At 73.4% G+C, this 54,370-nt stretch carries 59 protein-coding genes, 4 tRNA genes and 2 pseudogenes (2 of these 65 running past the window's edge); 22 read left to right on the top strand and 43 right to left on the bottom strand.

Annotated elements, in window-relative coordinates; all coding sequences use genetic code 11:
* From rplL to FHX32_RS34900, 16 genes are all read right to left on the bottom strand, one after another.
* On the bottom strand, positions 1 to 16 hold the beginning of the coding sequence (gene rplL, locus FHX32_RS06090; RefSeq protein WP_167179825.1) for a 50S ribosomal protein L7/L12. 374 nt of this gene lie to the left of the window's left edge; only the first 16 of its 390 coding nucleotides appear in the window; it begins with the start codon at positions 14 to 16; its stop codon lies beyond the left edge, outside the window.
* Positions 17 to 73: 57 nt separating this feature from the next.
* Positions 74 to 619, bottom strand: coding sequence for a 50S ribosomal protein L10 (gene rplJ, locus FHX32_RS06095; RefSeq protein WP_109898162.1), 546 nt, complete (start codon positions 617 to 619; stop codon positions 74 to 76).
* A gap of 411 nt (positions 620 to 1,030) precedes the next feature.
* On the bottom strand, positions 1,031 to 1,720 hold the full coding sequence (locus FHX32_RS06100; RefSeq protein WP_167179826.1) for a hypothetical protein: 690 nt from the start codon (positions 1,718 to 1,720) through the stop codon (positions 1,031 to 1,033).
* Positions 1,717 to 2,670 carry an ATP-binding cassette domain-containing protein gene (locus FHX32_RS06105; RefSeq protein WP_167179827.1) on the bottom strand — a complete coding sequence of 318 codons (954 nt, stop codon included), beginning with the start codon at positions 2,668 to 2,670 and terminating at the stop codon, positions 1,717 to 1,719. Before FHX32_RS06105 ends, FHX32_RS06100 begins: the two co-directional genes overlap by 4 nt.
* A gap of 76 nt (positions 2,671 to 2,746) precedes the next feature.
* Positions 2,747 to 3,463, bottom strand: coding sequence for a 50S ribosomal protein L1 (gene rplA, locus FHX32_RS06110; protein ID WP_167179828.1), 717 nt, complete (start codon positions 3,461 to 3,463; stop codon positions 2,747 to 2,749).
* An 80-nt stretch (positions 3,464 to 3,543) separates the two neighbouring features.
* Positions 3,544 to 3,975: a 50S ribosomal protein L11 gene (gene rplK / locus FHX32_RS06115; protein WP_109898166.1), complete on the bottom strand. Its 432-nt coding sequence runs from the start codon at positions 3,973 to 3,975 to the stop codon at positions 3,544 to 3,546.
* 185 nt (positions 3,976 to 4,160) lie between these two features.
* Positions 4,161 to 4,883, bottom strand: coding sequence for a transcription termination/antitermination protein NusG (nusG, locus tag FHX32_RS06120; protein WP_088997360.1), 723 nt, complete (start codon positions 4,881 to 4,883; stop codon positions 4,161 to 4,163).
* Positions 4,884 to 4,921: 38 nt separating this feature from the next.
* A complete protein-coding gene (gene secE, locus FHX32_RS06125) occupies positions 4,922 to 5,314 on the bottom strand; it encodes a preprotein translocase subunit SecE (RefSeq protein ID WP_167179829.1) in 393 nt (130 codons plus the stop codon).
* Between the two features lie 208 nt (positions 5,315 to 5,522).
* Positions 5,523 to 5,595, bottom strand: a tRNA-Trp gene (locus FHX32_RS06130).
* 128 nt (positions 5,596 to 5,723) lie between these two features.
* On the bottom strand, positions 5,724 to 6,116 hold the full coding sequence (locus FHX32_RS06135) for a MaoC family dehydratase (RefSeq protein ID WP_167179830.1): 393 nt from the start codon (positions 6,114 to 6,116) through the stop codon (positions 5,724 to 5,726).
* 1 nt (position 6,117) lies between these two features.
* Entirely contained in the window at positions 6,118 to 6,564 is a 447-nt protein-coding gene (locus FHX32_RS06140; protein ID WP_167179831.1) for a MaoC family dehydratase N-terminal domain-containing protein, read from the bottom strand.
* Positions 6,565 to 6,691: 127 nt separating this feature from the next.
* The gene (rpmG, locus tag FHX32_RS06145; protein ID WP_007073056.1) at positions 6,692 to 6,859 is read right to left on the bottom strand and encodes a 50S ribosomal protein L33; all 168 of its coding nucleotides are present in this window, start codon (positions 6,857 to 6,859) and stop codon (positions 6,692 to 6,694) included.
* Positions 6,860 to 6,991: 132 nt separating this feature from the next.
* Positions 6,992 to 7,064, bottom strand: a tRNA-Met gene (locus FHX32_RS06150).
* Between the two features lie 24 nt (positions 7,065 to 7,088).
* Positions 7,089 to 7,161, bottom strand: a tRNA-Thr gene (locus tag FHX32_RS06155).
* A gap of 107 nt (positions 7,162 to 7,268) precedes the next feature.
* The gene (locus FHX32_RS06160) at positions 7,269 to 9,797 is read right to left on the bottom strand and encodes a bifunctional diguanylate cyclase/phosphodiesterase (protein ID WP_167179832.1); all 2,529 of its coding nucleotides are present in this window, start codon (positions 9,795 to 9,797) and stop codon (positions 7,269 to 7,271) included.
* 87 nt (positions 9,798 to 9,884) lie between these two features.
* Positions 9,885 to 10,013, bottom strand: a complete 129-nt coding sequence (locus FHX32_RS34900; RefSeq protein WP_486480926.1) for a hypothetical protein — start codon at positions 10,011 to 10,013, stop codon at positions 9,885 to 9,887.
* Between the two features lie 509 nt (positions 10,014 to 10,522).
* Between FHX32_RS34900 and FHX32_RS06165 the strand changes: the two genes are divergently transcribed.
* Positions 10,523 to 10,867 carry a DoxX family protein gene (locus FHX32_RS06165; protein WP_167179833.1) on the top strand — a complete coding sequence of 115 codons (345 nt, stop codon included), beginning with the start codon at positions 10,523 to 10,525 and terminating at the stop codon, positions 10,865 to 10,867.
* 8 nt (positions 10,868 to 10,875) lie between these two features.
* Here FHX32_RS06165 and FHX32_RS06170 read toward each other — a convergent pair whose 3' ends face one another.
* A complete protein-coding gene (locus tag FHX32_RS06170; protein WP_486480927.1) occupies positions 10,876 to 12,156 on the bottom strand; it encodes an MFS transporter in 1,281 nt (426 codons plus the stop codon).
* 215 nt (positions 12,157 to 12,371) lie between these two features.
* Here FHX32_RS06170 and FHX32_RS06175 point away from each other — a divergent pair, with 215 nt between their 5' ends.
* Together FHX32_RS06175 and FHX32_RS06180 are read left to right on the top strand one after the other, a co-directional pair.
* Positions 12,372 to 12,932, top strand: coding sequence for an RNA polymerase sigma factor (locus tag FHX32_RS06175; RefSeq protein ID WP_486480928.1), 561 nt, complete (start codon positions 12,372 to 12,374; stop codon positions 12,930 to 12,932).
* Positions 12,929 to 14,086 (top strand): CU044_5270 family protein, encoded by a 1,158-nt coding sequence (locus tag FHX32_RS06180; protein ID WP_167179835.1) that lies wholly within the window; start codon positions 12,929 to 12,931, stop codon positions 14,084 to 14,086. The genes FHX32_RS06175 and FHX32_RS06180 overlap by 4 nt, the downstream gene beginning before the upstream one ends.
* Before the next feature lie 56 nt (positions 14,087 to 14,142).
* Here FHX32_RS06180 and FHX32_RS06185 read toward each other — a convergent pair whose 3' ends face one another.
* Positions 14,143 to 14,397: a VOC family protein gene (locus FHX32_RS06185; protein ID WP_486480929.1), complete on the bottom strand. Its 255-nt coding sequence runs from the start codon at positions 14,395 to 14,397 to the stop codon at positions 14,143 to 14,145.
* A 207-nt stretch (positions 14,398 to 14,604) separates the two neighbouring features.
* Between FHX32_RS06185 and FHX32_RS34905 the strand changes: the two are divergent.
* A pseudogene (locus FHX32_RS34905) lies at positions 14,605 to 14,952 on the top strand (ASCH domain-containing protein); the annotation flags it as partial.
* A gap of 62 nt (positions 14,953 to 15,014) precedes the next feature.
* Here the strand turns inward: FHX32_RS34905 and pdxR are convergent.
* On the bottom strand, positions 15,015 to 16,580 hold the full coding sequence (pdxR, locus tag FHX32_RS06195) for a MocR-like pyridoxine biosynthesis transcription factor PdxR (RefSeq protein ID WP_167179837.1): 1,566 nt from the start codon (positions 16,578 to 16,580) through the stop codon (positions 15,015 to 15,017).
* Positions 16,581 to 16,708: 128 nt separating this feature from the next.
* Here pdxR and FHX32_RS06200 point away from each other — a divergent pair, with 128 nt between their 5' ends.
* Together FHX32_RS06200 and FHX32_RS06205 are read left to right on the top strand one after the other, a co-directional pair.
* A complete protein-coding gene (locus FHX32_RS06200) occupies positions 16,709 to 17,566 on the top strand; it encodes an EamA family transporter (RefSeq protein WP_167179838.1) in 858 nt (285 codons plus the stop codon).
* Between the two features lie 118 nt (positions 17,567 to 17,684).
* Positions 17,685 to 18,521: an MBL fold metallo-hydrolase gene (locus tag FHX32_RS06205; protein WP_167179839.1), complete on the top strand. Its 837-nt coding sequence runs from the start codon at positions 17,685 to 17,687 to the stop codon at positions 18,519 to 18,521.
* Between the two features lie 31 nt (positions 18,522 to 18,552).
* On the opposite strand, the gene FHX32_RS06210 is transcribed toward FHX32_RS06205, so the two are convergent.
* Both FHX32_RS06210 and FHX32_RS06215 read right to left on the bottom strand, forming a co-directional pair.
* Entirely contained in the window at positions 18,553 to 18,990 is a 438-nt protein-coding gene (locus tag FHX32_RS06210; protein ID WP_167182305.1) for a GNAT family N-acetyltransferase, read from the bottom strand.
* A gap of 81 nt (positions 18,991 to 19,071) precedes the next feature.
* Positions 19,072 to 19,155, bottom strand: a tRNA-Tyr gene (locus FHX32_RS06215).
* A 148-nt stretch (positions 19,156 to 19,303) separates the two neighbouring features.
* Here FHX32_RS06215 and FHX32_RS06220 point away from each other — a divergent pair.
* Entirely contained in the window at positions 19,304 to 19,798 is a 495-nt protein-coding gene (locus FHX32_RS06220) for a YajQ family cyclic di-GMP-binding protein (protein WP_167179840.1), read from the top strand.
* A gap of 513 nt (positions 19,799 to 20,311) precedes the next feature.
* Positions 20,312 to 20,524, top strand: a complete 213-nt coding sequence (locus tag FHX32_RS06225; protein ID WP_167179841.1) for a hypothetical protein — start codon at positions 20,312 to 20,314, stop codon at positions 20,522 to 20,524.
* A gap of 712 nt (positions 20,525 to 21,236) precedes the next feature.
* Here the strand turns inward: FHX32_RS06225 and FHX32_RS06230 are convergent.
* The 8 genes from FHX32_RS06230 to FHX32_RS06265 all read right to left on the bottom strand — a co-directional run bounded on the left by FHX32_RS06230 (position 21,237) and on the right by FHX32_RS06265 (position 30,380).
* Entirely contained in the window at positions 21,237 to 22,493 is a 1,257-nt protein-coding gene (locus FHX32_RS06230; RefSeq protein WP_167179842.1) for an MFS transporter, read from the bottom strand.
* A 146-nt stretch (positions 22,494 to 22,639) separates the two neighbouring features.
* Positions 22,640 to 23,515, bottom strand: coding sequence for a zinc metalloprotease HtpX (gene htpX, locus FHX32_RS06235; RefSeq protein ID WP_167179843.1), 876 nt, complete (start codon positions 23,513 to 23,515; stop codon positions 22,640 to 22,642).
* A gap of 117 nt (positions 23,516 to 23,632) precedes the next feature.
* Positions 23,633 to 25,150, bottom strand: coding sequence for a proton-conducting transporter transmembrane domain-containing protein (locus tag FHX32_RS06240; RefSeq protein ID WP_167179844.1), 1,518 nt, complete (start codon positions 25,148 to 25,150; stop codon positions 23,633 to 23,635).
* A 46-nt stretch (positions 25,151 to 25,196) separates the two neighbouring features.
* Positions 25,197 to 26,702, bottom strand: a complete 1,506-nt coding sequence (locus FHX32_RS06245; RefSeq protein WP_167179845.1) for an NADH-quinone oxidoreductase subunit M — start codon at positions 26,700 to 26,702, stop codon at positions 25,197 to 25,199.
* 76 nt (positions 26,703 to 26,778) lie between these two features.
* On the bottom strand, positions 26,779 to 28,722 hold the full coding sequence (locus FHX32_RS06250; RefSeq protein WP_167179846.1) for an NADH-quinone oxidoreductase subunit L: 1,944 nt from the start codon (positions 28,720 to 28,722) through the stop codon (positions 26,779 to 26,781).
* Positions 28,719 to 29,105, bottom strand: a complete 387-nt coding sequence (gene nuoK, locus FHX32_RS06255; RefSeq protein WP_486480930.1) for an NADH-quinone oxidoreductase subunit NuoK — start codon at positions 29,103 to 29,105, stop codon at positions 28,719 to 28,721. Before nuoK ends, FHX32_RS06250 begins: the two co-directional genes overlap by 4 nt.
* A complete protein-coding gene (locus FHX32_RS06260; RefSeq protein ID WP_167179847.1) occupies positions 29,102 to 29,650 on the bottom strand; it encodes an NADH-quinone oxidoreductase subunit J in 549 nt (182 codons plus the stop codon). Before FHX32_RS06260 ends, nuoK begins: the two co-directional genes overlap by 4 nt.
* A gap of 100 nt (positions 29,651 to 29,750) precedes the next feature.
* The gene (locus tag FHX32_RS06265) at positions 29,751 to 30,380 is read right to left on the bottom strand and encodes a NuoI/complex I 23 kDa subunit family protein (RefSeq protein WP_167179848.1); all 630 of its coding nucleotides are present in this window, start codon (positions 30,378 to 30,380) and stop codon (positions 29,751 to 29,753) included.
* A 94-nt stretch (positions 30,381 to 30,474) separates the two neighbouring features.
* Between FHX32_RS06265 and FHX32_RS06270 the strand changes: the two genes are divergently transcribed.
* Positions 30,475 to 30,606 (top strand): hypothetical protein, encoded by a 132-nt coding sequence (locus FHX32_RS06270; RefSeq protein ID WP_486480931.1) that lies wholly within the window; start codon positions 30,475 to 30,477, stop codon positions 30,604 to 30,606.
* Here FHX32_RS06270 and FHX32_RS06275 read toward each other — a convergent pair.
* Entirely contained in the window at positions 30,587 to 31,021 is a 435-nt protein-coding gene (locus FHX32_RS06275) for an ester cyclase (protein WP_167179849.1), read from the bottom strand. The two genes, FHX32_RS06270 and FHX32_RS06275, sit on opposite strands and share 20 nt — an antisense overlap.
* A 52-nt stretch (positions 31,022 to 31,073) precedes the next feature.
* Between FHX32_RS06275 and FHX32_RS06280 the strand changes: the two genes are divergently transcribed.
* Complete coding sequence (locus FHX32_RS06280) at positions 31,074 to 32,144, top strand: glutathione S-transferase C-terminal domain-containing protein (RefSeq protein WP_167182308.1); 1,071 nt, start codon at positions 31,074 to 31,076, stop codon at positions 32,142 to 32,144.
* 18 nt (positions 32,145 to 32,162) lie between these two features.
* Here the strand turns inward: FHX32_RS06280 and FHX32_RS06285 are convergent, their stop codons facing one another.
* Both FHX32_RS06285 and FHX32_RS06290 read right to left on the bottom strand, forming a co-directional pair.
* Positions 32,163 to 33,125 carry a complex I subunit 1 family protein gene (locus tag FHX32_RS06285; protein WP_167179850.1) on the bottom strand — a complete coding sequence of 321 codons (963 nt, stop codon included), beginning with the start codon at positions 33,123 to 33,125 and terminating at the stop codon, positions 32,163 to 32,165.
* Between the two features lie 287 nt (positions 33,126 to 33,412).
* Positions 33,413 to 34,012: pseudogene (locus FHX32_RS06290) on the bottom strand (NADH-quinone oxidoreductase subunit C); the annotation flags it as partial.
* A gap of 147 nt (positions 34,013 to 34,159) precedes the next feature.
* On the opposite strand from FHX32_RS06290, the gene FHX32_RS06295 reads away from it, so the two are divergent.
* Positions 34,160 to 35,206 (top strand): glucose 1-dehydrogenase, encoded by a 1,047-nt coding sequence (locus FHX32_RS06295; protein ID WP_167179852.1) that lies wholly within the window; start codon positions 34,160 to 34,162, stop codon positions 35,204 to 35,206.
* Between the two features lie 32 nt (positions 35,207 to 35,238).
* On the opposite strand, the gene FHX32_RS06300 is transcribed toward FHX32_RS06295, so the two are convergent.
* A complete protein-coding gene (locus FHX32_RS06300) occupies positions 35,239 to 36,555 on the bottom strand; it encodes a DUF2252 domain-containing protein (protein ID WP_167179853.1) in 1,317 nt (438 codons plus the stop codon).
* A 119-nt stretch (positions 36,556 to 36,674) separates the two neighbouring features.
* Complete coding sequence (locus FHX32_RS06305) at positions 36,675 to 37,253, bottom strand: NuoB/complex I 20 kDa subunit family protein (RefSeq protein ID WP_167179854.1); 579 nt, start codon at positions 37,251 to 37,253, stop codon at positions 36,675 to 36,677.
* A gap of 170 nt (positions 37,254 to 37,423) precedes the next feature.
* On the opposite strand from FHX32_RS06305, the gene FHX32_RS34910 reads away from it, so the two are divergent.
* The 3 genes from FHX32_RS34910 (at position 37,424) to FHX32_RS06315 (ending at position 39,600) form a co-directional block, all read left to right on the top strand.
* Positions 37,424 to 37,555, top strand: a complete 132-nt coding sequence (locus FHX32_RS34910; RefSeq protein WP_486480932.1) for a hypothetical protein — start codon at positions 37,424 to 37,426, stop codon at positions 37,553 to 37,555.
* Between the two features lie 349 nt (positions 37,556 to 37,904).
* Positions 37,905 to 38,402 (top strand): SigE family RNA polymerase sigma factor, encoded by a 498-nt coding sequence (locus tag FHX32_RS06310; RefSeq protein ID WP_167182311.1) that lies wholly within the window; start codon positions 37,905 to 37,907, stop codon positions 38,400 to 38,402.
* Positions 38,395 to 39,600: a hypothetical protein gene (locus tag FHX32_RS06315; RefSeq protein ID WP_167179855.1), complete on the top strand. Its 1,206-nt coding sequence runs from the start codon at positions 38,395 to 38,397 to the stop codon at positions 39,598 to 39,600. Before FHX32_RS06310 ends, FHX32_RS06315 begins: the two co-directional genes overlap by 8 nt.
* A 45-nt stretch (positions 39,601 to 39,645) precedes the next feature.
* On the opposite strand, the gene FHX32_RS06320 is transcribed toward FHX32_RS06315, so the two are convergent.
* The 3 genes from FHX32_RS06320 to FHX32_RS06330 are packed head-to-tail and all read right to left on the bottom strand — an operon-like array spanning position 39,646 to position 42,932.
* On the bottom strand, positions 39,646 to 41,151 hold the full coding sequence (locus tag FHX32_RS06320; protein WP_167179856.1) for an aminotransferase class V-fold PLP-dependent enzyme: 1,506 nt from the start codon (positions 41,149 to 41,151) through the stop codon (positions 39,646 to 39,648).
* A 27-nt stretch (positions 41,152 to 41,178) separates the two neighbouring features.
* On the bottom strand, positions 41,179 to 42,585 hold the full coding sequence (locus FHX32_RS06325; protein ID WP_167179857.1) for an MFS transporter: 1,407 nt from the start codon (positions 42,583 to 42,585) through the stop codon (positions 41,179 to 41,181).
* 32 nt (positions 42,586 to 42,617) lie between these two features.
* Positions 42,618 to 42,932 carry an MGMT family protein gene (locus FHX32_RS06330; RefSeq protein ID WP_167179858.1) on the bottom strand — a complete coding sequence of 105 codons (315 nt, stop codon included), beginning with the start codon at positions 42,930 to 42,932 and terminating at the stop codon, positions 42,618 to 42,620.
* Positions 42,933 to 42,993: 61 nt separating this feature from the next.
* Here FHX32_RS06330 and proB point away from each other — a divergent pair, with 61 nt between their 5' ends.
* The 8 genes from proB to FHX32_RS06370 all read left to right on the top strand — a co-directional run bounded on the left by proB (position 42,994) and on the right by FHX32_RS06370 (position 48,581).
* Positions 42,994 to 44,103 (top strand): glutamate 5-kinase, encoded by a 1,110-nt coding sequence (gene proB / locus FHX32_RS06335; RefSeq protein WP_486480933.1) that lies wholly within the window; start codon positions 42,994 to 42,996, stop codon positions 44,101 to 44,103.
* A 10-nt stretch (positions 44,104 to 44,113) separates the two neighbouring features.
* Positions 44,114 to 45,358 (top strand): glutamate-5-semialdehyde dehydrogenase, encoded by a 1,245-nt coding sequence (locus tag FHX32_RS06340; protein WP_167179860.1) that lies wholly within the window; start codon positions 44,114 to 44,116, stop codon positions 45,356 to 45,358.
* Positions 45,359 to 45,530: 172 nt separating this feature from the next.
* Positions 45,531 to 45,932 (top strand): YbaB/EbfC family nucleoid-associated protein, encoded by a 402-nt coding sequence (locus tag FHX32_RS06345; RefSeq protein ID WP_167179861.1) that lies wholly within the window; start codon positions 45,531 to 45,533, stop codon positions 45,930 to 45,932.
* Between the two features lie 2 nt (positions 45,933 to 45,934).
* A complete protein-coding gene (locus FHX32_RS06350; protein WP_167179862.1) occupies positions 45,935 to 46,261 on the top strand; it encodes a hypothetical protein in 327 nt (108 codons plus the stop codon).
* 46 nt (positions 46,262 to 46,307) lie between these two features.
* Positions 46,308 to 46,802 (top strand): WXG100-like domain-containing protein, encoded by a 495-nt coding sequence (locus FHX32_RS06355; RefSeq protein WP_109903650.1) that lies wholly within the window; start codon positions 46,308 to 46,310, stop codon positions 46,800 to 46,802.
* Entirely contained in the window at positions 46,795 to 47,424 is a 630-nt protein-coding gene (locus tag FHX32_RS06360; RefSeq protein WP_167179863.1) for a hypothetical protein, read from the top strand. The genes FHX32_RS06355 and FHX32_RS06360 overlap by 8 nt, the downstream gene beginning before the upstream one ends.
* On the top strand, positions 47,421 to 48,038 hold the full coding sequence (locus FHX32_RS06365) for a hypothetical protein (RefSeq protein ID WP_167179864.1): 618 nt from the start codon (positions 47,421 to 47,423) through the stop codon (positions 48,036 to 48,038). Before FHX32_RS06360 ends, FHX32_RS06365 begins: the two co-directional genes overlap by 4 nt.
* Before the next feature lie 27 nt (positions 48,039 to 48,065).
* On the top strand, positions 48,066 to 48,581 hold the full coding sequence (locus tag FHX32_RS06370) for an SUKH-4 family immunity protein (RefSeq protein ID WP_167179865.1): 516 nt from the start codon (positions 48,066 to 48,068) through the stop codon (positions 48,579 to 48,581).
* On the opposite strand, the gene FHX32_RS06375 is transcribed toward FHX32_RS06370, so the two are convergent.
* The 6 genes from FHX32_RS06375 to FHX32_RS06400 all read right to left on the bottom strand — a co-directional run.
* Entirely contained in the window at positions 48,565 to 49,416 is an 852-nt protein-coding gene (locus FHX32_RS06375; protein WP_486480934.1) for a prenyltransferase/squalene oxidase repeat-containing protein, read from the bottom strand. The genes FHX32_RS06370 and FHX32_RS06375 overlap by 17 nt on opposite strands.
* A gap of 84 nt (positions 49,417 to 49,500) precedes the next feature.
* The gene (gene moeZ / locus FHX32_RS06380; protein ID WP_208417971.1) at positions 49,501 to 50,721 is read right to left on the bottom strand and encodes an adenylyltransferase/sulfurtransferase MoeZ; all 1,221 of its coding nucleotides are present in this window, start codon (positions 50,719 to 50,721) and stop codon (positions 49,501 to 49,503) included.
* Positions 50,722 to 50,810: 89 nt separating this feature from the next.
* Entirely contained in the window at positions 50,811 to 51,623 is an 813-nt protein-coding gene (locus tag FHX32_RS06385) for a DUF3152 domain-containing protein (protein WP_167179868.1), read from the bottom strand.
* Positions 51,624 to 51,745: 122 nt separating this feature from the next.
* On the bottom strand, positions 51,746 to 52,657 hold the full coding sequence (locus tag FHX32_RS06390) for a DUF3152 domain-containing protein (RefSeq protein ID WP_167179869.1): 912 nt from the start codon (positions 52,655 to 52,657) through the stop codon (positions 51,746 to 51,748).
* A 5-nt stretch (positions 52,658 to 52,662) separates the two neighbouring features.
* Positions 52,663 to 53,637, bottom strand: a complete 975-nt coding sequence (locus FHX32_RS06395) for an alpha/beta fold hydrolase (RefSeq protein WP_167179870.1) — start codon at positions 53,635 to 53,637, stop codon at positions 52,663 to 52,665.
* Between the two features lie 23 nt (positions 53,638 to 53,660).
* A protein-coding gene (locus tag FHX32_RS06400) for a hypothetical protein (protein WP_167179871.1) crosses the window boundary here: on the bottom strand, positions 53,661 to 54,370 show its end. 1,972 nt of this gene lie beyond the right edge of the window; only the last 710 of its 2,682 coding nucleotides appear in the window; the start codon falls outside the window, past its right edge — the gene reads right to left on this strand; its stop codon occupies positions 53,661 to 53,663.

Here is a 54,370-nt window from a genome sequence, read left to right on the forward strand (position 1 = left end):
TGCTGAGCTTCGCCATGTCTGGCGTCCTTTCCAACTGGAATTACAAAGAATTGACCGGATGCGCGAGAGGGCCTCAGGCCGCCTCGGCACCCTCCTTCTCGCGCTTGTCCGCCAGGGCGGCCGCCGCACGGGCGGCCTTGGAGAGCGGAGCCTGGAACAGGGCCGCGGCCTTGCTCAGGTTGCCCTTCATGGCGCCGGCCAGCTTGGCCAGCAGCACCTCACGGGACTCCAGGTCGGCGAGCTTCGTGACCTCGGCCGCGGAAATGGCCTTGCCCTCGAAGACACCGCCCTTGATGACGAGCTTCGGGTTGGCCTTCGCGAAGTCGCGAAGCCCCTTCGCCGCCTCGACGACGTCGCCCGAAACGAAAGTCAGCGCGGTAGGACCGGTGAACAGCTCGTCGAGGCCGGAGATGCCCGCGTCCGTCGCGGCACGCTTGGCCAGCGTGTTCTTCGCGACGGTGTAGGTGGTCTCCTTGCCGAGCGAGCGCCGCAGCTGGGTGAGCTGGGAAACCGTCAGACCGCGGTACTCGGTCAGCACCGTGGCGCCCGCGGTGCGGAAGCTCTCGGTCAGCTCAGCGACGGCCGTGGCCTTGTCGGCCCGGATCGGCTTGTCCGCCATGTCCCTCCTCTCTCGTTGCTCGAGGCTGGTCACCGTCGGGCAGCGGAGCTGTCGACGGTGGCGGAGGCGACACGACAACGAGGAAAGCCCCGGCGCAGGGCGCACGGGGCGAGGGCCGGCAGCCGCGGGCACGGTCGGCGGACCATGCTGCACTGCCGATTTTCGCTTGCCGCCCTGCGCGGGTCGCCCGTCATCGCGGGACCTTCGACCGTGCCGAAGCACGGTGACCAGCGGTCTCTGGGTGGAACTTCGTGGCCAAGGTTACGCGACGCCTCCGCCGGCCGCCAAATCGCCCCCCGGGTGGCTCGGCTCACTCCCCCGGCCAGCCTGCCCCGCACTCGGATCCGGCCGTCCGGCGCCACCGACGCCGGCCGCCGGCTGGGCCAGCCGGCCCGTCCCGGCGGCCAGCGGTCAGGGGCGGGACCGGCGACGCCAGGAGTAGCCGGCGAGGGCGAGCGCGCTCCAGGCGGCCGCCCACGCGGTGAGCAGCGCGCCGGTCGGCAGCGTCAGGTCGCCGGCGACGGCCCGGGCGGTCGCCATCACCGGCGGCGCCAGCCAGGGTGCGACCGAGCCGCTCAGGCCGAGGACTACCGCGCCGACCCCGCCGACCGCGAGCACCGCGACGCCGTACCCCGCACTGCCCGTACTGGCCCGGCTGGCCAGCGCGCCGAGCGCCACCGCGGCCGGTACGACCAGCAGGTGCGCCCACGCGCCGAGGGTGACGCCGATCACCACCGGCTGGTCGCCCGCCTCGACCGGGCCGGTGACGCCGCCGACCAGCCAGGGGAAGACCAACGCGACGGCCACCGTGCCGAGCGCCGCCACGCCCGCCGCCAACAGCCCGGACACCTCCTCGCCCCGGACGCCGGCCACCACCCGGGCCAGCCGGCGCTGGCCGTCCGGCTCGACGTTCAGCAGCACCTTGGTCTGCCAGGCGAGCACCGGGAAGAGCACCGCCGCCGAGACGCCGTACGCCTCCCCCGGCTGGGCGCGGCCACCGCCGTACAGGACGCCGAGCGCCACCAGGCCGGCGAGCACCGGGGCGAGCGCCCGACCGGTACGCAGGAAGCCGGCCAGCCGCAGCCGGACCAGCGCGATCATCGGGGCGTCCCGGCGGCCGGCCCGGCCTCGGCAGCCGCCCCTGCCGTGGGGGCGGGTTCCGGCGCCCGATTCGGGGCCGGGCCGGACGCAGGCCCGACGTCGGGCAAGCTGCCCGGATCGGGCGACGCAGGCCCGTAACCGGGCGGGCTGCCCGGATCGGGCGACGCGGGGTCGGTGCCGGACGCGACGGGGCCGGGCGAGGCGGACTCGGCGGGCGGGTCGCCGGGGCGTACCCGCAGGACGTGGTGGCCCTCGGCGCGCAACCGGGCGACGGTGCCGGCGACCCGCGCGGCGGGCACCGCGACCTCGACCACGGCCGTCGCCGCGCCGGCCGACGGCCCCTCTTCGGTGACCGCGCCGTCGGCCACCGTCCAGTGCCGCGCGCCGGGCAGCCGGACCGTCTCGCCGCGGTGGTCGCTGACCAGCACCGAACCGCCCGTCGCCAGCACCTCGTCGATCACCGCAGGGACCAGTTCGCGGGCGCCGGCGTCCAGCCCCTCCCAGGGCTCGTCGAGCACCAGCAGGCCGGGCGGGCGGAGCATCGCCTGGGCCAGACCGACCTTCTGGGCGGTGCCCTTGGACAGCTCCGGCAGGCGTACCCCGCGGAACGCGGACAGGCCGAGCCGCGAGGTCCAGTCGGCCACCGCCCGGCCGACGGCCGCGGCGTCCAGGCCGGCGACCCGCGCCATGGCGGTCAGGTAGCGCTCCACGGTGAACGGCTGGTCGGCGGGGAACCGCTCGGGGACCCAGCCGACCCGTCCGGGGCGGTCGGTGACCCGGCCCCGGACCGGCCGCAGCACGCCCGCCGCGACCTGCAGCAGGGTGGACTTCCCGGCGCCGTTGCGGCCGAGCACGACCACCACCTCGCCCGGGCCGATCCGGGCGTCCGTGCCGCGCAGCACCCACGGCCCCCGCCGGCGGTACCGCAACCAGACGTTCTCCAGCCGCATGCGGTGAAGCCTGCCACAGCAGAACGCGGACGGGGCGCCGCCACGGTGTGGCGACGCCCCGTTCCGGGAGCGGTGCTCAGCCCTCGGCCGGGGCCTCGTGGAGGTTCTTCACCAGCTTCGGGTCGACCGGGACGCCCGGACCCATGGTGGTGGTGAGGGTGACCTTCTTGAGGTACGTGCCCTTCGCCGCGGACGGCTTGGCCCGCAGCACCTCGTCGAGGACCGCCGCGTAGTTGTCGACCAGCTGCGCCTCCGAGAAGGACGCCTTGCCGATGATCAGGTGCAGGTTCGAGTGCTTGTCCACCCGGAAGGTGATCTTGCCGCCCTTGATGTCCTGCACCGCCTTGGTGACGTCCATGGTCACCGTGCCGGTCTTCGGGTTCGGCATGAGACCGCGCGGGCCCAGGATCCGCGCGATCCGGCCGATCTTGGCCATCTGGTCCGGCGTGGCGATCGCCGCGTCGAAGTCGAGCCAACCGCCCTGGATCCGGGCGACCAGCTCGTCGGTGCCCACCTCGTCGGCACCCGCCGCGGTGGCCTCCTCGGCCTTCGCGCCGGCGGCGAAGACGATCACGCGGGCGGTCTTACCGGTGCCGTGCGGCAGGTTGACCGTGCCGCGGACCATCTGGTCCGCCTTGCGGGGGTCGACGCCGAGGCGCATGGCGACCTCGACCGTGGCGTCGAACTTGACGTTGGTGGTCTCCTTGGCCAGCTTCACGGCCTCGGCGGGGGTGTAGAGCTTGGACCGGTCGATGACCTCGGCGGCCTTGCGGTAGCTCTTGCTGCGCTGCATGTTCTGGTAACTCCTGTGGTCTATGGCGGGCCGCGGGGTCCGCGCGCCCTCCCACGAACTGGATCTGGCGGTGACCGGGGTCAGTCGGTGACGTTGAGGCCCATCGACCGGGCGGTGCCGGCGATGATCTTCTCAGCCTGGTCGATGTCGTTGGCGTTCAGGTCGGCCATCTTCTTCTCGGCGATCTCGCGCAGCTGGGCGCGGGTGACCGAGCCGACCTTCTCCTTGTGCGGGACGCCGGAGCCCTTCTGCACGCCGGCGGCCTTGATCAGCAGCCGGGCGGCGGGCGGGGTCTTCAGCACGAAGGTGAAGGACCGGTCCTCGTACACGCTGATCTCGGCGGGGACGATGTCGCCCCGCTGGGACTCGGTCTGCGCGTTGTAGGACTTGCAGAACTCCATGATGTTCACGCCGTGCTGGCCGAGCGCGGGGCCGACCGGCGGCGCCGGGGTGGCCTGGCCCGCCGGCAGCTGAAGCGTGAACGTCTTGACGAGCTTCTTCTTCGGAGGCATGTCTCTTCCTGGGGCTTGGAACTGGGATTGTCGCCGGCCAGCGGGCGCGCACGGTCAGCGCGGCGCGGACAGCCGACGTTCTAGGGTAGCGCAGCCGTCCGCCGCCCCTCCGGCCGAGGTCCGGCGGGCGGCGAAACGGCGCACCGGCGGCCGGCCGCGTGGCCCACCGCCGGTGCGGACGTACGTCAGATCTTGGCGACCTGGTTGAAGTTCAGCTCGACCGGCGTCTCGCGGCCGAAGATCGACACCAGCACCTTCAGCTTCTGCTGGTCGGCGTTGATCTCGCTGATCGTGGCCGGCAGCGAGGCGAAGGCGCCGTCGGTGACGGTGACCGAGTCGCCGACCTCGAAGTCGAGGACCTTGACCTCGGGCTTGGCCTTCTTCTGCTCGGTCTCGACGGCCGGCGCCAGCCACTTGAGCACCTCGTCGAGGGAGAGCGGCGCCGGGCGGTCGGCCCGGTCGGTCGCGCCGACGAAGCCGGTGACCCCCGGCGTGTTGCGCACGCAGGAGTACGACTCGGCGGTCAGCTCCATCCGGACCAGGATGTAGCCCGGGAAGACCTTGGCCTGCACCTGGGACCGCTTGCCGTTCTTGACCTCGACCTCTTCCCGGGTCGGCACCTCGACCTGGTAGATGTAGTCCTCCATGTCGAGGGACGTGATCCGGGTCTCGAGGTTGGTCTTGACCTTGTTCTCGTAGCCGGCGTACGAGTGCACCACGTACCAGTCGCCCGGCGCGTAGCGCAGCTTCTGGCGCAGCTCGGCGACCGGGTCGTAGTCCTCGTCGGGCGCGGGCTCGCTGGTGGGGAACTCCGGCTCGCTGGCGGCCTCGACCGACTCGTCACCAGCCGCCGTCGCGACCGTGGACTGCTCGTCCTCGGGTCCGGCGGTCTCGTCGTACTCAGGCACGCTCGCTCACTTCCGTCACTATCGGCACAGTCAGCCGGTCAGCTGGGGTTGCCGAAGACCCACAGCACGCCCTTGGCGAAGGCGTAGTCCAGGCCGGCCACGATCGTCAGCATCACCGCGACGAAGGCAACCACCACGGCGGTGTAGGTCAGCAGCTCCTTGCGCGTCGGCCAGATGACCTTACGCAGTTCGGCGACGACCTCGCGGATGAATCGGGCGATGCGGCCGAAGAGGCCCACCTTGTCGGTCTCGGACCGGGTCTTCGGCCGGTCGGCCGACTCCGCCTTGGCCCGGGACCGGGTGGCGGTGCCACCGCCCCGGGAGACCGGCTCCTCCGCGTCGGTGGCGTCGTCGTCGGCCACGTCGTCGACGACCTCGTCGTGCAGACGGTCGTCGCCGGCGTCCTCGCCGCGCCGCTTGTTGTCGGCCACTTCGCCCTCCGTGCGGGATGTCGGGTCGCACGCCGTCGGCGTGCGCGGCGCTTGGTCACGCCGGCCGGACCAACCGTCCCGCGACGGGCCGCGGCCGGCGGATCGACCGGGGGCCCGATGCCTCGGAGCCACCCCGCCGATGCCACCACCACGGGCCGAACGCCGCCGGACGGCGGCGCGACCCACGGGAACGGTCAGGCCTGAGGCGCAGGGGTGACAGGACTTGAACCTGCAGCCTGCGGTTTTGGAGACCGCTGCTCTGCCAATTGAGCTACACCCCTGTGCGGCAACGCTCGCCCCACCCCACCGCGCACGGCCGGGCAGGGGTCGATTGCCCCACGGCGGACCAGTGTACGGGTAGCGGCACGACTTTCCCAACCGGTCTGCCCATCGCGCGTCGCGAGCCCGCTCAGCCGGCCGTCCGGATGGTCGCCCGGGCCTGTGACAGCACCTTCTCGCCGAGGCAGGTGGCGGTCACGTCGAGCCTGGTCAGGCCGTCCTCGGTGACCTCCCGGACCACCGCTGTCACCTCGATCTCGGTGCCCTGGTCGTCGTCCGGGACGACCACCGGCCGGGTGAAGCGGACACCGTAATCGACCACCGCGTCGGGCGCGCCGGCCCACTCGGTGACCGCCCGGCCGACCAGCGCCATGGTGAACATGCCGTGGGCGATCACCCCGGGCAGGCCCACCTTGGTGGCGGTCCGGTCGCTCCAGTGGATCGGGTTGAAGTCGCCGGAGGCGCCGGCGTAGCGGACCAGGTCCGCCCGGGTCACCCGGAAGGTCTTGGCGGGCAGTTCCATCTCAGCCCTCCCCCCGTACGACGATCTTGGACCAGACGGTGACCACCGGCTCGCCGGCGGCGGTGCTGACCTCGGTGCGGGTGGTCAGGAAGCCGTGCCCGCCACGGGAGGTGATGTCCTCCACGGTGTTGACGCAGACCAGCTCGTCACCGGCGACCACCGGGCGGGTGTACGCGAACCGCTGGTCGCCGTGCACGACGCGGCTGTAGTCGACGCCCAGCGCCGGGTCCTCGATGATCTGCCGGCTGGCGGCCATGGTGACCACCACGGGAAAGGTCGGCGGGGCGACCACGTCCGGGTGGCCGAGCGCGCGGGCGGCCTCCGGATCGTGGTGGGCCGGGTCGGTGGCGCCGATCGCCGTCGCGAACTCGCGGATCTTCTCTCGGCCCACCTGGTACGGGGCGGTCGGCGGGTAGCTCCGGCCGACGAAGGACGGGTCCAGGGACATGCCGCGAACCTACACGCAGAACGCGAGCGCCGATCTGTGCGGTCGGCGGCGGCTGGAAGGCCGCGCCGTGCCGTGCAGATCGGCGCTCGGGTGTGCTGTGGACCGGGCCGGCTGAGCCGGCCGCAGGTCAGCGGGTCTCGCGGTGGACCGTGTGCCGGCCGTCGCGCGGGCAGAACTTCTTCAGCTCGATGCGGTCCGGGTCGTTACGACGGTTCTTGCGCGTGATGTAGTTGCGCTCCTTGCACTCCACACACGCCAAAGTGATCTTCGGCCGGACATCGGTCGCCTTCGCCACGGCGGAGTGCCTTCCTCGCTACGGGTAACAACTACGGCGCATCAGCCTACGCGCTGACTACGCGGACATGCAAAGTGGGCGCCAGTGGCGCCCGTCCTACCGACCACCGGGAACACGCCCGGAGGACGAGAGTAGCGGTGGCCGGACTTGAACCGGCGACACAGCGATTATGAGCCGCTTGCTCTGCCATCTGAGCTACACCGCCGCGGTGGGTCCAGCTGAACCCTCGAGCCCCCTTACGGAATCGAACCGTAGACCTTCTCCTTACCATGGAGACGCTCTGCCGACTGAGCTAAGGGGGCCTGCGCGATCTCCCTGGGGGGCGACGCGCAGGGGTAAGACTACACGGCCCCGCGCCGGAGGTGAAATCGGATCCCCCGCCCACCCCGCACCGGGGTGTTCGCCCAGCTCAGGGCACCACACGCAGGCGCGGCAGCTCACCCGCGGTGATCGTTTCCGGGTCGACCTGGGCGCCGAACCAGGCCTCCAGCCGCTCGTACGGCAGCGGACGGCTGAACAGGAAGCCCTGCCCGATCTCGCAGCCGATGTCCTGCAGCAGCTCCAGGGTCAGCTCGCTCTCCACGCCCTCGGCCACCACCGTCAGCCCGAACTGCTGGGAGAGGGTGACCACCGCGTTCACGATCGCCAGGTCACCCGGGTCGGTGGCCATGCCCTGCACGAACGAGCGGTCGACCTTCACCTCGTGCACCGGCAGCCGGCGCAGGTGGGCCAGGGACGAGTCGCCGGTGCCGAAGTCGTCCACCGAGAGCCGTACGCCGAGGTCGCGCAGCCGGCGCAGGGTGGGGATGGGGCGGTCGGTGCCGTCCAGCACCCCGGACTCCTTGATCTCCAGGGTGAGCCGCTGCGGCGGTACACCGTACTCGTCGAGCAGTTCGGCGACCCGGGCCGGGAAGTGCTGGTCGGTGAGCGTACGGGCGGAGAGGTTGACCGCGACGGCGAGCGGCTGGCCGCCGGGCGCCCAGTCCCGGCTGCGCCGCAGCCCCTCCCGGAGCACGAACTCGGTGAACCGGTCGAGCTGGCCGGTGTGCTCGGCCACCGCCACGAAGTCCTCCGGGGCGACCGTGCCGTGCGCCGGGTGCTCCCAGCGGGCCAGGCACTCCACCCCGACCAGCCGGCGGTCCCGCAGGGTGACCTTGGGCTGGAAGTAGACCTCCAGCTCGCCGGCGTCGAGCGCCCGCCGCAGGTCGCCGGCGAGGCCGAGCCGGCGCAACGACCGGGACTCCAGTGCCGGATTGAACAGCTGGACGCTGCCCGGCACGGACTTCGCCGCCGTCGCGGCCAGGTCGACCCGTTGCAGCAGGGAGGCCGCGTCGCTGCCGTGATCCGGGTGTACGGCGACACCGACCGCCGTGTCCACGTCCAGGGTGAGCGCGTCGAAGACCATCTCGTCGCGGATCTGCTCGCGCAGCTGGGTGGCGAGTTCGAGGGCCGCGTCCGCGCTCTCCAGCCGCAGGGTCACCAGGAACTCGTCGCCACCGGCCCGGCCGACCAGGGCCGCCGACGGCGCGCAGGCGCGCAGCCGGGCGGCGACCTCGGTGAGCACCTTGTCGCCGGCGGCGTGGCCGAGCGATTCGTTGACCTGGCGCAGCCCGTCGACGTCGAAGAGTAGCAACGCCACCACCTCGCCGGGCGCCCGGATCTTGACCGACTCGTCCAGCGCGCCGACGATCCGGCGCCGGTTGGGCAGCTTGGTCAGCGCGTCGTGGTGGGCGTCGTGCCGCAGCCGGTCGACCAGGCGCGAATTCTCCAGCGCGACCGCGGCGTGCGCCGCCACGGTCTCGAAGATGGGAATGTCGCCCGGGGTGAAGTAGTTGCCGTCGCCCAGTCGGTTCGCGACCTCCAACGTGCCGATCACCACCTGGCCGGAGCGGAGCGGGACGACCACGATGTCCTTGATCCGGCTTTCGGCCAGTTCGGCCCGCAGATCGGGGTCGGTGTTGACCATCCGGCCCACCGCGATCGTGCGGCCACTCTCCCGTACCTTCTCCCGCACGCTCGACGGGGTCCGGGCCAGGTCCAGCAGACCCGGGTCGTCGACCCGGGCGGTCAGCAGCGTCTCCGGGTACGGCCCCTGAGCCGGCAGCCAGAGCGTCGCGTACTCGACCTGCATCAGCGCCCGCACCCGGCCCAGCAGCGCGTCGGCGAGCGCGCCACTCGGACCGCTCTCCATCACCGCTCTGGTGAGCTCGTAGAGATCGATGAGGGTGCGGTGCTGCCGGAAGAACTGCGCATACGACCGGTAGACCAGGGCGAGCCCGGCACCCAGCGCCGCCAGCAGCAGCAGCGACCACCAGGTCGTCCGCACCAGGATCAGCACGATGAGCGCGACCGAGACGTTGATCGCCGCGGTGAGCACGCCGGGTGTCGCCGTACGCAGGACGCCGCGCCCGGTCTGCCAGCCGTGCAGCAGGGTGTGCACCCCGACGACGGAGGAGACGCTGACCAGCAACAGCATGCTGACCGCGGCGAACATGCTCAGCCAGGTCATCGGCCCGACCCCGTCGGGCGGCGGGAACGCCTGCAACACCAGGGTGGCCAGCGAGGTGCCGGCCGCGGCCCGGGCGACGTTGAACCAGACCTTCGGCGCGGACATCCGGTGCCGGATGTGCGTCACCAGCGAGGCCAGGGTGTAGATGACCACCACGGTCAGCGGCGGCAGGTAGTAGAGCGCCAGGACGAGCGGCAGCTCGGTGACCGTGACGCCGAGGGTCTGCCGCCGGACGATCAGGCTGAGCAGCGGCAGCCCGGCAGCGATCATGAGGACGAGCATGAGCGCGGCCGCGCCCCAGTCGCCCAGAGGCTGATCGGCGACGAGGGCGGTCACGGTGCTGCAGACGACCGCCAGCATCGCCAGGGGAGCCGTGATGATCCAGGCGTCCTCGGACGACCTGGGTCGAGGTCGAGTGCGCCCGATCATCCGGCTCCTCGAGGTTCACGTCGTGACGCGGTGTCACAGACGTGCGGTGGCCTCACTCCGATATGGAGGGTGGCGGCCACCGATCGGTCACTGCCAGACGATGTCCAGCTTCTGCAGCTCTCCCACGCCCCCGGCGTCGACGCCGGCGATGGCTGCGGCGAAGGCGGCGAGAACGAAAAGCGAGCCAAGTAGCCGGCCCAACCTTCGACCAGACATGTTCGCTCCTGTCGGGGAAGTGTCACAGGGATGGTGGAGGTTCCACGATCGTGCCACATGAGCCGGCGCGCCGGAAAGCGGTGTCGGCCAGCCCCACCCGAGCGTTGGTCAGCTTGCGCCGTTCGGGCCACGGCGTCCCTCGGGCCGGCCCAGATCACGGGGGGGGTCGCGGTTCACCGACCACTTCGTACCTCGCGGAATAAGACCTTCGACACAAACCGTCGGAACCGCTTGACCGACTCGTACCCGACGGATCGGAGCAGATTCCGTCATACCGTCGGACTCTCCGCCGCGACAGCGGTACGGCATGGGCCACGCCCATCGACCACCATACATCCTTGGCTCCGTGGCGCCAGCACCCCGGTACGCGGCGTCGCCGAGACGCCAACCGCCGTCTCCCGTGATCGGCGATCCCGCGTCCGGTCACATCCGCCCGCCGCGGCGGGTCAACCCGGTGAGCACGTCAGCCAGCCGGGAAGCACCGGCAGCCGCACGATGGGAGCACCGCCATGTCCACCAGTTACATCGTCGTCACCGTCCTGGCCGCCGCGATGGTCGGCTTCTCCGCCGCCTCCATGTTCCTGCACGCCAAGTGGGTGGTGGAGCCGCTCGCCGACTACGGCGTGCCCCGGTCGTGGTGGCCCTGGCTCGGCGCCGCCAAGGCTGCGGGCGCCGTGGGCCTGCTGGTCGGCCTGGTCCTGCCGGTCGTCGGCGTGCTGGCCGGGGTCGGCCTGGCGCTGTACTTCGCCGGTGCCGTGGTCACCGTGCTCCGGGCCCGGTCGTACGCGCACATCCCGTTCCCGCTGCTCTACGCGGCGCCGGTGGTCGGCTCGCTGGCGCTGCTCGCCGGCTGAGTCCGCACTCAGCGATCCGCCCGGGATGCGGCGGCGGTCGTCCCGTCGCCCTCGGTCCAACTGAGGGCGGGGGACGCCGCCGCCGCAGCGGCGGGTCCGCGGCGAACGGCGTGCCGTCGCGCGTCGACGGCGAGCACCGCGAGCGCGGCCAGCGTCAGCAGCCCGCCGACGAGGGCGAGCAGCCGGGGGCCGGGGCCGGGCAGCAGGGCGCCGCCGAGCATCGAACCGCCGGCGATCCCGACGTTGAACGCGGTGCTGACGCCGGCCGAGGCGATGTCGGTGCTGCCGGGGGCGAGTTGCAGCATCCGGCTCTGCACGGCGCTGCCGAACGCCGCGTAGGCGAAGCCGACGCCGGCGAGCAGGACCACCGTTGCGGGTTGGAGCGTGCCGAGGGCGTACAGGCCGAGCAGGGCGGCGGTGCCGACGCTCAGCGGCACCATCAGCGACGCGATCGGGTGGGCGTCGAGGGTGCGGCCCACCAGGATGGTGCCGATCACCCCGGTCACGCCGGAGACGAACAGCAGGGGCGCCAGCGCGGCGTCGGTGAAGCCGCTGACGTCGAGCAGCAGCGGGGTGACGTAGGTCTGCAACGTCAGGAAGCCACCGATGCCGACGGCGGTCGCGACCAGCAGCATCGCGAAGCGACGCCCGTGCGGCGCGGTGCCCCGGGCGGCGCCGCCGGCCGCCGGGGCGTACGACGGGATCAGCGCGACGACCGCGGCGGCGATGGCCGCGCCGACGGCGGCCAGCACCGCGAACGCCGCGCGCCAGCCGGCCTGCTGCCCCAGCCAGGTGCCGGCGGGGACCCCGAGCACCGGGGCGAGCGCCGCGCCGGTCGCGAACAGGGCCACCACCCGGCCGCGCACGACGACCGAGAAGAGCCCGGTCACCGCGGGCGAGACGATGGACCAGAACAGGGCCTGGGCGAGCGCGGTGACGACCCGGGCGCCGGCCAGCACGGCGTACGTCGAGGCGAGCGCGGCCACGAGGTTCGCGGCCGCGAACAACGCGAGCGTGCCGCCGAGCAGCCCGCGGCGGGGAATCCGGCGGGTCAGCCGGGCCAGCGGTACGGACGCCAGCACGACCACCACGGCGTACCCGCTGACCAGCAGGCCCACCTGTGAACGGGACCGGTCGAGATCGGGTGCCATGTGGGTGAGCAGACCGATCGGCAGCAGCTCGGTCGTGATGAACGCGAACGCGGCGGAAGACAGCACGACGAGCGCGGCCCAGGCCCTGCGCGGCGAAACCTCCGGCGCCAACTCCCACCCCTTCCGTCGCCGCCGCATCGTCCCACGAAAGCGCCGGGCCCGATCGCCAGGCGGCCGGGGCGAGGAAGGTCGCGAACCGAACCGGTGCCGTGTCTCCTGGCGTCCGCGGGGACCTGGTCGGATGTCCGCCCCCGGCTCGGGTTACCGGGCAGAGATTGGTGACCGCGGTAAGAAACGGCGTGCGCGAGACATTTCCTGGTGACGCAGGAACCTGACAGGGAGGGCCGGACCCAGTGCCAGAACCCGAACCGGGTGATCATTTCACCGCTCTGTACCAGGCACATCACCGACAGGTGTACGCGTATGCCGTCACGCGCGCCGGTCGCCAACTGGCCGATGAGGTCGTCGCCGAGACCTTCCTGGTGGCCTGGCGGCGGTTGCCGGCGCTGCCCAGGGCGACGCCGCTGCCATGGCTGCTCGCCGTCGCCCGCAAGATCGTGTACGAGCGGTACCGCGCCGAGGAACGGCAGCGGGCAGTCACCGCCGAGATGTGCGCGTGGATCACCGACGCGGAGGCGTCCGTCGCCGACGTGGCGGACGGTGTCGCCGAACGGGCCGCGGTGCTCACCGCGTTGGCCCGGTTGTCCGACGACGACCGCGAACTGCTGACGCTGGTCGCCTGGCACGGACTGGCGCCGGGGCAGGCGGCCCGGGTCCTCGGCTGTTCCACCGCGACGTACTACGTGCGCCTGCATCGCGCCCGGCGTCACCTGAAGAACGCCATGGCCGCCGCCACCGAACCGGAACTCTCCCGACCCGCCGCCCCGCTCGTCTCGAAGGAGTCGATCCGATGAGCCGCTCACCAGACGTGATGGACCTGCTCGCCAAGGCCCGGCCGGCACGACTGGACCCGCCGCCGCACCGGCACGAGCACATCTCCCAGGCCGTCGCCGGCCTCGTGGCCGACTCCTCGGCCGCCGAACAGCACGCCGCGCTCGACCAGCTCCGCAGGCCCCGGTATCGGCGGGTGGCGTTCCTGGGGACGGTGGGGGCGGCCGCGGCGACGGTGACGGCCGTCGTCGTGGCCGTGGCCGGACCTGGCACCGCGCCGCGCACCGCACCCGACGCCGTACCCGGCGCCGCGGCACCCGCGACCCAGGCGCCGATGGACTCCAGCCGGTTGCTGCTCGTGGCGGCCGAACGCAGCGACGACGCCCCGCAGGCCGGCGGGCGCTACCTGACCATGCAGACGGAGAGCGGCCGGGCGGTTCCGGTCAAGGCCGCCGACGGCACGTACACCATGGTCGACCGGACCAGTGGCCAGTACTGGCTGGCCCGCGACAGCGCTGACACCAGCTGGGTGTTCGGGCAGTCGCTCGGCGCGGTGCCCGCCACGCCGGGCGACGAGGCCGCCTGGCGCCGCAACGGCTCGCCGACCGTCGTCAGGATCACCACCCCGAAGCCGTACGACCTGCGGGTCGCCCCGGGCAGGGTCTTCGGCGACCGGGTGGACCCGGCGCACCTCTTCGCCCTCGGCGACCGGAACGTGTCGCAGGCGGAACTCGACGCGCTGCCGACCGATCCGGCCGCCCTCCGCGGCGTACTGCTCAGCCGCTTCGACGGGGGCGGTGGTGACATGCCCACCGACCGCGACGAGTGGCTGTTCACCGTGGCCACCCATGTGGTGATCGACCTGCCGGTCAGCAACGAGGTGCGAGCCGCCGCGTACCGCATGCTCGCCACGTTGCCAGGGGTGCGCGGGTTGGGAGCTGTGCAGGACATGCGCGGTCGGCCCGGGCAGGCGATCGCGTACACGCCGGCCGCTCCCGGTAACGGCCTCGAGGTCCGTCTGATCATCGACCCCGACACCGGGCGGGCCCTGGGCAAGGAGCTGCGCGTGGTGCAGCCGCGCGACGCCTGGTCGTGGCTGGCACCGGGTTCGCTGTTCACGTACGACCTGGTCCTGGTGTCGGAGCACACCGACGACGATCCGCCGGCGGCGGACTGACCTCCGGACGATCCGGCCGGCGGCGGCACAGCCCGCCGCCGGCCGTCGCGGGCCGCTCAGCGCAGTTGCTGGGCCAGTCCGACGACGATGCCCTCCGGGCCGCGGACGTAGCAGAGCCGGTAGAGGTCCTCGTACTGCGCCACCTCGCCGACGAGTTCGGCGCCGTGGGTACGCAGCCGGGCAACGACCTCGTCGATGTCGTCCACGGCGAACATGACGCGACGAATGCCCAGCGTGTTCGCCGGTGCCTGTTTCGGCTCGGCGCTGACCGCCTTCGGCGTGTGGAACATCGCCAGCTCTGGTACGGCCACGCTGGCCGCATCCGCCGTTGAGACGGAGCCGCCGGGGTCGTTATCGACATCCCTCGCGACAGCTTCTTCGGGAATCGCTTGAAACGGCCGCGACCTGGCCGCGCATCTGCTCCGCCTCCTCCAGCAGCCTGCCGTACCCTTCCCGGCACGGACCTCGATGATCTTCCGCGGGCGGAGTTCGCCTTTCCCGGGCCGCTACGGGACAAACTGGTGGCCGCGATCCTGTCCGGCGCGAAGACCTCGACCACTGCCCTGGTGCTCGGGTACGAGCGCGCGAACGAGCCGCTGCCCGAGGTCGGCCAACGATCAGCGGTGGTGGACTCCGATGACCGGCCGGTCGCGGTGATCGAGCTGACCGAGGTGCGGGTGGTCCGGCTCGCCGATGTCGACCTGCAACACGCCCTCGACGAGGGTGAGGGAGATGAGTCGGTGGCACAGTGGCGGGCGGCGCACGAGACGTTCTGGCACAGCCCGGAAGTGCGCGCGGAACTCGGCGACCCGGACTTCACCGTCGACGACGACACGCCGGTGCTGGCCCAGCGCTTCCGGCTGGTGCACCGCCATGTCGATGTCAGGACGCTGCCAATCGTGGGACGCCAACGACTTGTGGAAGGCGTTCATCTCGGCGAGCGTCCGCTGAGCGCTCCACCGGTGCGACCCGAGGAGTGGTGGGTCGGGGCGACGCCGGACTCGGGGCTGATCGACGGGTGCCGAGACGTGGCGCTGTGACGCCCGCTCAGCTTTCGCGCCGCGACCAACCGGCCCAGGACGCCGATCCCCTCCCGGATCTGGCGAGTGGTCACGTTGCCGAACCCGATGACCAGCGCGGCGGGAAGGGGGTCACGGGAAGCGTCGTCGTCGGGTGTGACCCGGTAGTCGCTCAGTCCTCGCACGGCGATTCCTGCGGCGCGTGCGTGAGCAACGACTCGCTCCTCGTCCACCCCGGCCGGCAGCCGGAGCAGGACGTGGTGACCCGCGTCGAGGCCGGTGATGGTCGCTCCCGCCATGCTTTCGGCCACGGCCGACACGAGGGCGTCGCGGCGCTGGCGATAGCTGTCCCGGACCTTGCGGAGGTGCCGGTCGAAGCGACCGGTCTCGATGAGCCGCGCCAGCGCCGCCTGGTCGAGCTGGGGGACGCCACGGCAGGAGAGGTACTTCTCGGTCAGGATGCCGTCGCGGAATCGCGGCGGCGTGAAGACCCAGCCGATACGGAGGGCGGGCGCCAGGGTCTTGCTGACCGACCCCAGTGCCACGACGCGGTCGGGCGCGAGGCCCTGGAGCGAGCCGACCGGTTGCCGGTCGTAGCGGAACTCGGCGTCGTAGTCGTCCTCGAGGATCACCCCGTCGACCTCGTGCGCCCACTGCACCAGCTCGTGGCGGCGGGTCGGGCTCAGCACCGCCCCGGTCGGGCACTGGTGGGCGGGCGTCAGCAGCACGGCGCGAGCGCCGCTGGCGCGCAGGTGGTCCACCCGGACCCCCTCCGCGTCGACGGGGACGGCCGAGACCCGCAGGCCGGCACGTCGGGCGATGTGGTCGTGGTCCCGCGGACCCGGGTCCTCCAGCCCGATCCGCTCGATGCCGTGCGTGACGAGGGCACTGAGGACAAACGTCAGCCCTTGTCGGAATCCCGCCACGACGATCGTGTGCGCGGGGTCGACGCAGCCGGCCCGCACCCGCCGGTGGTAGCCGGCCAGCACGGCGCGAAGCTGCGCGTCTCCCTCGACGGCGCCGTCGCCGAGGTCGACGGTTCGCATCGTCTTGACGGCATCGCCCAGCGCCCACAACCAGTCGCGCGTGGAGAACCCACGCAGGTCGGGTACGCCGTAGCCGAAGTCGATATTCGGCGCCGGGACCAGGCGCGCGGGGTCCACCTCGGCAGCGTCGGACGGGGTGGAGTCGCCCGACTCGGTGACCGCGTCGGCGACCCGGGTGCCCGACCCGACGGTGGAGACGACATACCCCTCGGCCAGCAGCTGCTCGTACGCCGAGACCACCAGGCCCCGGGACACACCCAGCTGCTCCGCCAACTGACGGGTCGAGGGCAGTCGCTCGCCGGAGCGCAGCCTCCCCGACCGGATGGCGCTCCGGAGTGCGCCCTGGACCTGATGCCCCAGCGGCACGTCGGCGGACCGGTCCACTCCGAGCGCGAGCTCTGGCACCACCCCGGAGAAGTCGACGGTCATGCGGCGAGCCTAACGCGCTGATCGACCGAATGGTCCACTCCACTGCTGGTTGAATGGACCTTCGCATCGGACCGATCTGGGCAGAGGCTTGACGCCATGCACCACGACCGATCGAGCAGGCCACGGACATGAGCATGGGGATCACGCTGGCGCTGCTCGCGGCGATCGGCTACGGCACGGCCGACTTCGTCGGCGGCGCAGGCGCTCGCCGCGTCCCCTCCATGTCCATCGTCTTCGCCGGCCAGTTGGCCGGCGCCGGAGCGATGCTGATCGTCGCGCTCGCCTCGCCCGGCACGCCGACCCTGGCCCACCTCGCGTGGGGGCTGCTCGCGGGACTCGGCAGCGCGGCGGGAAGCATCTTCCTGCTTCGAGGGCTGTCCCGGGGACAGATGGCGGTGGTCGCTCCCACCTCGGCGGTCGGTGCCGCCGTCCTGCCGGTCCTGGCCGGGCTCGCCGACGGCGAACGACCGGTCACCCTGGCCTGGATCGGCCTCGCCCTCGCGATGCCGGGGATCTGGCTCATCTCGCGACAGGTCCCGGACGACACCGAGACCGGCCCCGAAGCCTTGGCCACACGCCGCAGCGCCTTCGTCGACGGCCTGCTGGGCGGTCTCGGATTCGGCATGCTCTTCGTGGCTCTCGGCCAGATCCCCGAGTCGGCCGGCACCCTGCCCCTGGCCCTCAATCAGCTCACCGGAGCCCTCGTCACGGTCGCCTTCGCGACGGCAATTCGCCAGACCTGGCAACCCGGCAGGAGCGCCGCGGTTTGGGGAATCGCGACAGGACTGCTCGGCGTGGCCGGCAGCCTCGCGTTCATCGAGGCCAGCCACCTCACCGACCTCGGCGTGGTCGCCGTGCTCGCCTCGCTCTACCCAGCCGTCACCGTGCTACTGGCCCGGACGCTGCTCCGCGAGCGCCTCGGCGCCGGGCAGCGCCTCGGCTTGGTGTTCTGCTCGGCGGCCGTCGGGCTGATCGCCGCCGGCTGACCAACCCTCGATAACCCCACCACCCGCCAGAAGGAAGTCTCATGTACGACAAGGCGGCTAGCTTCACGGGCTACGGTCTCGACAGGCGGCGGCGAACCACACGCGGAAGGAACTACCCGTGCTGACACAGGTCGCGGAGGGTGTACTGATCCACCAGAGCGAGTTGCTCCAGAACAACGCCGTTGTTGTGCAAGGCCCGGCCGGCGTGTTGCTCATCGATCCCGGGATCACGGGCGACGAAATGCGCTGCCTCGCGAATGACCTGTCCGATTCGGGCCAGCACGTTGTTGCAGGTTTCGCGACCCATCCTGATTGGGATCACGTGCTCTGGCACGCCGAACTCGGTGACGTGCCCCGGTACGGCACAGCCCGCTGCGCGGATTTCATGAGGGATGTGCGGTCCCGCGCGGACTGGGAGGCCCGCGCCGCCGAGGGGCTACCGCCGGAGATCGCCGAGGAGGTACCGCTGGACCTGTTCGGCCTCATCACCGGTCTGCCCGCCGGAACTGCGCAGATTCCTTGGAACGGCCCTCGAGCCCGGATCATCGAGCATCCGGCTCACTCCCCCGGCCATGCGGCACTCTTGATCGAGGAACGGGGGGTTCTCGTGGCTGGCGACATGCTGTCTGATGTCTTCATTCCGATGCTCGACGACTTCAACAGCACCAATGACCCGGTCGAGGACTACCTCATGGGGCTAAGCCTGCTGGAGGGCGTGGCGGACGAAGTCGATGTCCTCATTCCGGGTCACGGGTCCCTCGGCGTGGCTGACCAGGTACACGCACGGATCGAACAGGACCGCGCCTACGTGCATGCTTTGCGGGACGGCCGGGCGCCCGACGACCCGCGGATCGGCCCTTCGGCCAGGCCCGGCTGGGAGTGGGTGAGCGACATACACACAGGACAAGCCCAGCGCCTCGCTGAAAGAAGCGAACGCGACGCGATGCCCGGCTAGCGATCGTCCCTCGGGAGGAACGCCAGCGCCCTTACCGCACATGCCGCCTCCGGGTGGACTGGTGTTCATCGCCGGTGGTGGCGCACGGTGATGTATGACCGCCTCTCCTGTTTCCGGGTCCCATGTGTACTGGCCGACCAACTCGTGGTGCGCGCCGCGGTGTCCGCCTTCTTGGGCCGCTACCGTGGCCAGACTCGCGTTCACACCGGGTCCGACCCCGTAGACGGCCCCGGGCGCCGGTGTTGTGGGCGAAGACGCGCAGACCGATTCTGGTCAGCGCGTTTTCGCGGCACCAGCGCTCGGCGGCCAGCATGATCGCGCGGCCGTAGCCCTGACGGCGTACGTCGGGTTCGACGGCGACGTTGTAGACGAACGCGGTGTCACGGGTGACGTTGACCCAGAGGAAACCGCTGCCGCGCTCGTGAAGATCCTCCGTGCCCGTTGCGTGCCCGATGGAGCGGACAAGCAGGGAAAACTAAGGTCAACTACGGCAGGAGACGACGAAGGCCTCCAACTTGCGTTTCCGCAGGTCAGAGGCCTTGCCGTTGCCTGGTGGCGGGTAGAGGATTCGAACCTCTGTAGCTTTCGCGACGGATTTACAGTCCGCTCCCATTGGCCGCTCGGGCAACCCGCCAGGGCACCCCGCCGCGCCGTGACGCGGCAGCGAGAGCAAGGATAGCGGCTCCCCCCGGCACAGGTGCAAGCGGGTACCGTCAGGGGGTCGTACCGCTGGTCAGCGGGCGACGCAGGAGCACAGACCGCCGGACAGCAGGAGCATGAGCATGGCAGCGAACCCGTCGTTCGACATCGTGAGCAAGGTCGACCGGCAGGAGGTCGACAACGCCCTCCGCCAGGCCGAGAAGGAACTCGCGACGCGGTTCGACTTCCGGGGCACCGGCGCCGAGATTTCCTGGTCGGGCGAGGAGGCGATCAGCCTCCAGGCCGAGACCGAGGAGCGGGTGCGGGCCGCGCTGGAGGTCTTCAAGGAGAAGCTGGTCAAGCGGAACATCTCGCTGAAGTCGCTGGACGCCGGCGACCCGCGGTCCTCCGGCAAGGTGTTCAAGATCGACTGCAAGGTCATCCAGGGCATCGACTCGGACAAGGCCAAGGCGATCAGCAAGAAGATCCGCGACGAGGGCCCGAAGGGCGTCCAGGCCCAGATCCAGGGCGACCAACTGCGGGTGACCGGCAAGAAGAAGGACGACCTCCAGGCCGTCATCGCCCTGCTCAAGGGCGAGGACTTCGGCGTCGCCCTGCAGTTCACCAACTACCGGTAAAGGGACAGCGGCCGGCCTGATCATTGGGCCGACCGCGCCTTGTCACCTGGGCAAACGTCGTCACCCAGTGCTCGCCGTTGGTCGCTCACGATCGGCCTCCGCCGACCTGGTGACGGCCTGGACCTGGTCCTCGTCGACCGCCCGGAAGCCGACACGCCCCGTACTTCGACCCCCGATTGTGGTGTTCATCCACATCCGCGACCTCGGGCTGCTCGCCGTGCCTAGCCGTCGACGGCTGCTCTGGTCCTGGCCGTTTGTAATGAGCGTTGCGGTCGACAGCCACTCTCACCGCGACCCGGGCACGCCGTCCTGTTCGCCACCCGACGAACCGTGGGCCAGGAGATGAAACGCGACCGGGAGGAAGCCGCTGCCTGACCCAGCGGTTCTCGTCCGTTGGTCCGGACGAACCACCGGCGGCCCCGAAGCGTATAGCTCTGGCTTCGCCGGGTAACCCCGCCTGCGTTCAAGCGGTGTCGTGCCGCGCGGACGAACCAGAGAAAGGACTGGTCACCAATGTTGGAACAGCTGCACAACGCGGGGTTGAAGGCTGAACACTGCTACGTGGCCGGCATGGTGAGTGTCGGCCTGGCGTTCACAAGCTGGCTGCTTTCCAAGCGGTTCGAACATGCTGGCATCGAGCGTGCCGACCGGTGGGGCATCTTCATCGGCGAGTGGGCCCCGACCTTCTTCGCGATGGGTAACGGACTACGCACGTACGAAAAATAGCCCTGATCGCGGCAGTCGGTCGGCCAAGACGGCGCGCGGAGGCGGCTACCTGTTTCGTTGAGCTGCGACCGTGGCCCGGCCAAGCTTCGGTCGAGGCGCCCGGGCCGTCGCTCACTTTTCGGCTGTCCACGCTGGCGTGGGCTCTCATCTGGCCTGCGTGGCCCGGGCGTCGCCCCCGGGCGGGGAGAGGCTCAGGAGGGGTTTGCCCGGCTGGGCAATCGAGGGCTGCCAGGGCGTTTTGGCCACCGGGCAGAGGCCGCAGGACCGACGCCACCGAAAGCCACCGACGCCCGCTCCAGCGCGCTGGTCGGCACCCGCATGGCCGGGCTACGCCCGCTGGTCAACGACGAACGACGCGCCCTGCTGCGGATCCTGGCCGGCTGGCACCGCTCCGTCGGCGAAGACCATACCCGGATGGTGGTCTCCCAGCTGCATCAACTGCTGCTGGAACTGATTCCCGGCGGGGCGAGAGCCTGTCCGCCGGCCAGGCCAAGGCGCTACCTGCGACGGTCAGACCCAGGACGCGGTCGTGGCATCCGGTACCCAGGCACGCACCGGCCGACGGCTACCAGGGTCAGCCGGCGAAGACCAGCAGCAGGATCACGGTCAGGATCGCGCTGATCAGCAGCGAGCCGAGGCAGCCGACCCGGTTGGAGAAGAAGACGAACATGGTCGTCACCTACCCGCTCCGGGTCGACCCCAGACCTCCCGGTCAGGCCGGGACGGGCTCGTCGACGCGTACGGTCGCGGCCTCCGCGCGGGCGATGGGGCCGGCGGGCAGCGCGGCGACCGCGGCCCCGACGGCGACCGCGGCCCCGGCGAAGAGGAACGCCCAGGGCACCCCGCCGGCGTGGTCGACGATCAGCCCGGCGACCGCGCCGCCGGCCGCGCTCGCTCCGACCGACATGGTGACCACCCAGGTGTACGCCTCGTTCAACATGCTGACCGGGGAGATCCGGCCGACCAGGGTGTTCTCCAGGGTGAGCGCGGGCGCGATGGTGGCACCGCCGATCACCAGCGCGGTGCCCAGCGCGGCCGGGGTGGGCATCAGCGCGAAGACGGCGAAGCTGGCCGCCACCGCGCCGAGCAGCCAGGCGAACTGCCTGGTCATGTTGGGCGAGGGCCGGCGGACGCCGAACCAGAACCCGCCGACGGCGCTGCCGATCCCCCAGACGGCGAGCAGCACGCCGGCGAGGCTGTCCGGATCGTCGGCGGTGTAGCCGGTGGCGAACGCCGGCACGATCACGCCGGCCGCACCGAAGGCGATACCCAGGCTGGCCACGCAGAGCAGCAGCGCCGGGAAGCCGGCGACCCGCAGCGGGCCCAGCCCACGGGCCCGGTGCTCGTGCGGGTGCGGGCGCCAGCCGCGCATCACTCGGCCGAGCGCCACCGCGGTGGTGCCGACGAGAGTCACCACGGCCGAGCCGACCAGCGCCGCCCGGGCGTCGGCGACCAGCACGAACCCGGCCACCAGTAGCGGACCGAGCACGAAGACGATCTCGAACAGGGTGGTCTCCGCGGCCAGCGCGGTGTTGCGCAGGCGGTGCCGGCCGGTGGCGGGAGCGGTGAGGTCGTTCCAGGCGCCCCGGATCGCGGCGGTCAGCGGCGGGTAGGTGGCCCCGGCCACCCCGGCGGCCAGGAAGATCAGTGCCAGGTTGCCGCCGGGGCGGGCCGCGCCGAGCAGGCCGAGCAGGGCCAGCGGGTGGGCGACCGCGGTGCCGAGCAGCACCGGGGTGGGGCCGACCCGGTCGGCGATCCGTCCGGCGACCGGGCTGAGCGCGGCGCCGGACAGGGCGTAGATGCCGCCGGCGACCGCGGCGAGCGAGTATCCACCGGTCACCTGCTCGACCACGAGCAGCAGCGCCAGCGGCGTCATGCCGATCCCGAGCCGGCCGACGATGCCGGTGACCAGCAGCATCGGCGCTCCGGGGACCCGCCAGACGCCCAGGTACTGGCGCAGTGCGGCCACGGTCGACCTCCAGGACGGGATGTAATGAGTGGAAGACGTTTTGACCCTAACGCTCGGTCGCCCGGCGGAGAAACGGTTTGTGCCCGTACACACGGCTCCGCCCGCACCCGGGGGTCCGGGTACGGGCGGAGCCGGTGGTGCTCAGGTCAGCGCTCGAACTGGACCGGGCCGGCGCTGGCGGCCATCCGCTCCAGCCGGGCGACCCGCTCCTCCATCCGCGGGTGGGTGGAGAAGAGAGCCGCCACGCCGCCACCCCGGAACGGGTTGTCGATCATCAGGTGGGCGGTGCTGGTGAGCTGCCCCTGAGCCGGCAGCGGCCGGCGCTGGGTGCCCATGTGGATCTTTCGCAGCGCGCTCGCCAGGGCCAGCGGGTCCCGGGTCAGCTGGGCGCCGGAGGCGTCCGCCTGGAACTCCCGGCTCCGGCTGATGGCGAGCTGGATGACCGTCGCGGCGATCGGGCCCAGGATGATGGTGAGCAGCAGCACGGCCGGGTTCGGCGAGTCCTCGTCATCCCCGCCGCCGAGCGGGATGAACCAGGCGAGGTTCGCCAGCGTGGTGATGATGCCGGCCAGGCCGGCCGCCACGCTGGAGATGAGGATGTCCCGGTTGTAGACGTGCGACAGCTCGTGGCCGATCACGCCGCGCAGCTCGCGGTAGTCGAGGATCTCGGTGATCCCCTGGGTCACGCAGACCGCCGCGTTCTGCGGGTTACGCCCGGTGGCGAACGCGTTCGGCTGCGACGTCGGGCTCACGTAGAGCCGTGGCATCGGCTGCCGGGCCGCGGTGGCCAGCTCGCGGACCATCCGGTACAGCTCGGGGAACTGTGCCTCGCTGACCGGTTGCGCCCGCATCGAGCGCAGTGCCAGCTTGTCGGAGTAGAAGTAGGTGAAGCCGTTCATCAGCAGGGACACGACGACGGCGATGACGAGTCCACCACTGCCGCCGAACCAGTAGCCCACCGCCAGGATCAGCGAGGTGAGCAGGCCGAGCAGCGCGGCGGTCTTCAGACGGTTGTGATGCACGTTCGCTCCTTCGGTGCACGGATCGCGAGGATCCGCTGACCGGTTCAACAACCCGGTACCCGTCAACCATCCGTCGTATGGCTGTGAGTTGCCTGGGAGCGCGACCACCCGCCCGGCTCAGCGAGCGGCGAGGTCGAGCACGAGCTGCGGAGCGAAGCCGACGACCAGGGCGACCACGGTGGCCGCCGCCAGCACCACGACGACCGCGCCGGGCGGCACGGCGGCGGCCGACGGGCCAGCCGGGGCCGGGACGGTCGGGGCCGGGCCGGCCGGCGGTGCGGTGCCGGCGGGCGGGGCGTACAGGGCGGCGGTGAGCCGCAGGTAGTAGGCGAGGCCGACGACCGCGTTGACCGCCACCACCACGGCCAGCCAGCCGGCGGCACCGTCCAGCAGCGCCCGGACCACTGTCACCTTGGCGAACAGCCCGGCCAGGCCGGGTGGCAGGCCGGCCAGCCCGATCAGCGCCAGGCCGAACGCCGCCGCCCGCCAGGGGTGTCGGCGGGCCGCGCCGCGCAGCTCGTCGACGCTGCCACCGTCCGCGCCGGCCGGGCGCAACGCCACCACCCCGGCGAAGGCGGCCAGCTCCAGCACCACGAAGAAGACGGCGTACGCGACGGCGGCCGCGTACGCGGCGGTGCGGGCGTCACCGGTGCGGCCGGCCGCCAGCGCCAGCGCGCCGAGCGGGGCGAGGATGTAGCCGGCCTGGGCCACCGAGGACCAGGCGAGCAACCGGACGGTACGCCGCTGGCGCAGCGCCACCAGGTTGCCGACGGTCATCGTCAGCACCGCGAGCAGGGCGAGCACCGGACCGGTCACCTCGGCCGGCAGCGCGTACTGCACCACGGCGAGCAGGGCCACCACCCCGCCCAGCTTCGAGGCGGTGGAGAGGTAGGCCGCCACCGGCAGCGGCGCGCCGTCGTAGGTGGCCGGCGCCCAGGCGTGGAACGGCACCGCGGCCACCTTGAACGCCAGGCCGAGCACCACCAGGGCGACGGCGGCGCCGGTCAGCGGCACGTCGAGCAGCTCCGGCCGGTCGGCGAAGAGCGCGCCGAGCCGGCCCAGGTGCAGCGCGCCGGCGGCCGCGTAGAGCAGCGCGGCGCCGAGCAGCGTGAGGGTGGTGGCGACCACGCTCACCACGAAGAAGGTGACCGCCGCCTCGGCACTGGCCAGGCTGCCCCGGCGCAGCCCGACCAGGACGTAGAGCGGCAGGGTGAGCGTCTCCAGCGCCACGATCAGCGTGATCAGGTCGCCGGCCGCGCCGAGCACCACGCCGCCGGTCATCGAGCAGGCGAGCAGGAAGGCGTACTCCCCCACCGGCGACTGCCCGGCCCGCAGCGCCGGGCCGGACAGCGCCAGCACGCCGAGGGTGAGCAGCGCGACGGCGGCGCCGACCAGCGCGGCCCGGCCGCCGAAGACGTACGAGCAGTCCGCGCCGACGCAGAACGTCCGCCGCTCGCCGCCGGCGCCGACCAGCGCCGAGCCGAGCGCGGTGGCGACCGCGCCGAGCGCGGCCGCCGCGACGGTGGCCCGCGGCCGGGCGACCACCAGGTCGGTGACCAGCGCCAGGACGGCCGTGCCGGCGGCCAGGTACGCCGGCAGCAGCGCCACGTTGTCGACGCTCTGCACCACGCTCATGCCGGCACTCCGCTCCGCTGCGGGCCGCCCTGAGACACCACCGCGCTCACCGCAGCACCTCCACCAGGGCGTCGACCGGTGCCTCGGCGACGCCGAGCACCAGGGTGGGGGCCAGCCCGACCGCCAGGGCCAGCAGCACCAGCGGCGCCCACGCGGTCACCTCGGCCCCGGCGAGCCGCACGGTGGACCGGGCCACCGCCGGGCTGGGCCGGCCGTGCGTCACTCGACGCAGCAGCCGGAGGAAGTAGGCCGCGGTGAGCGCCCCGCCGAGCGCCGCCAGCACGCCGAGCGTGGTCCAGAACGCCCCGCCGACCTCGATCGCGGCGATCACCGCAAACGCCTCGCCCCAGAAGCCGGCCAGGCCGGGCAGCCCCAGCGAGGCGACCGCGGCGAAGCCGAGCAGCCCGGCGAGCCGGGGCGCGGTCTCCCGCAGCCCGGACAGCTCGGCCAGTGACCCGGTGTGCGCGCGGTCCTTGACCGCACCGGCCAGGAAGAAGAGCAGCCCGGTGATCACCCCGTGCGCGACGTTGCCGATCAACGCGGCCTGGATGCCGGTGCTGGTGAGGGTGGCCACGCCGAGCAGCACGAAGCCCATGTGCCCCACGCTGGAGTACGCGATCAGCCGTTTCAGCTCGTCCTGAGCGAGGCAGACCAGCGCGCCGACCAGGATCGCGGCGACCGCCAGCGCGCCGAGCACCGGCGCGGCCCAGCGGGCGCCCTCCGGCGCCACCCCGACCGCCACCCGGATCAGGCCGTAGGTGCCCATCTTCAGCAGCACCCCGGCCAGGATCACGCTGCCCACGGTGGGTGCCTGGGTGTGCGCGTCGGGCAGCCAGGAGTGCAGCGGCCAGAGCGGGCTCTTCACCGCGAAGGCCAGCGCCAGCAGGGTGAACGCGGCCAGCTGGGTGCCCCGGGACAGCCCGCCCCCGCCGGTGAGCGCCACGATGTCGGCGGTGCCCGCGGCAGCCACCACGACGTAGACGCCGACCAGCAGCAGCACCGAGCCGAGCAGCGTGTAGAGGGCGAACTTGCGGGCCGCCCGCCGCCGGTCCGCGCCGCCCCAGCCGGCGATGACCGCGTACATCGGCAGCAGGACGATCTCGAAGAAGACGAAGAAGAGCACCAGGTCGAGGGCGAGGAAGGTGCCGAGGATGCCGACCTCGACCACCAGCAGCAGCGCCACCAGCGCCCGGCCGCTGCCCCCGTCGGGCACCTTCCACAGGGTGTATCCACAGCAGAGCAGGGTGAGCAGGGCGGTCAGCACCACCAGCGGCCAGGAGATCCCGTCCACGCCCAGGTGGAAGCGCAACTCCAGGCCCGGCACCCAGGGCAGGTCGACCCGGTGCCAGGGGCGCACCGCCGGGGCGGTCGGGGTGTAGCCGGACCAGGTGCGGCCGCCGAGCGCCAGCAGCGCGGCGGCCAGCAGGGTGACCGCGGCGACCACCGTGCCGACCACCCGGGCGGCCCGGTCCCGGGGCGTCGCGGCCACCGCCACCGCGCCGAGCGCCGGCACCGCCAGCACCGCTACCAGCAGGAACTCCCCCGGGCTCATGCCGGCACTCCGCTTCGCTCCGGGCCGTCATCAGGCACCACCGCGCTGAGCCTGATGATTCGCTCGCTGCGCTCGCTCATGCCGCGACTCCGATCAGGGCGGCGGCCAGGCCGATCAGCAGCGCGCCGGCCAGCACCCCGGCCGCCGCGCGGGGCAGCGCCGCCCGGTGCAGCGCCGCCAGCCCGCCACCGAGACCGACCGCGGCCCGGCCGCTGCCGGTGACCGCGCCGTCCACCACCACCTCGTCGGCGGTACGCACGCCGCGCGCCAGCGCGCCGGTGGGGCGTACGACCAGGGTTTGCTGGACGTCGTCGAGCCGGAACGCGCGGGCGAACACCGGCCGCAGCCGGCCCAGCGTGGCCGCCGGGTCACCGGCCGGGTCGCGCCGCCAGCGGGCCCAGGCGAGCCCCGCCCCGATCGCCAGCAGGGCGAGCGGCAGCAGCACCCCCGGGCCGAGGTGGACCAGCGGCACCGACGGCAGCAGGTCCGACGGCCGCTCCGGGGTGGCGGCGACGGCCGGCCGGAGCAGGTCGGTGAACGAGCCGGCGAACCCGGCCAGCCCGAGCAGCGCGGCCGGGACGGCGAGCAGCAGCACCGGCCAGCGCATCACAGCAGGCGGGTCGTGCGGCTGGACGAGCGGGGTGCGCGCCTGGCCGAAGAACGTGCGCAGCAGCAGCCGGGTGGCGTACCAGGCGGTGATCGCGACGCCGGCCAGGCCGGCGAGCCAGACCAGCCAGGCCACCCAGACCGGCGCGGGGCCGCCGCCGTGCAGCGCGTCCTCGGCGGCGTAGAGGATGCCGTCCTTGCTGAAGAAGCCGGCGAGCGGCGGCAGCCCGGCCAGCGCGCCGAGACCGACCACCGTGCACCAGAAGGTCACCGGCATGCCGCGCCGCAGGCCGCCCATCCGGGACATCAGCGTGGTGCCGACCGCGTGGATCACCGCACCGGCGGCGAGGAACAGCAGCGCCTTGAACGCGGCGTGGGTGAGCAGGTGGAACAGCGCCGCCGCGGGCGCGCCGACCGCCAGCGCCCCGGTCATGTAGCCGATCTGGGAGACCGTCGACCAGGCGAGCACCCGCTTGAGGTCGTCCTGGGCGGTGGCGGCGAGCGCGCCGAGCAACAGGGTCACCACGGCCATCACCCCGAGCACCGCCAGCGCGGCCGGCACGCGTTCGAAGAGCGGGTAGAGCCGGGTGACCGCGTACACCCCGGCGGCGACCATGGTGGCGGCGTGGATCAGGGCGGAGATCGGGGTCGGACCGGCCATCGCGTCCGGCAGCCAGGTGTGCAGCGGGAACTGCGCGCTCTTGCCGGCCACCCCGGCCAGCAGCAGCAGGCAGGCGGCGGTGAGCGTGCCGGTGGCGTGATCGTGTGCCAGCACGTCGGCGATCCGGAAGCTGCCCGCCGAGACGCCCAGCAGCGCGATGCCGAGCAGGAAGCCGACGTCGCCGACCCGGGTGACCAGGAACGCCTTCATCGCCGCGGCGGGCGCCTCGGGCAGCCGGCGGTCGTGGGCGATGAGCAGGTACGAGCAGATGCCCATCACCTCCCAGCCGACCAGCAGCAGGATCAGGTCGCCGGCGACCACCACCAGCAGCATCGCGGCGGTGAAGAGGCTGATCTGCGCGGCGTAGGGCGGGTAGCGGTGGTCGACGTCGACGTCGTCGTGCGGGCCGCGCTTGAGGTAGCCGATCGAGTAGACCTGCACGGCCAGCGCCACCGCGGCGACCGCGACGGCGACCAGCGCGGCGGCGCCGTCCAGCCGGACGCCGATGCTGACGGCCAGCCCGCCCAGGTCGACCCAGGTGCCGGATGCCTCCGCCGGCCCGTCGAGGGTGACCAGCAGGGCCACCGCGAGCAGGAACGCGCCGGCCGCGCCGGCCACCCCGAGGGCGATCGCCGCGCGCCGCGCCCGGCCCTCGCCACCGTCCGGCGGCGCCGGCGGCAGCAGCAGGCCGACCAGGCCCGCCACCAGCGGTACGGCCGGCAGCAGCGCGCCGAGCAGCGTGGTCGTGGTCACCGCTCCCCCTCGGGGCGATCGGCGGGGCCGGCCGCGGCCTCGACGGGGACACCGTCGGCGGTGGCCGCCTCGGCCGGGCGCTCGGTGAGCGGGACCTCGTCCACCGCGACGCTGGCCCGCAGCCGGTAGAACTGGAGCACGATCGCCAGCCCGACTCCGATCTCGGCGGCGGCCAGCACGATCACGAAGAGCGCGAAGACCTGCCCGCCGTGCGGCAGCGCCGCCCGCACGGTGGTGTCCGCGGTGACCAGGACCAGGTTGACAGCGTTGAGCATCAGCTCGACGGCCATCAGCACCAGCACCGCGTTGCGCCGGCGCAGCACGCCGTAGCCGCCGAGGCCGAACAGCAGCGCGGCGGTGACGTACGGGATGACCGGCCTCACCGCGACGGCCCCCGCTCGGCCCGGCCGGCGCGGTCCCGCTCGCCGCCGGGGCGCCCGATGTCGGGGCGGGAGATCACGATCGCGCCGACCAACGCGGCCAGCAGCAGCACCGACAGCACCTCGAACGGCAGCACCCAGCCGCGGAAGATCTGCTCGCCCAGGCGTTCCGCCGTGCCCGCCTGAGGCAGCGCCACGGCCGTCCAGCGGTACGCGTCGACCAGCAGGGCGGCCAGGCCGGCCCCGGCCCCGCCGCCGATCAGCGCGGCCGGCCAGCCGGGACGGTCCAGGTCGTCGGAGGCGCCGATCGGCGCCCGGGTCAGCATCACCGCGAACAGCAGCAGCACCACCACCGCGCCGACGTAGATCAGCACCTGCACCCAGGCGACCAGCTCGGCGCCGAGCACCAGGTAGATCCCGGCCAGCGCGCCCAGGCAGACCACCAGGTAGAGGCCGGCCCGGACGAGATGCCTCGTGCCCACCACCAGCGCACCCGAGCCGACCGCGACCGCACCGAGGGCGAGCAGCAGCACGTCCGCACCGGTCACCGCGCCACCCCTGGGGTCCCGGCCCGACCGGCGGGCGCGCTCACGGTGCGGGCCTCGGTTCGCGACCGCGGGGCTCGCAGACCCGGCTCACTCCCCGCGCTCACGGGGTGGCCTCGCCGGGCTGCGGGCGTACGACCGGGCCGGCCGGCCGGTCGGCGGGCGCGGCCGGGACCGCGGCCTTGCGCGCGGCGGTCGTCTCCTCCTTGGCCGGCTCGCCGTTCGGGTCGTGCGCGGGTGGCGGCGGCACGGTGCCCATCCACTGCCCGAGGTGGTCCTTGTCGTGCAGCAGGTCCTTGATGTCGTACTCGGCGTACTCGAACTCGGGCGACCAGTAGAGCGCGTCGAAGGGGCAGACCTCGACGCAGATGCCGCAGTACATGCAGAGCGAGAAGTCGATGTCGAACCGGTCGAGCACGTTGCGCTGGCGGGGGCGGGCGGCGCCGGGCACCGCCACCTCCTCCTTGTGCGAGTCGATGTAGATGCACCAGTCCGGACACTCGCGGGCGCAGAGCATGCAGACCGTGCAGTTCTCCTCGAGCAGCGCGATCACCCCGCGGGAGCGGGGCGGCAGCTCGGGGGCGACGTCCGGGTACTGCTGGGTGGTGGAGCGCCGGGTCATCGTCTTCAGCGTGACCGCCAGCCCCTTGACCAGCCCCGCGCCGGGCACGCCGCGCTCACCGGTGCCGCCGCCGGCCTCGCTGCGCTCGCTGCGGTCGCTCATGCGGACCATCCTGCCCTGTGCCCGCGCCGCGCGCGACCACCACCCTGCGCATCCCGGCGTACGGTGGGCGTGGGGAGAACGACGCACCCGAAAGGACCAGCCGATGACCGCCGCGCTGCAGAGCGACTACCCGCCCGAGGGCGGGTGGACGACAGACGATCTGGACGCGCTGCCCGAGGACGGCCACCGCCGCGAACTGCTGCCGATCAGCGGGATCACTCCCCGCTTCCTCTGAGGTCGCCCGGGGCGGGCGGGAGCATCTCGACGCCGAGTTGCTGAAGGACCTGGAACAGCTCGTTGACGCTCCACACGTCGACGATCCGCCCGCTGTCGTCGAAGCGCAGGAACGTGGCGCCGGAGTAGCTGACCACCCGGCCGGTCGGCGGCACCGGGCCGAACTGGCCGGCCTGGGTGCCGGCCGCCCGCCAGTGCACCGCCACCCGGTTGCCGGCGGCCACCAGGTCCACGATCTTGTAGCGCAGGTCCGGGAACGCCGCCCGGCGGTCCCGGTGCCAGGCCAGGGTGCCCGCCGGCCCGGAACCGCCGAGCCCGGGGCACTCCGGCGCGATCAGCTCGTACGCGGACTCCTCCCGGCCGGCGTTCCAGACGTCGGCGATGAAGCGTCGGGCCGCCGCCTCCACATCGGTCATCCCGGCAGCGTAGTCAGCGGCCGGCGGGTCGGCCGGCCCCAGATCCGCGATGATGGGGGCAACCGAGGACACCGGAGGAGACGGCGTGGGCGGCGAATCAGGCGGGACGACCGGCGGCAAGTACGTCGAGCCGGGCGGCGAGTTCACCCGGGACCAGCGCTACATCGCCACCCGGATCACCGCCGACGGGCGGGACGGCTATCCGGTGGAGCCCGGCCGCTACCGGCTGGCGGTCAGCTACGCCTGCCCCTGGGCCAACCGGATGATCATCGTCCGGCGGCTGCTCGGGCTGGCGGAGGCGCTCCCGATGGCGGTGGCCGGGCCGACCCACGACGCCCGCAGCTGGACGTTCGACCTGGACCCGGGCGGGCGCGACCCGGTGCTCGGCATCGAGCGGCTCCAGGAGGCGTACTTCGCCCGGTTCCCGGGCTACGAGCGGGGCATCACGGTGCCGGCGATCGTGGACGTGCCGACCGGGCAGGTGGTCACCAACGACTACGCGCAGATGACCCTGGACCTCTCCACCGAGTGGACGGCGTACCACCGTGAGGGCGCGCCGGAGCTCTACCCGGAGCGGCTGCGCGACGAGATCGACGAGATCAACGCGGTGGTGTTCCGGGAGGTCAACAACGGCGTCTACCGCTGCGGCTTCGCCGGCAGCCAGGAGGCGTACGAGTCGGCGTACTGGCGGCTCTTCGACCAGCTGGACCGGCTCAGCGAGCGGCTGGCCGGGCAGCGCTACCTGGTCGGCGACACCATCACCGAGGCCGACGTGCGATTGTTCACCACGCTGGCCCGCTTCGACGCGGTCTACCACGGCCACTTCAAGTGCAACCGGAGCAAGCTCACCGAGATGCCGGTGCTCTGGGCGTACGCCCGGGACCTGTTCCAGACTCCCGGCTTCGGCGACACCATCGACTTCGACCACATCAAGCGGCACTACTACGAGGTGCACCGGGACATCAACCCGACCGGGGTGGTGCCGCTCGGGCCGGACCTGACGAACTGGCTCACCCCGCACGGCCGGGAGGCGCTCGGCGGCCGCCCGTTCGGCGACGGCACTCCCCCGCCACCCCCACCGCCCGCCGAGCGGATCGACCCCGCACACACCCCGCTGCGCTGACGCCGGCGGGAGCGCCGGTCAGAGGGCGACCCGGACGGCGGCGGTGAGGACCAGCTGGGCCAGGGCGGCCGGGACCAGGACCAGCCAGCACAGCCGCTGCAACTGGTCCTCGCGCAGCCGTGGGAACGCCACCCGCAGCCAGATGACCAGGAAGGACACCGCGAAGACCTTCAGCAGCGTCCAGAGCCAGCCGAGCTGCGCGTCGGCGAACGGGCCGTGCCAGCCGCCGAGGAAGAGCACGGTGGTCAGCGCGGCGATCACCACGATCCCGACGTACTCGGCGAGCAGGAAGAAGGCGAACCGCAGGCCGGTGTACTCGGTCAGGTAGCCGAACACCAGCTCCGAGTCGGCGATCGGCATGTCGAACGGCGGCCGCCGGATCTCGGCCAGCCCGGCCACGAAGAAGATGATCATCGCGGGCGCCTGCCAGAGCAGCCACCACGGCTGCCACGCCTCGACGATGCCGGGCAGGCTGAGGGTGCCCGCCGCCATCGCCACCGACGCCGCCGCGAGCACCAGCGGCAGCTCGTAGCCGAGCAGCTGGGCGGCGCCGCGCAGCCCGCCGAGCAGGCTGTACTTGTTGGCCGACGCCCACGCCGACATCAGCACCGCCACCACGCCGACCCCGACCACGGCCAGCACGAAGAACAGGCCGATGTCCAGCGGCTGCCCGACCAGGTCGCCGGGGCCGAGCGGGATGACCAGCAGGACGAGCAGGTAGGGCACCAGGGCGACGGCGGGGGCCAGCCGGAAGACCGCCCGGTCCGCCTCGGCCGGGGTGACGTCCTCCTTCTGCACGAACTTCACCCCGTCGGCGATCAGCTGCGCCCAGCCGTGGAACGCGCCCGCGTACATCGGGCCGAGCCGGCCCTGCATGTGCGCCATCACCTTGTGCTCGGCCTGCCCGACGAGCAGCGGCAGGGTGAGGAAGGCGACCAGCACGCCACCCACCCGGATCACCAGTTCCAGCCAGAGCGGCATCAGCCCGTACCTCCGTCGCCGTCGGCCCGCTCGGTCGCCGCCGGCCCGTCCCGCGACGGCCGGTCCGCCGGCGGGCCGGAGCGGGCCGCCCCCGCGCCACGGCCGCCGGGCGCGCCCGGCGGCGGACCGGCCTGGGCCGCGTCGCCCGGCCGACCGGCCTCGGCCGCCTCGCCGGTCGCCGGGCCGTCGGCGGGGCGGCCGGTACGGGCCGGCCGGGTGCCGGGGGCCGGCCGGGCCGGCCGCTCCCGGGCCGGGCGGGCCGGGACGCCGCCGCGCGGGCCCTCACCCGCCCCGCCGGCGCCCGCCGGTGTCGGCGTCGTGCCCCACTCGCCCGGCGCGGGCACCCCCGGCGGGCGGATCGGCCGGCGTCCGCCGCCCGCCTCGGACTCGCCCGGCTCCTTGGCGCCGGGCCACGGCTTGGCCACCCGGGAGGCCAGCACGAACTCCTTGCGCAGCGGGTGCCCCTCGAACTCCGGGGGCAGCAGCAGCGGCCGCAGGCCGGGGTGGCCGGCGAAGTCGATGCCGAACATCTCGTGCGTCTCCCGCTCGTGCCAGCCGGCACCGGGGTAGACGTCGACCACCGAGGTGACCGTCGGCGCCTCGCGGGGCACCCGGGTGCGCAGCAGCAACCCGTGCCGGTGGGTGGTGGACCAGAGGTGGGCCACCACCGCGAAGCCCTCGGCCAGCTCGTCGACCGCGGAGAGCCAGTCGAAGAAGTCGCAGGCCAGCTCGGCGTCGTCGCGGGCGGCGCGGAGCGCCTCCGCCCAACTCGCCGGCGGTACGTCGACGGTGGCGCGGGCGTGTGCCTGACCGCCGGAGACCGACGGGGTGGCCTCGGCGGGCGCGAGCAGCGCCACCACCCGCTGGCCGACCTCTTCCGGAGTCATGCGGCTGATCCTATGGCCTGCTCCGCCGGGCGCGCCGGGCCGAGCCGGGCCGCCGGACGGGCACGGGGCGGTACGCCGCCCGCCTCGACGGGGCGATCTGCCGGCTTTGCCCGGCGGCGGGCCGGCCGGCGGGGAAAGATGAGGCTCGTGCGCGCTGTGACTGTGACCCCCGATACCGCCGGCTCGCTGTCGCTCGTCGAGGACTACCCGGAACCGGCGACCGACGAGGGCTCGGTCCTGGTGGAGGCGCTGGCGGTCGGCATCTGCGGCACCGACCTCGAGATCATCGCCGGCCATTACGGTGAGGCGCCGCCCGGCTTCGACCGCCTGGTGCTCGGGCACGAGTCGCTCGGCCGGGTGCTGGAGGACCCGACCGGCACCCTCCAGCCGGGCGACCTGGTGGCCGGCATCGTCCGCCATCCGGACCCGGTTCCGTGCCCGAACTGCGCCGTCGGCGAGTGGGACATGTGCCGCAACGGGCAGTTCACCGAGCACGGCATCAAGGCCCTGCCAGGCTTCGCCCGGGACCGCTGGCGGGTCCCGCCCCGGTTCGCCGTCGGGCTGGACCCGGCGCTGGCCCGGGTCGGCACGCTGCTCGAACCGACCAGCGTGGTGGCCAAGGCCTGGGACCACATCGAACGGATCGGGCACCGCGCCGAGTGGCAGCCGCAGACCGTGCTGGTCACCGGCGCCGGGCCGATCGGCCTGCTCGCGGCGCTGCTGGCCACCCAGCGCGGGCTCGGCGTACACGTGCTCGACCTGGCCACCGAGGGGCCGAAGCCGGCGCTGGTCGGCGCGCTCGGCGCGACGTACCACTCGACGAAGGTCGGCCAGCTCGGCTTCGAGCCGGACGTGGTGATCGAGTGCACCGGCGCGCCGAGCGTGGTGATCGACGTGATGTGCCAGGCCGCCCCGAACGGCGTGGTCTGCCTGGCCGGCGTCTCCAGCGGCGGCCGGACCATCGACCTCGACGCCGGGGCGCTGAACCGCACCCTGGTGCTGGAGAACAACGTGGTGTTCGGCTCGGTGAACGCGAACCGCCGGCACTGGGACATGGCCGCCGAGGCGCTGGCCCGGGCCGACCAGTCCTGGCTGGAGTCGCTCATCACCCGGCGGGTGCCGGTGGAGAGCTACGCCGAGGCGTACACGCCGGGGCCGGACGACATCAAGGTGGTGCTGGACTTCGCCGCCTGACCGGAGCACCCGGCCGGGTCCGGCGGCGCCGGTCAGATGCCGGGCAGCCGGCCGTTGCGGAACAGGTCCACGAAGAGTTGGTGGTCCTGCCGGGTCCGGACGCCGTACGTGTGCGCGAAGTCCACCAGGTGGGTGACGAAGCCGTCCTCGTCGGTGCCCACCGCCGCGACGATCGCCTCCTCCGTGGAGTAGTCGACCAGGTCGTGGCTGGACTCGTCGTCGGCCACCGAGTGCATCCGGGCCACCGCCCGACCCAGGTCGGTCAGCACGCCGGCCAGCTCCTCCGGCTCGTTGACGTCGGACCAGTCCAGGTCGGCCGCGTACGGGGAGACCTCGGCGACCAGTTGCCCGACCCCGTCCAGCTCGGTGAAGCCCAGCCAGGGGTCCGCGTGCGCCTGGAGCGCGCGCTGCGACTCGGCGGTGCGGTGTCCCTGGTGCTGGAAGTAGCCGGCGACCGACTCGTCCCGGATGTGCCGGGCGACCGCCGGCACCTGCGCCTGCTTCATGTAGATGACGACGTCGTTCTCCAGCGCCTGGGTGTGCCCCTCCAGCAGCAGGTTGTACGACGGCAGCCCGGCCGAGCCGATGCCCACGCCCTTGCGCAGCACCACGTCCTTGATCCGGGTCGCGACCGGGCGCAGCCGCGCCGAGGACGGCGGCAGGGTGCCCAGGTACTGCTCGAAGGCGGCGGTGACCCGGTCCCGGGTCTGCCGGTCCACCGTGAAGACCCCGTCGCCGAGGGAGAACCGGCGCTCGTAGTTGTCGATGGTGGTCTGGGTGGCGAGCAGGTCGACCCGGGTGTTCAGCCGGGCCTGCTGGAGCACCCGGCGCAGCACTCCGTCGGCGGTGTCCAGGGTGATCGAGCCGATCGCGTCGTCCCCGCCGGCCGCGATGGCCCGCAGCTCGGTCAGGTACGACCGGGCAAAGCCGGCGACCAGGTCGCCGATGGACCGGTCGGAGAGCGCCTTGCCGTAGCCGAGCAGGGCCACGCTGGCCGCGAGCCGCCGCAGGTCCCAGGTGAACGGCCCGACGTACGCCTCGTCGAAGTCGTTGACGTTGAACACCAGTTGGCCGGAGGCGTTCATGTAGGTGCCGAAGTTCTCCGCGTGCAGGTCGCCGTGGATCCACACCCGGCTGGTGCGCCCGTCGAGGAACCGGTCGTCGGCGAAGTCGCCGAGCTGGTCGGCGTAGAAGAGCGAGGCGCTGCCCCGGTAGAAGGCGAACGGGGAGGCCGCCATCTTGCGGAACTTGCGCCGGAACGCGACCGGGTCGAGCGCCATCGAGGCGCCGAACTCCTCGGTGAGCACGTCGACGATGTGGGCGGAACGCCGTTCCGCGGAGTCGCTCATGGTGCGCAGGCTAGCCCCCGGCCGCCAGTACCACGCTCGGCCGAGCGGACCGCGACGGCGGGCTGGTCCGGCAGCTCAGGACGCCGGTGGGCGGAGCGGCCCGGGACTCCGGCGGCAGCTCAGGACGCCGGTCGGCGGACCGGCGGCGCGGTGAGCGACTCGACCGGGCGCGGCGCCGCCCCCTCCCGGGGCGGGGCGTCCACCGGCGGGGCGAGCACGTCCGGCCGGGGCACCCCGCCGAGGCCGGACTGCTCGGCGGCGATCTTCTCCTGCAGGCGCAGGATGCCGTGCAGCAGCGCCTCCGGCCGGGGCGGACAGCCGGGCACGTAGACGTCCACCGGGATGAGCTGGTCGACGCCCTTGGTCACCGAGTAGGAGTCCCAGTACGGGCCGCCGCAGTTGGAGCAGGCGCCGAACGAGATGACGTACTTCGGCTCGGGCATCTGGTCGTAGAGCCGCTTGATCGCCGGGGCCATCTTGTCGGTCACCGTGCCGGAGACCACCATCAGGTCGGCCTGCCGCGGGCCGTGGGCGAACGGGATGACGCCGAGCCGCATGAAGTCGTGCCGGCCCATGCTGCTGGCGATGAACTCGATGGCGCAGCAGGCCAGGCCGAAGTTGAAGACCCAGAGCGAGTAGCGGCGGCCCCAGTTCAGCACGAACCGGATCGGCTCGCCGAGCACCCCCGGCAGCTGCACGACCGTCCCCTTCCTGTCCTCCACCCGACAGTCAACCACAGCGCCGGGCCGGCAACTCGGGCGCGGGAGGTCGCGTCTGGGGAGGTGACGGCGCGCCCGACCGGGGCCGCCAGCACCACTGGGGCACGGCGTCCGCCGGCGTCACGGGGGATCTCACGGGAGGAAAGACGATGAACGTTCGTATCGGAAAGCAGCTCGGCACGGTCCTGCTCGGCTCGGCGCTGGCGATGCTGGCCGCGACACCGGCCGTCGCCGCACCGGCGGCCACGAAGCCGCCGGCCGGGTGGCGAACCGCCGGGTGATGGCCTGCAACGTGACCGGGCCGGACCTGGCGCCGGGCGAACGGCGTCGGACGTCGGCCGACAACGCCGTCTCGGTCGCGGTCGCCGACAACGCCTGATCCGCCACGCACCACCGCCGGCCGGGACGCGTCGGTTGCCGGGACCATGAACCACGGCACCGCGGGTCGTCCGGACCGGACAGACGGCGAGCCGACAGTACGGCCACCGGACCCGCTGCAACCTTCGCACCCATTGACCGGTGTGACCGGTGTCGGGGCTCACCGCTCCGGACTGCCACGGGGGAGGACGAGTGACTGTGACAGAAGACGCGCGAGCCGGTGGGGCACCACCCGACCCCTCGTCCCGGCTGATGCCCGACGGACCGCCGCTGCTCTTCGACGACTTCTACCACGCGCACTTCCGCGGCCTGGTGGTGCAGCTGCGGGCGTACACCGGCGATCTGGGCCAGGCCCAGGACCTGGTGCAGGAGGCGTTCTGCCGGGCCTTCGCCCGCTGGGACCGGCTGGCCGGCTACGCCGACCCGGTGGCCTGGATCCGGCGGGTCGCCTGGAACCTCGCGCACAGCCGCTGGCGGCGGCTGCGTACCGCGCAGGCGTTCCTGCACCGGCAGCGCGAGGTGCACGTGCCCGGGCCGTCTCCGGACCGGGTCGCGCTGGACGTCGCGTTGGCGTTGCTGCCGCCCCGGCAGCGCCGGGCCGTGGTGCTGCACTACCTCGCCGACCTGAGCGTCGCCGAGATCGCCGCGCAGGAACGGGTCGCGGAGGGAACCGTCAAGTCCTGGCTGCACCGGGGGCGGGCCGCGCTCGCCGCGTCCCTGCGGGACACCGAGGAGGCACCGGATGTCTGAGCACGACGCAGTCACCCTCGCCGAGCGCTTCGCCCGGTACCGGATCGAGGTGCTGGCCGAGGTCGAGCCCCCGGGGCCGGCGGCGGTCCGCCGGGCCGTGCGGCAGCGCCGGCGCCGGACGCTCGGCACGGCCGTCGCGGCGGTCCTCGCCCTGGGCACCGGCCCGATCCTCGGGTACGCGGCGCTGACCGACCCGGGTCCGCGGCCCGGGCCGGTGGACCCGACCGTCAGCCCGTCCCCCTCCTCCTCGCCGACCGGCTCGGCCAGCCCGTCGGCGTCGCCGGCACCGACCAGCGCCGGCCCGACCCGGGCGCCGGACGGCCGGATCAGCCGGGAGCAACTGCTCGCCACACCGGTCTCGCTGCCGGCCTGGCGGCCCGGCCCGAGCTGCCCGGTCACCGACGTCCGGCTGGCCGGCGACGCGGTGCGGGACGAGACCAACGTGTTGGAGGGACTCGCGCACGGGGACGTCGACGGCGACGGCGCCACCGAGACGGTCGCGCTGGTGCACTGCCTGCTCGGCACCGGCGGGCCGGCGCAGGTCGTCGCGTTCGACCGGGACCCGGCCGGCAAGGTGGTGACCCTGGGCCGGGTGGTGGCCACCGCGCGCGAGATGCCGCAGTGGCTCACCGACCTGGAGGTCCGGCCCGACGGCCTGGTCCGGGTGCAGGTGGCGGACATCGCGCCGGGCGGCGGCTGGCCCGGCGAGTGGTCGCAGCGGCAGTGGCGCGGCTACCGGTGGAACGGTGAGTCGTTCGCCCAGGTCGCCGGTCCCACCACGTTCGGGCCGAACCCGCACGCGGTGAACCTGGTCGTCACCGCCACCGACCTGGCGCTCGCCGCCGCGCCGGACGGTTCCCGCACCGGCACGTTGACCGTGCGGATCCGCAACGCGGGCAGCGGTCCGGCCGCCTACGTGGCGCTCCGGCTCGGCCTGCCGCCGGCGCTGCGCCCCGACGGCGACGGGTGGGCGGTCTGCCGCAACGACCCGGAGACCACCCGGCAGCCGGTGAGCTGCGACCTGAACGGTCTCAAGGCGGGTGCGGAGGTCCAGCTCACGCTGGGCTTCCGGGCGGCCGCGGGAGCCACCGTCGGGCAGGGAACGGCCGACGTCGACGCCCGGCCGATGGACAGCCGGTTCGACTTCGTGGAGGAGGTCTACGACATCGACAACCTGGTCCGGATCGACTACCGGTGAGCCCGGGGGCCCGGGTGCGGCGGTATCCCCGCCGCACCCGGGCCCTCACCAGCTCGGACGTTGCAACAGGCCGACGAACTCGACCAGCAGCCGCTCCCGCAGCGCTGGCGGCGCGGCGTCGAGCAGCGCGTTGACCAGGGCCATCCGCTCCGGTAGCGGGCCGCTGCCGGCCGGGACCGGTTCGGACCCGCCGCCCAGGCCGAGGCCGGCGGCCAGACCGGCGACCAGGTCCGGGGTGAGCGCGTCCGGGGTCAATGCGGTGGCCAGGGCGCGCAGTTCGTCGGGGAGCCGCACCGGCCCGGCGGCCCGGGCGGCGGCCACCGCGGCGACCAGGTCCGGGCCGAACTCGGCCACCCGGGGCGCGACCGACGCGGTGACGGTGAGGTGCACGCTGGCCGGCAGGTCGGCGTACGACAGCTGCGGCTGGGTGTGCCAGCCGCGCGCGCCCAGTTCGTCGACCAGCACGAACAGGTCCAGCTCGGGGTCGGTGCTGGTGAAGCAGACGACGGTGGACTCCGGCTCGGCCATCAGCCGCAGCCCGGCCGCGCCGCGCACCGCCTCCGCCAGGCCGGCCACCGCGTCCCGGGTCAACCCGGCCAGCCGCAGGTAGCCGTCGTCACCGAGGTGCCGCAGGGTGGCGTACGCGGCGGCGATCGGGCCGCCGGAGCGGGTGGAGGCGATCACCGGGTTGATCATCGTGTAGCCGGGCCAGTCGGCGAACGCGAAGTACTGCGGGGCGCGCAGCGACGGGTCCCGGTGCAGCAGCACCGACGCCCCCTTCGGGGCGTAGGCGTACTTGTGCAGGTCCACGGAGATCGAGGTGACCCCGGGCACGGCGAAGTCGAACGGCGGCACCGGCGCGCCGAGCCGGCGCAGCCAGGGCAGCGTCCAGCCGCCGAAGCAGGCGTCCACGTGGCAGCGCACCCCGGCCGCCGCGGCGACCGCCGCGATCTCCGCCACCGGGTCGACCACGCCGTGCGCGTACGAGGGGGCGGAGCAGACCACGAGCACCGTCTCCGGCCGGATCGCGGCGGCGATGTCGGCGACCGCCGGGCGGAGCGTCTCCGCCGACACCGGCACCGGATCGAGCGCCACCCGCAGGTAGTGCGCCGCCTTGGCGAACGCGGCGTGCGCGCTGGCCGGCACCACGATCCGCGGCGCGGCGATCTCCGGGTGGGCGTCCCGGGCCGCCTTGACGGCCAGGATCAGCGACTCGGTGCCGCCGCTGGTGACGCTGCCGACGACGTCCGGTGCGGTGCTGCCGGGGCCGCCGCCGAGCAGCCGGGCCGCCGCGCCGACCAGCGCGTTCTCCATCGCCAGCAGGGACGGGAAGGCGGTCGGGTCGAGCCCGTTGACGTGCGCGCTCTCCGCGTACGCGGCGACCGCCAGCTCGTCGAGCCCGGGCACCGCCGGGTCGTAGACGTACGCGAACAGCCGCCCGCCGTGCGTCGGCCGGTCCAGTTCGCGCAGCCCGCGTACCTCGGCCAGCACCGTCTCCGCCGGCACTCCCGGCCCCAGCGGCGCGCGCTCGTCCCGCTCCTCGTCGATCATCAAAGTTGTGCTGCCTTTCCGTGCGGCTCAGCGGCTTTCGTTCCCCACCACGACCGCCTGATCGCCGGGGCGACCGGGTCGGGCCTCGGCCAGCCGGGCGGGGGTCAGGTCGTAGGGGCGGAGGGTGAGCAGGGCCACGGCCACCAGCAGGGCGGGCAGGACGGTGAAGCCGAGCAGCACGCCGAGGCGGGCGGTGTCGGACTGGGCGGCCGCCGTCCCGGTGTCGGACGACACGTAGCCGGAGACCTGGAGGACCAGCCCGTAGATGCCCGGACCGAGGGCCAGCCCAAAGGTCTCCCCGGCCGTCCAGAGCCCGGTGAACACGCCGGCCTGCCGGCGACCGGTGCGCGCCTCGTCCCAGGCGATGCAGTCCGGGAGCATGGCCAGCGCGAAGACCTGCTGCCCGGCGTACCCGCAGCCGATCAGCGCGACCACCAGGTAGACCGCCACCGCCGGCAGCGCCGGGGCGGCCACCAGCGCGAGCGCGCCCACCGCGAGGATCAGCGACGCGGCGACCAGGGCCGCCAGCTTGCCCACCCGGGCGCCGACCCGGGTCCAGAGCGGCATCACCAGCAGCGCCGGCCCGACGAAGCAGACGAAGAGGAGGGTCGGCCCGCCGTCGGGATCGCGCAGGATCTGCCCGGCGAAGTAGTTGACCCCGGCCAGGATGGTGGCCACCCCGGCGGACTGCACCACGAAACAGAGCAGCAGCGCCCGGAACGGCCGGTTGCGGGCGGCCACGGCGAGCTGCGCGCGCAGCGTCGGCTCGCTCTCGGCCACCGTGCCGGTCGGCGCGCCCCGGGTGCCGAGGAACGCGCCCACCGCGCCGAGCACGATCAGCGCCGCGACGAAGAGGCCCATCCAGCGGTGCCCGGCGACGCCGCCGCCGGTGGCCGACACGATCAGCGGGGCGACCGCCCCGGACACCAGGATGGCGACCGCCAGCAGCGCGATCCGCCAGCTCATCAGCCGGGTACGTTCCGCGTAGTCGCCGGTCAGCTCGGCCGGCATCGCCACGTACGGCACCTGGAAGAAGGCGAACGCGGTGGCGGTGGCCAGGAAGGCGACCGCCACGTACGCGGCGGCGGCCGGGCCGGCGTCCACCGGTCCGGCGAAGATGGCCGCGAAGAGCAGCGCCATGGCCACCCCGGCGACCAGCAGGTACGGGCGGCGGGCGCCCCAGCGCGACCGGGTGCGGTCGGAGATCCGCCCGGCCACCGGGTTGACCAGCACGTCCCACGCCTTGGGCCCGAGCACCAGCAGGGCGGCCACCCCGGCGGCGACGCCCAGGGTGTCGGTGAGGTACGGCAGCAGCAACAGCCCCGGCACGGTGCCGAACGCCCCGGTGGCCAGGGAGCCCAGCGCGTAGCCGGCGTGCACCCGACGCGGTAGCCCGCCCGGGACCGGACCGGTTCGAGCCGGCGGCGCGTCCATGGGGCCGAATGTTACTCACGTTATGGCCCGGGTCACATCCCCTCTTCCGGCGACCAACTGGCCGCCGCCATGTCCACCCCGGCACCGCGCAACGGCGTGCCCTCCGCCCGCAGCCGGGCCCGCGCCTCCCGCTCGTGACCGGGCGGCAGCCGGCCGGCCGAGTTCACCACCCGGTGCCAGGGCACCCCGCCGCCGTGCCGCGCCATGATCGAGCCGACCAGCCGGGCCGACACCCGCCCGGAGCGCTCGGCCAGCGCGTCGGCGACCGCCCCGTACGACATCACCCGGCCCGGCGGGATCCGCTCGACCAGGTCGAGCACCGCCTCGACGTATTCATCAGGGCTCACGACCGGCCAGGATATGGGAACGCCAACGGGCCCGGCCGGCCCGACCACGCAGAATGGTCGGGTGCGCGACGTAGTCACGGCCGCCCGGCGGGTGGTCGTCAAGATCGGATCCTCCTCGTTGACCACCGCCGCCGGCGGGCTGGACGACGGGCGGGTCGACGCGCTGGTCGACGCCCTCGGCGCCCGGGCCGCCGGCGGCCGCGAGGTGGTGCTGGTCTCCTCCGGCGCGATCGCCGCCGGCCTGGCCCCGCTCGGGCTGGCCCGACGCCCACGCGACCTGGCCACCCAGCAGGCCGCCGCCAGCGTCGGGCAGGGCCTGCTGATCGGGCGGTACGCGGCCAGCTTCGCCCGGCACCGGCTCACCGTCGGGCAGGTGCTGCTCACCGTCGACGACGTCACCCGGCGGGCGCACTACCGCAACGCGTACCGGACCCTGCGCAAGCTGCTCGACCTGCGGGCGGTGCCGATCGTCAACGAGAACGACACGGTGGCCACCGAGGAGATCCGGTTCGGCGACAACGACCGGCTGGCCGCCCTGGTCGCCGCGCTGGTGCAGGCCGACCTGCTGGTGCTGCTGTCGGACGTGGACGCGCTCTGGACCGGCGACCCGACCCGGCCCGGCGCCGCCCGGATCGACGAGGTGCGCGACGAGCGGGACCTGGCCGGCGTGGACATCGGCGGGGCGGGCCGGGCCGGGGTCGGCACCGGCGGCATGGTGACCAAGGTCGAGGCGGCCCGGATCGCCACCGGCTTCGGCATCCCGGTGGTGCTCACCGCCGCCGACCTGGCCGCCGAGGCGCTCGCCGGCGAGCCGGTCGGCACGCTGTTCCACCCCAGCCGGCGGCGGCCGGCCGCCCGGCTCTTCTGGCTCGCCCACGCCACCTCGCCGCGCGGCCGGCTGCATCTGGACCCGGGCGCGGTGGCGGCGGTGGTCGACCGGCGGAAGTCGCTGCTGCCCGCCGGGATCACCGCTGTCGACGGGGCGTTCACCGCCGGCGACCCGGTGGACCTGGTGGACGCCGAGGGCGCGCCGGTGGCCCGAGGGCTGGTCAACTACGACGCGGTCGAACTGCCCGGCCTGCTCGGCCGGTCGACCGGGGAGCTCGCCGCGGCGCTCGGCCCGGCGTACGAACGGGAGGTCGTCCACCGCGACGACCTGGTGCTGCTGTGAGGAGTATCGGATGAGCGTGACCGAGCAGGCCCGACGGGCCCGGACGGCGGCGGAGGAACTCGCCGTCGCCACCCGTACGGTCAAGGACGCGGCACTGCACGCGATGGCCGACGCGCTGGTGGCGCGTACGCCCGAGATCCTGGCCGCGAACGAGGCAGACCTGGCCGCCGGGCGCTCGGCCGGGCTGACCGCGGCCGTGCTGGACCGGTTGGCCCTGGACCCGGGTCGGGTGGCCGGCATCGCCGACGCGCTGCGGCAGATGGCCGCCCTGCCCGACCCGGTCGGCGAGGTGGTCCGCGGCTCGACCCTGCCCAACGGCCTGGAGCTGCGCCAGATCCGGGTGCCGTTCGGGGTGGTCGGGATCATCTACGAGGCCCGGCCGAACGTGACCGTGGACGCGGCCGGCATCTGCCTGAAGTCCGGCAACGCGGCGCTGCTGCGCGGCTCCTCGTCGGCGGCGCACTCCAACGCGGCGCTGGTAGCGGTGCTGCGTGACGCGGTCGCCGGGGCCGGGCTGCCGGCCGACGCGGTGCAACTGCTCGACGCCGGCTCGCGCGACTCGGTCAAGGAACTGATGCGCGCCCGCGGCCTGGTCGACGTGCTGATCCCGCGCGGCGGCGCGTCGCTGATCCGCACCGTGGTCGAGGAGTCCACCGTGCCGGTGATCGAGACCGGGGTCGGCAACTGCCACGTCTACGTGGACGCCGCCGCCGACCTGGCCAAGGCCGTGGCGATCGCCCTGAACGCGAAGACCCAGCGACTGTCCACCTGCAACACCGCCGAGTCGCTGCTGGTGCACGCGGCCGTCGCCGACGCCTTCCTGCCGCCGATGCTGACCGCGTTCGCCGAGGCCGGGGTGGCGGTGCACGGCGACGAGCGGGTGGCCGCGCACTCGGCCGCGGTGCTGCCGGCCACCGACGAGGACTTCGCCACCGAGTACCTCTCGGCGGACATCTCGGTGGCCGTGGTCGACTCGCTGGACGCCGCGGTCGCGCACATCCGGCGGTACGGCACCGGCCACACCGAGGCGATCGTCACCGACTCGACCACGGCGGCCCGGGAGTTCGTGGCCCGGGTGGACGCGGCGGCGGTGATGGTGAACGCCTCCACCCGGTTCACCGACGGCGGCGAGTTCGGCTTCGGCGCCGAGATCGGCATCTCCACCCAGAAGCTGCACGCCCGGGGCCCGATGGGCCTGCCCGAGCTGACCTCCACCAAGTACGTGGTGACCGGGAACGGCCACCTGCGCGGCTGAGGTCCCGGCGCGCACCGCCACCCGGGGCGTCCCGGGTCCGCCGGCGGGCGGGGCACCCAGAGGCGTGCCGGCGGGCGGGGCGTCCCGGGTGGACCGCGGTGGGGCGTCGCCGGGGATTGCGGTCGGCCGATAGTCTGGGGCCGGTTCGGCACGGCTTGTCTGGGGAGGCGACATGCTGGGCGAGAGCGCCCTGGAAGAGCAACTGGCACAGGCCCGGGCCGCGCTGCGCGAGGTGGGCCGCGGCGTCACGCCGCCGGAGCGCACCGAGTCGGTGGCCGAGGCGGCGGACGGCCGGATCCGGGTCACCCTGGGCACCGACGGGCGGGTCAGTGCCATCGAGATCGACCCGCGGGTGCTCCGCGAGGGCTCGGACTACCTCGCCGACGAGCTGCGCCTGGCGGTGAACGCCGCGCTCGACGGGCAGGACGACGGCACGGCCGTCACCGAGCCGATGCCCGACCTCGCCGCGATCACCGCCACCGTCGAGCGCCTGCAGGACCAGAGCCTGCGGCAGATGCGCGAGATGAGCCAGGCGATCAGCGAGACCATGCGGAAGCTGCAGCAGCGGAGCTGACGATGGAGAACCTGGACGTCGACATCGACGCGCTGCGCCGGGGCGCGGCGGAACTGGAGCAGGCCCGGGAGTCGGTCCGGCAGACCTTCGAGAGCTTCCAGGCCGCGGTCGCCGGGTACGCCGCCGCCTTCGGCGGCGACGACATCGGCTCGCTGCTCGGCATCGCCCACCAGGCCTGTGTGGACGCGTTGACCGAGTGCCTCAGCACCAACATCGAGGAGCTGGGCAGCTACGCCGACGGGCTGCACCAGATGGCCGACGGCTACCGGGCCGTCGAGGAGGACGTCACCGCGTCCTTCCGCTCGATGCTCGGCACGCTGGGCGGATGAACGCCCGGCACGCCGGGCGGACGAGCGACGGACGAAAGGAGTCACGGTGGGTCTGACCCTGCCGGGCGAACTGGCCTCCCTGCTGTCCATGCTCGGCTACGAGTGGCCGCAGTCCGACGAGACGGCACTGTTCCAGCTGGCCGGTGAGTGGACCGGGATGGCCGGGCAGATCTCCGGCTCGGTCGCCCAGCTGGAGTCGGCGGCGCGGACGGTGCTCGACAACAACCGGGGTGAGAGCTTCACCGCCTTCGCCAGCGAGTGGAACGACGCCGAGTCGGCGGCCCGCAACATCGCCGACGTGGCCAACCCGGCGAACGTCATCGGCATCGGGCTGATGGTCGCGGCGGGCGTGGTGCTGGCCCTGAAGATCCAGGTGATCGTCCAGTTGGCGCTGCTGGCCATCCAGATCGCGCAGGCCATCGCCACGGCGGCGGTCACCTTCGGCGCGTCCCTGCTGGAGATCCCGATCTTCAAGATGATCACCGGCATGATCATCGACCAGCTGATCGGCATGGCGGTGGACACGGTGCTCAATGGCTAGGAAGCGGACCGCGCCGCCCCGGCAGACGCAGGCCAAGGGCGCCAAGATCGTCTCGGCGTACCTGGAGAACGCCGACGTGTTCCGGACCGCCAAGTCGGCCGGCACGAAGCCGAAGGGCCCGGCGGTGCTGGTGCTGCGCAACCGGCCGGACTTCGACAAGCGGGACTTCGACCGCAAGGCCAAGGACCTGGTCCGGCTCGGCCAGGAGGGCCGGCTGAGCAAGGCGAAATCGGACCGGACGGCCAACAACGTCTACCACCGGGGCGGCCGAGGGACCAAGCCGGGCACCAGGACCCGCACCAACGTCTTCCGGGACCGGGTGACCCGCCGGCTGACCAGGAACAAGCGGCTGACCCAGCAGCACGGCACCCCGGAGACCAACCAGTACCTGGCCAACAAGGACCTCGTCGACCGCCTCTACGAGGGCCGGGGGCCGATCACCGCCCGGGGCCAGGGACTCGACCCGGACCACGTCCACGAGCTGCAACTCGACGGAAAGGACGAATACGCTAATCTCAGGCTGATGGACGCCTGGACCAACCGCCAGATCGGCAGCGACATCTCCGTGGCGTTGCGCGACGTCCCCGAGGGCACCCCGGTCATCGTGAAGGTCCTGCCATGACCCGACCGGACCCGGCCGTTCTCGCCCGGATCGCCGAAAAGGTGGAGCTGCTCACCCGGGTGGAGGCCGAGCACGGCTTCGGCGTACGCATCGAGGGGCCGGCACCGCTGGAGCCGATCGCCGACCTGCCCGGCGTGGCCGAGGTCTACAGCCTGTTCCAGCGGTTGGAGGGCGACAACTTCCGGTTCCACGCGCCGAAGCAGATCCTCACCCCCCAGGCCTGGGCGGAGTACGAGATCGACCCGGACGACCCGATGGGCAGCCCGCTGATCGTCGGCTACGAGATGGACAGCGTCCCGCCCGGCCTACGCGCCGAGATCCGCGGCGGTGACCCGATCTACCTCGACCGGGAAGACCTGGACGTGTACTACATGGAGTCCAGTGCCTACGTCTACCAGTACGAGCACCCCGACTCCGACGTCGAGTTCACCGTCATCGCCCCCGACGTCGCCACCTTCTTCGACGAGCACGTGCTCGGCCCCCGCTACCCGGAGCTGATCTCCGTCGTCTTCGGTCCCGCCGCCCCCGAGCAGCGGCTGCGCAAGGGCCGGCACGCCGGCGAGTACGCCGACAACTGGCGGCGGCTGCTGATCGCCGCCGGCCTGTCCTCCTGACCGACCGTCGACCCCCGAAGGACCGTCATGGCAGCTGATCCCCGGTTCACCGCACTGTGGGGCGAGGACGGGCTGGTCCCGTACCCGCGCGAGGCGTGGCTGGAGGGCGGCTTCAGCCCGGACATGCTCCCCGCCGGCGACGAGATCCCGCTCGACGTGGAGGTGGTCTACACCGCCTACCTGGAGGGCGACATCGAGCTGTTCGACACGATCCAGCTCACCACCGAGGACGGCTCGCTGGACATCCGCCTGATCGTGGTCGGCGCGGTCGCCGACAACACCGACCTGCTCTACGTGCTCGACCCGAAGACCGGTGAGATCCTCCAGTTCGACCTGGCCGTTCAGGACGTGCAGGCGGTCAACAGCAACTTCCGCACCTTCGTCGAGTTCCTCTACCAGTTCGCGCTCTTCGTCGAGGCGGACGAGGGCAAGGCCGGCCGGGCCGAGCGGGCCGAGGTGCTGCGTACCACCCTGGAGAGCATCGACCCGGCCGCGTTCGGCCCGGACGCCTGGTGGCCGCTGGTGATCAGCCAGCTGAAGTGACCGCCGGCCGGCAGGCCCGGATCGCCCGCAGCGTGGTGTGCACGTCGAACTGGTGACCGTCGTCGCTGTCCCAGCCACCGTCGCTGCGCTGGGTCTCGGCCAGCCGGCGGCGGGCCGACACCAGCAGCCACTGTTCCTCGCCCACCTCGACCCGACGCAGCGTCGCGGCCAGCCAGGCCGCGTCCGCCGGGGAGAGCTGCGGGATCCGCTCGGCCAGCACCGCCTGGATCCGCGCGGACTCGTCGTACATCCCCTGCCGGTGCAGCACGGCCGCGCTCAGCCAACCGGCCGGCAGGAAGGACGGCCAGCTGCCGTCCGGGCCGAGCTGGCCGGCCACGGCGTGCGCCGCCGCCTGCACCACGCCGGCGTACGCGCCGCCGACCCGGTGGTCGAGCGGGCCGGCCGCCCGGGCGTCCAGACCGGCCACGGTCAGCCAGAACCCGGCGTTCGCGGTCAGGTAGAAGCGGGCCTCCGGGTCGCCCGGCCGGGCCCACTCCGGCGCGACGCCGGCCAGCGACGGGTCCTCGTCCCAGCCCCCGTCGGGCAGCTGCCGGGCGGCGAGCCAGTCCAGCGCGCGGCGCGCCGCCGGGCGGCCGAGCGCGCCGAGGTCGTCCAGCTCGGACAACCGGTAACAGGTGGCGTCGACGGAGCCGACCGCGCTGTCGAGGGTGGCGGACCAGCCACCGTCGGGCGCCTGCCCGGCCTCGGCCGCGTCGAGCAGGTCGGCCGGCACCGCCGCGCCGGTGCGCAGCCGGGAGAGCCGGGCACGGTCCACCGCGTCCCCGTGCGCCACGACGAAGCCGACAGCGGCGTCGAGATCCACCACGGCGGACACGCTACCTGCGCAAAGGCGATTCCGCCTCGGGGAATCGGCCGAGGTCGCGGCGGCGCGTCGCCGCCGCGGACCCCGGCCGTCCGGTCAGTACGCGGGCAGCGAGGGATCGATCTGCTTGATCCAGGAGAGCACCCCGCCCTGGACGTGCACCGCGTCGCGGAAGCCGGCCGCCTTCAGCGCGGCGAGCGCCTCGGCGGAGCGGACGCCGGACTTGCAGTGCAGCACGATCTGGCGGTCCTGCGGCAGCTTGGCCAGCGCCTCGCCGGAGATGATCTCGCCCTTGGGGATCAGCGTGGCGCCGGGGATCCGAACGATCTCGTACTCGGCCGGTTCCCGGACGTCGACCAGGAAGATGTCCTTGCCGGCCTCCTGCCACTCCTTGAGCTCCAGCGCGGTGATGGTCGCGTCGACCGTCGCCTCCTGTGCCTCCACCGACACCGCGCCGCAGAAGTCCTCGTAGTCCTCCAGCAGGTCGGTGACCGTGGGGTTCTCGCCGCAGAGCACGCAGTTCGGGTCCTTGCGCACCTTGATCTTGCGGTACGACATCTCCAGGGCGTCGTAGACCATCAGCCGCCCGACCAGCGGCTCGCCGATCCCGGCGAGCAGCTTGATCGCCTCGTTGACCTGGATCGAGCCGATCGACGCGCAGAGCACGCCGAGCACGCCGCCCTCGGCGCAGGACGGCACCATGCCGGGCGGCGGGGGCTCCGGGTAGAGGCAGCGGTAGCAGGGGCCGTGCTCGGCCCAGAAGACCGACGCCTGGCCGTCGAAGCGGTAGATCGACCCCCAGACGTACGGCTTGCCGAGCAGCACCGCGGCGTCGTTGACCATGTAGCGGGTGGCGAAGTTGTCGGTGCCGTCGACGATCAGGTCGTACCGGGCGAAGATCTCGCGGACGTTGTCCCGGTCCAGCGCGGTGTTGTGGATCTCGACGTTGACCAGCGGGTTGATCTCGCGGATGCTCGCCGCGGCGGACTCGGCCTTCGACCGGCCGACGTCCGAGACGCCGTGGATGATCTGCCGCTGGAGGTTGGACTCGTCGACGGTGTCGAAGTCGATGATGCCGAGCGTGCCGACGCCGGCCGCGGCGAGGTACATCAGGGCGGGCGAGCCGAGGCCACCGGCGCCGACACAGAGCACCCGGGCGTTCTTCAGCCGCTTCTGCCCCTCCACCCCGACGTCCGGGATGATCAGGTGGCGCGAGTAGCGGCGGATCTCGTCAACGGTCAGCTCGGCGGCGGGCTCGACGAGCGGGGGCAACGACACGGTGGACTCCCCGGGATCGGCGGTGGCGAACCGCGCCATTGTCGCTCGCCGCCGGGCCGGTCGGCCATGAGGAGGGACACGTCGCCCGACATTCGGGAGCGGGAATAAGGCGGCCGGGCCGGGAATCGTCAGGGAACGATCTCGCCGGCGTAGCGCCGCCCCTCCAGCCAGGGCCAGGCGTACGCGACGCAGCCCTGGAGGCCGTACGTCTGCTGTTGCATCACCGGCGCCGGGCGTCCGGGCCCCGGGCACGCCTCATGGCCCTCGCCGAACTCGTGCCCGACCTCGTGGTTGACCACGTAGGCGCGGTACACCGCCAGCGGCGCCCGGTAGTCCGGCACCGCCTCCAGCCAGCGGGCCAGGTTGATGATCACCTTGCCGGGCAGCCGGCAGGAGGTGTACCCCTCGGTGCTCAACCCGCCCTCGGCGCACATGAGTTCCGAGGTCCGCGGGGTGGCCAGGTAGATGGTGAAGTCGGCGACCTCCGCGTCGGCGACCCGCTGCACCCGCCGTTCGCCACCCGCGGTCCAGCCGCGCGGGTCGGCCAGCACCTCGTCGACGGTGGCGGCGAAGGCGGGAACGTCCTGCCCGGTGCCCCGCTCCACCGCCACCCGGTAGCGGTGCAGCGGCCCGTCCGCCCCGACGACCGGCGACTCGCCCTCGGCGGTGGTGAAGCTACCCGCGCCGGCCCGCGGGTAGCCGGTCGGCTCGGCGCGCTGGTTCGCCCCGTACGCCATCGGGCCCGGACCGGCGGACGGCGGCCGGCGTGCGGGGTCGCCGCCCCCGCGGGCCAGTGCCACCCCGCCGCCCGCCGCGACGAGCAGCACCAGGCCGAGCAGGACGGTACGGCGGCGGCGTCGGCGCATCCGCACCAGACCGGGCCTCGGGCGCGGCCGGGCGGAGCCGGGATCAGGCGGGTCGCAAGGGGACGACGACGTCATGCGGTCAGCGTCGCACGCTAACCGGGTTTTTCCGTACGTTAAACACGAATGCGGCAAAGGGTATCGGCGTGTTCATGCCCCTTGGATTCCTCTCCCGGTTGGCGCCCTGCCGCCCGCAATGGCTACCGGCGCGGGCCCGCGTAGCGGCGGCCGTCGCGGTACGGCCAGGGGTTCGCCACGCAGCCGTTCAGGAAGAGCGTCTGCTGCATCATCACCGGCGCCGGTCGCCCCCGACCCGGGCAGCGCTCGTGCCGGTGCCCGAGCTGGTGGCCCACCTCGTGGTTCACCACGTAGGTGCGGTAGACCGACAGCGGCACGCCGGCGGCCACGAAGTGCGGCACCGACAACCGCCAGCGGTCCAGGTTGATGATCACTTTGCCCGGCGCGCGGCAGGACGTGTAGGGCCGTCCGCCGATCCGGATGTCCACCCCGCCCGCCGCGCACATCCGGCGTGCCGTCGCCGCGGTGACCAGGTAAACCGTGAAGTCGTACGGCGAGCGTGGGCGGACCTGCTGCAACCGCAACCGGCCGCTGTCCACCCAGCTCCCCGGCCCGGCCAGCGCCGTCTCGACGGCCGCCCCGAACTCCCCCGCGTCCTCGTCGGAGCCGACCTCCACGGCCACCCGGTAGCGCCGCAGCACCCCCGCCTCGCCGAGCACCGGGCCGACCCGGTCGTCGTAGCCGAAGGTGCCCCGCCCGGCCGAGGGCACCGGCCCGGGCAGCCGGAGCACCGGCGGCGGCGGGCTGGCGGTGGGGCTCGGCGGCACCGGCACGCTGGGCGTCAGCGACGCCGCCGGCGTGGGCGCGGCCACCACCTCCGGCACGGCGCCCACCTCGGCGTCCGCGTCGGAGCCCCGCCGGTCGGTCACCAACGCCACCACCGCCACCACCGCGACGCCGAAGACCAGCGCCTCCAGCACCCGCCGGAGCCGGCGGGACGCCCGCCCCGGGGAGCGGCGGGAGCGGGTACGGCGGCCGTCGGCCCGCGCGGCGCGGTGCTGGTGACCGGCGCCGGGCCGGCGGGAGGGGCACATCCTGGTCAGCCTGCCATGTCGGGCCGCCGGGCGGTCTCCTCCGTTTCGGCGAGCAGTCCCACCACGGCGCGGGCCACCAGGCGCGGCACCTCGAGCTGCGCCACGTGCCCGACCCCGTCCAGCAGCAGCAGCCGGCTGTCCGGGATCACCCGGGCCGTCTGCGGCGCCACCCGTACGTCGACCATCCGGTCCTGCCGGCCGCCGACCACCAGGGTCGGCGCGCGGACCGAGCGGGCGAGCCGCCACAGCGACCCCGAGCCCGGCAGGTACGCCCGCAGGAAGCTGTAGACCAACCCGCGGAAGGTGCGCACGTACGCGGCCGCGTAGTGCTCGGCCTGGTAGCGGACCCGGATCTCCTCCAGCGCCTCCCGGCGACGCTGCTCGCAGATCCGGCTCAGGTCGGCCACGCACGCCTCCATCACCTGCTGGGCCATCACCTCGGGCGCCAGCTGGGCCAGCCGCCAGGCGGCCAGCCGTTCGCCCCGGGGGACCGCCAGCAGGGGCAGCATCCGACCCTGCAGCGAGCGGCGGAAGTCGAGGAACGGCAGGGCCGGCGAGACCAGGGTCAGGGTGCGGACGAGGTCCGGCCGGGTGCCCGCCACGTGCACCGAGACCGCCCCGCCGAGCGAGTTGCCGAACAGGTGCACCGGCCCCCGGCCCGAGTGCTCGATCCAGCGGATCACCCGCTCGGCGAAGGCCGGCACGGTGTACCGCCGGCCCGGCTCGCTGCGGCCGAACCCGGGCAGGTCGATCGCCTGCCCGTCGAGCCGGTCGGCGAGCAGCCCGGCCAGGTCGGTCCAGTTCTGCGACGAGCCGCCGAGGCCGTGCACGTAGAGCGCCGGCTCGGCGTCGGGCGCGGTCGCCGGGGTCTCCCGGACGTAGGTGACCGCCCCGTCGAGGCGTACCTCCCGGCCCGGCCAGGGCGGCGGGACCGAATGCTCCGGAAGGAGATGATCCGGCCAGAGGGTGGCGCGCTTCATCGCTCCAGTCTGCCCCGGAACGCTCAGGCCAGCAGCGCCTCGAGTCGACGGTTGACCGCGGCCAGGGTGGCCCGGACCACCGCCTGCCGGGGGTCGCCGGCGACCAGCGCCGACCCGGCGAGCTGCTCGACCCAGCCGTCGCAGACCAGCAGCACCACCACCGTGGCCACCTCGCAGTTGCCGAACGGAACCACCGCCGCGTGCTCGACGAAGCACCGCCCCCGCTCGGGCGCGGAGACCGCGCCGCGGAGCAGTTCGTCCACCGCCGCCGCGGCGGCCACCGCGCAGAGCCGCAGCACGAAGCCGTCCACGGCCGGGCCGGTGGAGTAGCCGGTGGCGTTCTGCCCGCCGGCGACCAGGCGCACCTCCACGGTCGCGTCCAGCCCGAACGTGCTCACCTGCACGTGGTCGATCACCACCCGGGGACCGGACGTGCCGCCGGTGGCCAGTGGCCGGGAGGGCGCGCTCTCGGTGGTGGTCACCTGCCCGCCGGAGTAGGAGCCGACGGTGGCCGGGCTGCCGGTGGCCGTTCCCGCCGGGGCGGCGGAGACCGAGCCCGGCTCCTCCACGGTGGCCCGGCCCCGGTGCGGCGCGGCGGACTGCCGCCGCCGGCGCGGGGTGACCTCCGGCTCCGGTTCGGCCCGGGTCGAACCTGTCTCCGGCCGGCCGCCGGACACCCGGGGCTCCACGCCCGGCGCGGCGGTCCGGGCCGCGCGCGGCTCGGCGGACGGTT

Source organism: Micromonospora sp. CNZ280 (assembly GCF_011759515.1).

Excerpts from the sequence above, each read along its gene's own strand:
- rplJ (WP_109898162.1), bottom strand. The coding sequence starts at position 619 with ATGGCGGACAAGCCGATCCGGGCCGACAAGGCCACGGCCGTCGCTGAG.
- FHX32_RS06100 (WP_167179826.1), bottom strand. The coding sequence starts at position 1,720 with ATGATCGCGCTGGTCCGGCTGCGGCTGGCCGGCTTCCTGCGTACCGGT.
- FHX32_RS06105 (WP_167179827.1), bottom strand. The coding sequence starts at position 2,670 with ATGCGGCTGGAGAACGTCTGGTTGCGGTACCGCCGGCGGGGGCCGTGG.
- rplA (WP_167179828.1), bottom strand. The coding sequence starts at position 3,463 with ATGCAGCGCAGCAAGAGCTACCGCAAGGCCGCCGAGGTCATCGACCGG.
- rplK (WP_109898166.1), bottom strand. The coding sequence starts at position 3,975 with ATGCCTCCGAAGAAGAAGCTCGTCAAGACGTTCACGCTTCAGCTGCCG.
- FHX32_RS06135 (WP_167179830.1), bottom strand. The coding sequence starts at position 6,116 with ATGGAACTGCCCGCCAAGACCTTCCGGGTGACCCGGGCGGACCTGGTC.
- FHX32_RS06140 (WP_167179831.1), bottom strand. The coding sequence starts at position 6,564 with ATGTCCCTGGACCCGTCCTTCGTCGGCCGGAGCTACCCGCCGACCGCC.
- FHX32_RS06160 (WP_167179832.1), bottom strand. The coding sequence starts at position 9,797 with ATGATCGGGCGCACTCGACCTCGACCCAGGTCGTCCGAGGACGCCTGG.
- FHX32_RS34900 (WP_486480926.1), bottom strand. The coding sequence starts at position 10,013 with ATGTCTGGTCGAAGGTTGGGCCGGCTACTTGGCTCGCTTTTCGTTCTC.
- FHX32_RS06165 (WP_167179833.1), top strand. The coding sequence starts at position 10,523 with ATGTCCACCAGTTACATCGTCGTCACCGTCCTGGCCGCCGCGATGGTC.
- FHX32_RS06170 (WP_486480927.1), bottom strand. The coding sequence starts at position 12,156 with ATGCGGCGGCGACGGAAGGGGTGGGAGTTGGCGCCGGAGGTTTCGCCG.
- FHX32_RS06180 (WP_167179835.1), top strand. The coding sequence starts at position 12,929 with ATGAGCCGCTCACCAGACGTGATGGACCTGCTCGCCAAGGCCCGGCCG.
- pdxR (WP_167179837.1), bottom strand. The coding sequence starts at position 16,580 with ATGACCGTCGACTTCTCCGGGGTGGTGCCAGAGCTCGCGCTCGGAGTG.
- FHX32_RS06200 (WP_167179838.1), top strand. The coding sequence starts at position 16,709 with ATGAGCATGGGGATCACGCTGGCGCTGCTCGCGGCGATCGGCTACGGC.
- FHX32_RS06220 (WP_167179840.1), top strand. The coding sequence starts at position 19,304 with ATGGCAGCGAACCCGTCGTTCGACATCGTGAGCAAGGTCGACCGGCAG.
- FHX32_RS06225 (WP_167179841.1), top strand. The coding sequence starts at position 20,312 with ATGTTGGAACAGCTGCACAACGCGGGGTTGAAGGCTGAACACTGCTAC.
- FHX32_RS06240 (WP_167179844.1), bottom strand. The coding sequence starts at position 25,150 with ATGAGCGTGGTGCAGAGCGTCGACAACGTGGCGCTGCTGCCGGCGTAC.
- FHX32_RS06245 (WP_167179845.1), bottom strand. The coding sequence starts at position 26,702 with ATGAGCCCGGGGGAGTTCCTGCTGGTAGCGGTGCTGGCGGTGCCGGCG.
- FHX32_RS06265 (WP_167179848.1), bottom strand. The coding sequence starts at position 30,380 with ATGGTCCGCATGAGCGACCGCAGCGAGCGCAGCGAGGCCGGCGGCGGC.
- FHX32_RS06270 (WP_486480931.1), top strand. The coding sequence starts at position 30,475 with ATGACCGCCGCGCTGCAGAGCGACTACCCGCCCGAGGGCGGGTGGACG.
- FHX32_RS06275 (WP_167179849.1), bottom strand. The coding sequence starts at position 31,021 with ATGACCGATGTGGAGGCGGCGGCCCGACGCTTCATCGCCGACGTCTGG.
- FHX32_RS06280 (WP_167182308.1), top strand. The coding sequence starts at position 31,074 with ATGGGGGCAACCGAGGACACCGGAGGAGACGGCGTGGGCGGCGAATCA.
- FHX32_RS06285 (WP_167179850.1), bottom strand. The coding sequence starts at position 33,125 with ATGCCGCTCTGGCTGGAACTGGTGATCCGGGTGGGTGGCGTGCTGGTC.
- FHX32_RS06300 (WP_167179853.1), bottom strand. The coding sequence starts at position 36,555 with ATGAGCGACTCCGCGGAACGGCGTTCCGCCCACATCGTCGACGTGCTC.
- FHX32_RS34910 (WP_486480932.1), top strand. The coding sequence starts at position 37,424 with ATGAACGTTCGTATCGGAAAGCAGCTCGGCACGGTCCTGCTCGGCTCG.
- FHX32_RS06310 (WP_167182311.1), top strand. The coding sequence starts at position 37,905 with ATGCCCGACGGACCGCCGCTGCTCTTCGACGACTTCTACCACGCGCAC.
- FHX32_RS06315 (WP_167179855.1), top strand. The coding sequence starts at position 38,395 with ATGTCTGAGCACGACGCAGTCACCCTCGCCGAGCGCTTCGCCCGGTAC.
- FHX32_RS06320 (WP_167179856.1), bottom strand. The coding sequence starts at position 41,151 with ATGATCGACGAGGAGCGGGACGAGCGCGCGCCGCTGGGGCCGGGAGTG.
- FHX32_RS06325 (WP_167179857.1), bottom strand. The coding sequence starts at position 42,585 with ATGGACGCGCCGCCGGCTCGAACCGGTCCGGTCCCGGGCGGGCTACCG.
- FHX32_RS06340 (WP_167179860.1), top strand. The coding sequence starts at position 44,114 with ATGAGCGTGACCGAGCAGGCCCGACGGGCCCGGACGGCGGCGGAGGAA.
- FHX32_RS06345 (WP_167179861.1), top strand. The coding sequence starts at position 45,531 with ATGCTGGGCGAGAGCGCCCTGGAAGAGCAACTGGCACAGGCCCGGGCC.
- FHX32_RS06350 (WP_167179862.1), top strand. The coding sequence starts at position 45,935 with ATGGAGAACCTGGACGTCGACATCGACGCGCTGCGCCGGGGCGCGGCG.
- FHX32_RS06360 (WP_167179863.1), top strand. The coding sequence starts at position 46,795 with ATGGCTAGGAAGCGGACCGCGCCGCCCCGGCAGACGCAGGCCAAGGGC.
- FHX32_RS06365 (WP_167179864.1), top strand. The coding sequence starts at position 47,421 with ATGACCCGACCGGACCCGGCCGTTCTCGCCCGGATCGCCGAAAAGGTG.
- FHX32_RS06370 (WP_167179865.1), top strand. The coding sequence starts at position 48,066 with ATGGCAGCTGATCCCCGGTTCACCGCACTGTGGGGCGAGGACGGGCTG.
- moeZ (WP_208417971.1), bottom strand. The coding sequence starts at position 50,721 with ATGGCGCGGTTCGCCACCGCCGATCCCGGGGAGTCCACCGTGTCGTTG.
- FHX32_RS06385 (WP_167179868.1), bottom strand. The coding sequence starts at position 51,623 with ATGACGTCGTCGTCCCCTTGCGACCCGCCTGATCCCGGCTCCGCCCGG.
- FHX32_RS06390 (WP_167179869.1), bottom strand. The coding sequence starts at position 52,657 with ATGTGCCCCTCCCGCCGGCCCGGCGCCGGTCACCAGCACCGCGCCGCG.
- FHX32_RS06395 (WP_167179870.1), bottom strand. The coding sequence starts at position 53,637 with ATGAAGCGCGCCACCCTCTGGCCGGATCATCTCCTTCCGGAGCATTCG.